Origin of the sequence: Aliiroseovarius sp. Z3 (assembly GCF_029105185.1) — a bacterium.
Taxonomy (GTDB): domain Bacteria; phylum Pseudomonadota; class Alphaproteobacteria; order Rhodobacterales; family Rhodobacteraceae; genus Aliiroseovarius.
On record NZ_JAFMZK010000004.1, the window covers coordinates 337,807 to 395,477 of the forward strand.

Here is a 57,671-nt window from a genome sequence, read left to right on the forward strand (position 1 = left end):
GCTAAACTGGAAAAGCCTGTAGTCCTGTTACCCCTAGAATCGTTACAAAATCGCAAACATCAGAACACCCGCAAAGCGAGCTGTTTTTTAATCCACTAAAATTGCGACAAGATGAAGGCATTTCCTCACAAAAACGGTGTTGTATGGGTGCTTAGGGGTAAACGAAATCAATTAGTTGCTATGATTGTATATCAATAGTGGAATATATTTTTCGACACTCCCGATTATGGAGAGTGCAGCGCGGGCATTCCAATCGATTCCCGGCTTAGATCTCGCTTTTGCGCGCGCTCATGTATGATGTGAGTCGCTTTAGTCCGTCGCGGATTTCACCGATCGACCGCGCATAAGAAAACCGCAATGTCTGATGCCCGCGAACCGGGTCGAAATCCAGTCCGGGGGTCACGGCCACACCGGCCTTGTCCAGAATATCCTTGGCAAGAACCCGGCTGTCATTGGTCAGGTCGCTGACATCGGCATAGATATAGAACGCACCGTCGGGCGGGGCGATCTTGTCGAAGCCGATCTTGGGCAGCTCTTCGATCATCAACTGGCGATTGGCGGCATAGGTGGCGAGGTTCGCGTCCAACTCGTCACGCGCATCAAGCGCGGCCAGAGCCGCGATTTGACTCGCGTGCGAGGGGCAGATGAACATGTTCTGGGCCAGCCTCTCGATCAGGCGCACGTGATCTTCTGGCACGATCATCCAGCCCACACGCCATCCGGTCATCGAGAAATACTTCGAGAAGCTGTTGATCACATAGATGTCGTCTGACACCTCCAGCGCCGACACGGCGCGCCCTTCATATTGCAGACCGTGATAGATTTCGTCGGCGATGAAGCTGGTGCCTTGCGCGTGACAGGTGCCGATCAGCCCTTCCAGGGCGGCATGGTCCAGCATTGTGCCTGACGGGTTGGCGGGCGAGGCGGTGATCAGACCGGCCAGATCGCCGGGAATTTCGGAAGGGACGGGTTGCAGGCGATTTTCCGCTTTGGTCGGAATACCCACAGGGATCAGGTTCAGCGCCTTCAGGATTTGCCGATAGGACGGGTATCCCGGCTCGCCCAGCCCAACCTTGCCGCCCGCATCAAACAGCGCAGTGAAGGCCAGAATGAACGCGCCCGAACTGCCCGGTGTGATCACGACGCGGGCCGGGTTGATATCCAGATTATACCAGTCTTTATAAAGCCTTGCGATGCCTTCCCGAAGTGCTGGAAGACCAAGCGACACGGTATATCCCAGCGCATCTTTTTCCATGGCGTCGACAAGGGCCGCACGTGCCCCGGTGGGGGCCGGTGTCGATGGCTGACCCACCTCCATATGAATGATGTCCCGACCCGCGACCTCGGCGGCGCGGGCGGCTTCCATCACATCCATGACGATAAACGGATCGACAATCCCGCGGTTGGAGTTTTTCATTATGTCCTCACTAAGCTGCGCGCCCGTGTGGGTGCCCTTGGCGTGCTGTAAAGTCAATGGCGCGCGGGCGCGGGTTTTGTCGCAGGCCCGTGTGCCGGTCGCCGGTTGGCAGCGCCGCGCCAATGGCATAAACGCTTGGGTGATCGCGGGATTGTGCAGTTACACGGCGCACCCGGTTGCTAGAGTATGCGCGCGCCCATCTGGCGCGACCAAACAAGAACGGACGAACGACATGACATTCACACGGACTTTGGCGCTGACAACGGCCCTGACCGCCGGGCTGACACTGGCTTCGGCGCTGCCGGGCACTGCGCTTGATCTGAGCGCAATGACGGATGACGAACGCAACGCCTTTCGCGACGAAGTCCGCGCCTATCTTCTGGACAATCCCGAAGTGCTGATGGAAGCCATCGGCGTGCTGGAACAGCGTCAGGCCGACGCACAGGACGCGATGGATGTGGATCTTGTCAAAGTCAATGCCGACGCGCTGTTCAACGATGGCTATTCCCACATCTCGGGCAACCCCGACGGCGACATTACGATTGTCGAGTTCGTGGACTATCAATGCGGATATTGCCGCAAATCCTATGACGTCCTGCAGGAACTGGTGGAGAAGGACAAAGGGGTGCGCCTGATCCTGAAGGAATTCCCGATCCTCAGCGAAGCCAGCATGTTGTCGGCCCGCTATGCGATTTCGGCCCAGACCCAGTTCGGCGAAGACGCTTATGCAGCATTGCATGACGCCCTGATCACCCTGCGCGGCAATGTGACAACTGAAAGCCTGATCAAGCTGGGCAACGATCTGGGACTGGACGGGCAAGCGATCGCCGACGGGATGGACGCCCCGGAAGTGGACAAGATTCTGGCCGAGAACCGGGCGCTGGGACAACGGTTGCAGATCACCGGCACGCCTGCCTTCGTGATGCATGACACGATGGCGCGCGGCTACATGCCGCTTGAGCAGATGGAACAGATCATCGCGGCCAAACGCGAAGAAAGCTGATCCCGCGTCCATTAGCGGCTGACCTTCTGGGCAGGGCTTGATAAGCTCTGGCCAGAACACAAGTCGGGCAAGGTCAAATCACGATGTCAATACGGATGAAACGCGGGGCAGGGGCGATCCTGCTGGCGGCGGGCTTGTCTGCCCTCGTTGCAGGATCGGGGATCGCGCAGGAGACCGCAGCCCCGCTTACATCTGTGTTGCCGGCACCGCGACCTGCGCAGAGTGTTGTCAACTCGCCCGATGTGGCCGCCGCAAAGACAGCTTTGTCTTCGTCACCCAAGCCAGATCCCGCCGCACGAACGCTGACCGGGTTGGCACGGTTGACCGGCACCGGCGTCACCATCACCGATCGCTGGCGCAGTGCGACGCTTGAGATCGCGATGACCCGTGCCGTTCCTTGGCGGGTCTTCACGCTCGACGATCCGCAGCGTGTGGTTGTGGACTTCTCGGAACTGGACTGGACCGGTCTGGACCTGGAGGCGCTTCAGGCGTCCTCGGACCGTGTGGTCGATGTCCGGGCGGGGTTGTTCCGCCCCGGCTGGACCCGTCTTGTCCTGACACTTTCTGCCCCGATGGTGGTCGAAAACGCCTGGATGGCAACGCCGGACTCTGACAACGCCACCGCCGTGATGCGGTTGGATCTTGCACAATCCACGCCCGAAGCGTTCTCGGCCATCACCGGCGCGCCCGACAGCGCCGTGTTCGCCCCTGCCGCACAACAACGCCCCATGCCGTCCCCCAAAACCCGCCAGACCGGGTTTGGCGATCTGGTGGTGGTGCTTGATCCCGGCCATGGCGGAATTGATCCCGGAGCAGAGCGCGAAGGCGTCGTGGAAGCCGACTTGATGCTGACGTTTGCGCGGCAGTTGAAGGAAACGCTGTTGCGCGCAGGCGGATTCAAGGTCGTGATGACCCGGGACAGTGATGTGTTCGTCCCGCTCGAGGAACGTGTCACCATCGCACGCCGGGCGGGCGCGGATGTGTTCCTGTCGCTGCACGCGGACGCGCTGGCGCAGGGCAGGGCGACGGGGGCAACGGTTTATACCCTGTCCGAAGACGCGACGGATGCTGCCTCTCGATCGCTGGCCGAACGGCACGACCGTGAAGACATCCTCGCAGGGGTTGACCTGACCCGGCAATCCGACGAGGTGGCGTTGGTCCTGATGGATCTGGCGCGCACCGATACCACGCCGCGTGCCGAAGCTCTGGCCGATGCGCTGGTCGAAGGGATCTATTCTGCCACCGGTTCGACTTACAAAACCCCGCGTATGAAGGCCGGGTTTTCGGTGCTGAAAGCACCGGATATTCCATCGGCCCTGATTGAATTGGGTTTCCTGTCCTCACCCCGCGACCGCAAACTCCTGCAGGATGAAAACTGGCGCAATCGGGCGGCAGAGGGCATACGGGATGCGCTGCAGTACTGGTCACTGCAAGACGCCACTAAAGCCGACCGTCTACGGCAGTAACGCTTTTATTTCAAATGGATGCGCCGCCTTCTTCAAGTGGGCCGAGAAGGCGACGCTGGATTACAGCCCCTTGGCGCGGTAGCTGGCCGCCACGCGCTTGATCGCCACGATATAGGCCGCCATACGCAAATCATCGACGTCGTCGCGGGAATGCCAAACCTCGCGCATGTCCTGATAGGCGGTGCGCATCGTGTCATCCAGACCCGAGCGGACCAGCTCCAACTCATCCGCGCCGCGCAGGTATTTTTCCTTGAACTGCGGCGTCATCGACCATGCATCACCAAGATAGCGGTCCAGACGCTCCAATTCGTCCACCACCAGTTGGTGGCGGGCTTCTTCCTGGCGACGTTGCATCCGGCCAAAGCGGATATGGCTCAGGTTCTTGACCCATTCGAAGTAACTGACGGTCACACCGCCCGCGTTGGCGTAAAGGTCAGGGATGATCACCGTGCCCTTTTTGCGCAGGATTTCATCCGCGCCCGAGGTCAGAGGCCCGTTGGCGGCCTCGATGATCAAAGGTGCCTGAATGCGGTCCGCGTTGGACAGATTGATAACGCCTTCAAGGGCGGCAGGGATCAGGATATCGCATTCGGATTCAAGGACTTTGGCACCATCTTCAAGATACTTGGCGTCGCCAAATCCTTTGGTGCCGCCATGTTGAACGATCCATTGATGAACCGCTTCGACATCCAGACCATCGTCATTGATCAACGCACCATCGCGTTCGATGATTCCGACGATTTTTGCCCCATCCTCTTCCGACAGGAACTTGGCGGCGTGATATCCCACATTCCCAAGCCCTTGCACGACGATACGTTTGCCCTCCAGCTTGCCGGACAGGCCAGCGATCTTGACGTCTTCGGGATGGCGGAAGAATTCGCGCAGGGCATATTGCACACCGCGCCCGGTGGCTTCGACCCGGCCTGCAATGCCGCCCGCGTGGGTGGGTTTGCCGGTGACACAGGCCCGCGCGTTGATATCGGTTGTGTTCATGCGCGCGTATTGGTCGGCAATCCACGCCATTTCGCGCTCGCCAGTGCCCATATCGGGGGCAGGGACGTTTTGCGAGGGGTTGATCAGGTCGCGTTTCGCCAGTTCATAGGCGAAACGGCGGGTGATCAGCTCCAGCTCGTGCTCTTCATAATCGCGGGGTTCGATGCACAGACCACCCTTCGAGCCTCCAAATGGGGTTTCCACCAGCGCGCATTTGAACGTCATCAGTGCGGCCAGCGCCTCGACCTCGTCCTGGTTCACCGCCGAAGCATAGCGGATGCCGCCCTTGACCGGCTCCATGTGCTCGGAATGAACGGATCTGTACCCGGTGAAGGTGCGGATTTCACCCCTGAGCCGCACACCAAACCTTACCGTGTAGGTCGAGTTGCAGACGCGGATTTTCTCTTTCAAACCTGTGGGAATATCCATCAGCGCTACCGCGCGGTCGAACATCAGGTTCACGGAATCGCGGAAACTCGGCTCTTTGATATTAGCCATATCAGCCATTTTTTTACACCTCTGCGGACTTTTCTGCGCTGCCGCAGAATCAACCCTCTGCGACGTTTCTCTGAACAGGTTAGGCTTAATTGGAGGCAAAGCCACCCCCGCATTCCAATAGTTATTGGTGCGCAAGCCGGGTCAGAGAACGCTCATCGCCGCTTCTGTCGCGCCAATGCGAACAATTTCGTGTCTTTCCACGGACAAATTAACATTTGCTAAAAAAATGCCTTAGTTTCGCCACAGCCATTGATAAGCTACCAAAAAGGTTAAACCGTGTTCAGGTTTACGAGTTGTACCGTGCGGGGGCATGGGAAGGGAGTTCAAAATGGCGCGTCGTAGTGACCGTTTGAGGATTTTGAGATCAAAGCTGACCGCACAGATGCGCCGGGGGCGTGTCGGCAAGTTTGCGGATGACGAGGATGGCGCGATGTTCATCCTGGCGATGTTTTTGTTCGTCACACTGCTGATCGTCTCAGGCCTGTCCGTCGACCTGATGCGGTACGAACTTCAGCGCACCCGCTTGCAGGCGACAATGGACCGCGCGCTTCTGGCTGCGGCGCATCCTGATCAGGAAAACGACCGGAAAGAGGTCGTGCTTGATTACTTCGCGCGCTCCGGGCTGGGTAACTACATTAAGAAAGAAGACGTGAAAGTCACAGTTGCGTCCGATGGCACGATGGTGACAGCCACTGCGAACATGCGGGTCGGCATGCCGTTTCTGGGTGCGGTGGGTGTTGACTTCATGAACGCCCCTGCCAGTGGCGGGGCGGCCAAGATCAACCAGCTGACCGAGATTTCGCTTGTGGTGGACGTCTCGGGGTCGATGGATGATCCGGCCACGACGGGCAACACGAAGATCTATGAGCTGCGCAAGGCTGCGACCGAGTTTTCCAACCTTCTGCTGTGCAATCCAAACGACGGCAGCACGTCGACCAATTGCACGATTGACAACTTCAAGACGTCAATCTCTCTCGTACCATACTCGACGCAGGTGAATGTGGGGCAGACGCTGTTGACCAAGTTCAACCGTTTGGATGCGCAGACGGATGCCTATTGCGCAACCTTTCTGGATGCACAGTTCAATCAGGCGGGGGTCAAATCGGATGCCGATGCAGTTTTCGATCCGACCAGGATCATTCGGCAGGCAGCGAAATTCTATCGCTATGGTGGAAGTTACAAGAACACCAACTCTGATGCTTACCTATCCTGCCATACAGATAGTTGGCGCGAGATCGTGACGTTTGAGCATTCGCCCACGGTCATGAAAACCAAAATCCAGGCCCTGCAAGCCGAAGGTGACACGGCCATCGACATTGGGGTGAAATGGGGCGCGGCCCTTCTGCATCACGAAGCAGAGCCAGCCATCACCAGCCTGATTGGGGATGGCGTTGTGAACAGAAATTTCGCAGGGCGTCCATACAATCCTGCGACGACTTCATCTTCGAAATTCCTTGTGTTGATGACAGATGGCCAGAATACCAATCACCACCATCTTTATGACGGGTATCGCACGGGACCGTCGCCGTTCTGGCTGACCATGGCGCCATATAAGGACAGCCGGGGCCGGGATAGAGCGCGCGAGATTATGTCGGTCTACAAGTCCAGTACGGACCAGTACCAATGGTTCTACTACCGTGGATCAAGCTATACACCACGGACTGAGTGGCACGACCATGCTTTCGGAGATGATCCCAATGATTGTTTCGGGTACCCTTACGATGATGTCTGCGCAACCGAAACGGGAACCAGCTGGTGGGAAGAGCCACGTGTCGCTGAACCAACAAATCTGTCTTGGCAGAACTTCTGGAAGAGGGAGTATGTCTGGGGCTATGTCAACCGGTTTAGCTGGCTTGGTACACCCGGGCGAAAGCTTTCGAACAGCGACAACTCTGACGGTGACGTGGCCAATATTGGCGATATTGATGAACGTCTGCGCGATCAATGTACTGCCGCTAAGAATGCCGGCATGACAATCTATACGATCGAGATGGAGACAAGCACCTCGACGGACACGAGCTCGCTGGAATCCTGTGCCTCTGTGAAGGGTGGAAAACGCCTGCACTACAAGGTGACCAAGGGTGACAGCAGCGTGAACCTGTCACAGGTGTTCTCAAAGATTGCCGCCGACATCAACAAATTGCGGTTGATCAACTGACAACACTGGGCCGCACGCATGCTGTTGGCCCAGTGTAATCGCGTGATTTCTTTTGTGCCCGTATCGAGGCAAAACGTAGAACGGAATGTAACGAATGAAACAGGTATTGCAGGCATATTGGCAGCGGTTGCGCGCGTCCGATGGCAGCTCGACCGTCGAATTCGTAATCTGGTTCCCATTGTTCATGACGCTCTTCCTGACATCGTTCGAGCTGAGCTTTTACGGGATGCGTTCGATGATGCTGGAACGCGCGTTGGATTTGAACGTGCGCGAGTTGCGGCTTGGCGTCAGCCGTCCTGCCAATCTGGCGGATTTCAAGAAAGCGATTTGCGAAGACACGATTCTGTTCCGAAATTGCGAAGATGAAATCTCGGTTGATCTGCGACTGGTCGATCAAGGCAGTTGGAACCTGCCCACCGGGGCGATCCCCTGTGTGGACCGCGCCCAGAACATCAAACCCCTGACATCCTATGCGCCGGGTGGTGGTGGCGATCTTATGTTGGTGCGTGCCTGTCTTGTGCGCGATCCGTTTTTTGGAACGACCCCGTATGTAATGGGCTTGCCACGCGACCCGTCCGGCGGCGTGTCGATTGTCGCGGTGTCAACCTTTGTGAACGAGCCATAGGGGTGAGCATGATGAACGCGATCCTAAGCCAGATAAGCTCAGCCTTGAAAAGGCGCCTCGGTCAATTCGCCCGGACCGAGCGGGGAACCGTGACTGTCGAAAGTGTCATCATTCTTCCGCTTCTTCTGTTTGGTCTTCAGGCAGTGCATACCTATTTCGACGCCTACCGTCACCAAAGCCTGGCCTTGAAAGCGAACTATGCCGTCTCGGACTACCTGTCGCGGATCGACAAATACGATCGCACCACACTGGAAGGGCTGGACGAGCTTTTTGAGTATATGTCGCGCACTGGGGAAGAAAGCTGGGTACGTGTCACCGTTGTGAAATGCAAACTCACTGCTGCGGAATGCAACGATGCGATCCCGCGTAAGCTGACTTTGGAACCGGGCGATTCACAGGTCAGCAATGGCAGCGGTATCAATCCCCATACCCAACCGACCATGCGGCAGTTTCTGGGACCGCATATTCCGAAGATGTATACTGGCGAAGACCTGATCGTGGTGGAAACCGTCGCGAAATATGAACCGCCATTTGCTGGTTTCTGGACCGGAATTTATCCGCGCAACACCGAGCATGTCGTCGTCACCAGCCCGCGCGAGTATCAGACATTGTGTTTCGACACCCAAGCAGACCCATGCCCGGTGCCCGTCACACCGTAAACCTATGCTGCCCAGCATTTGGTCGGGGCAATCTGATCCATATCGGCATGTGATCTGACAGATCGTGGGCAAAGCGGTCGTAATCGGGTGTGCCGTCGGGCAACAGGCCGGGGCCTGCGTCCATGAACAGTTGCGTGAAATCAAACATGCCGTATTCAAACTGGTTTGGGCCAAGCGTTCCCGCCAGATCGTTGTGCCGCCCGCGGGGCAGGCGCGTGTCGTCGGCCAGCCAGGCGATATGGTCATAGGTCTGGGTGCGGCGCGCGTTGGTGTTGAAGTTGCCGTCGAGAAACGGAAAGTTCACCTTGGCATCAAGCCGTCGTTTCGCATTGATACCAGTGACATAGTTTTCGATCCCGATCCTTCGGTTTTCATTGGAACTGTCGAAGTCCAGATTGAGGTCTCCCATAATCAGGATGATCTTCCCGCGTTCGCTGACCGTCTTGCGGCTGTCATGTAGCAACCACTCCAACAAGGCGAAAAACTCCTGCTCGCGCTCGTTCTTCTTGCCGGACACGAGGTGGGCGTTGACGGCATACACCTCGTATCGACCATCTGGCCCGTCGATCAGGAACTCGACCAGATAGGGGCTGCGGATGAACTGCACGAATTTCGAGAACTGCGATCCCATGAGCCGCGTCGTGTTTTGCACCCATGTCATCAACTGCTCAAGATAGCCGGGATCATCCTGCCCCGGCACGCTTGTGTCGAAGGATTCTTTCAGCGCTTCGTTCATGTTTGCTGCGATTGCCGTGCGGTCATAGGACAGATCCGATGCCAGATGCCCTAGCCGCACGCGGTCAGGGCGATACAGAAACGCAAACCGTTCGGACATGCCTTTGTATCCGGGGCTACGGCCTGTTACGTCGCTGTAAATAACGTTGTGAGAGCCACCTAAAGCAGCGACCAATGCCTCGAGTGCGCCGGTCTTTTCCTGCTGTTCCTGTATCGACAACAGATCGGCCTGCGCGGCGATCCGTTCAATCATCCGTGTTGCACCCGGGCTTTTCTTCGGACCATCCCGATCCGCCACGGCACCGAACTTGCGAATGTTCCATGACATCAGGATCACTGACCCGTCGCGCCGTTCGGGCAGGCCATAGGCTTGTGGGTCTTGCGCAAGCGCCGCGGCCAGATGGGTTTCGATCTGGTGCCATTCGGCGTCGGTGAAATGCTGGGCCATAGGTGCCTCAATCCATAAAAGAATGCTGCAAGTATAACAGGAATCTGCTGCGCGCGCTTGCCCCTATGCGAATTGTGCGAATTTGCCGAATTGCTGTTAAGTTGTGCACAATTGTAGAGTGCGCAGCCCGCGCCTAGGTTGAGGTCAGCATCACAAGACCTTCTGAAAGGGGGATCACATGTCTATTCGTCCCGTTTTGTCGGCCACGCAGTCGAAACCCACGCTGGAAGGCGCAGGGGTTCATCTGCATCGCGCGTTTGGCTTTCACGAGCCGGAAGCCTATGACCCGTTCCTTCTGTTCGACGATTTTCGCAACGATGATCCGCGCCTGTCCGAAAAGGGCTTTCCGTGGCATCCGCACCGGGGGATCGAGACGATCACCTATGTGCTGGCGGGCGAGGTCGAGCATGAAGACAGTCTTGGCAACGCCGGTCGTCTTGGCGCGGGGGACATCCAATGGATGACCGCCGGGTCGGGGATCATGCATCAGGAAATGCCACACGCGAACACCAAGGGGCAGATGCACGGATTCCAGCTTTGGGCCAACTTGCCGCGTGATCTGAAAATGACCGCGCCGAACTATCAGGATGTGCCATCGGTCGAAATCCCGGTGATTGAAGAAGACGACGGCACCAAGGTCCGTGTTGTTGTCGGTGATTTCTGGGGCAAGTCCGGTCCGGTCGACGGGATCGCAGCAGATCCGCTGTATCTGGATATCAGCGTTCCGGCGGGTGTGACCAAGACCTTCCCTGTGGACACACGCCGCCAGGCATTTGCCTATGTGTTCGAAGGCGCAGGCGCGTTCACCGATGCCGCTGCACCCCAAGGTGTGCTGTTGGAAAAAGAGGTGATGGGGCAGGAGGTGAACATTCGCGACCTGTCCGGCAACCGCACCGTTGTGCGCTTTGGCGCGGGCGATGATGTGCGTGTGCAGGCCGGGCCCGAGGGCGTGCGCTTTTTGCTGGTCGCAGGCGCGCCGATCCGCGAGCCGGTGGCGTGGCACGGTCCGATCGTGATGAACACCAAGGACGAACTGCGTCAGGCGATGGCCGATCTGCGCAACGGGACGTTTATCCGCCCCGCGCATTGAAGTCAGGTCACGGCGGACCGGGTGTGGTATTCAGGTCGATCCCACAGCCGGTTCGCCATGATGTCGGTCAGGGTCTCGACGGCCCTGTCGACATCACCTTCGTCAATGTAAAGCGGTGTGAAGCCGAAACGCATGATGTCTGGCGCGCGGAAGTCGCCGATCACACCGCGCGCGATCAAGGCTTGCATGGCGGCATATCCGTGTTCGAAGCGAAAGCTGACCTGAGAACCGCGCATCGCCGCGTCGCGGGGGCTGGCAAGGGTCAGGTCTGGGGCCAGATGTGAACAGGTGGCCTCGACCCCCATGATAAACTGCTCGCACAGTTTTACAGATTGGGCGCGCAGGGCGTCCATGTCCACCTGATCCCAGATGTCCAGCGCGGCCTCCAGCGCGGCCATTTGCAGAACCGGGGGCGTGCCGACACGCATCCGGTCGATGCCGGTGCCGGGGCGATAGTCCGGGTCGAAGGCAAAGGGGGCGTCGTGTCCCAGCCACCCAGACAGCGCAGGCTGGACCTGATCGGCCAGACGTGGTGCGACATAGATAAAGGCGGGTGCGCCGGGGCCGCCATTCAGGTATTTATAGGTGCATCCGACCGCGAGATCCGCATTTGTGCCGGTGACATCCACGGCAAAAGCCCCCGCTGAATGGGCCAGATCCCAGATCACCAGCGCGCCCACATCATGCGCCGCCCGGATCAGCGCGGCCATGTCGTGACGGCGCCCGGTACGGTAATCAACTTCGGTCAGCATCAGGACGGCAAGGTCATCTCCGATGGATGTGATGCTTGCGGCAACATCTTCGGGGGCAGGGGTCTCGATCCGGTGGCCTTGGCCCAGCGAGCGCACCAACCCCTCGGCCATGTAAAGGTCCGTGGGAAAATTGCCGTTGTCCGACAGGATCACCCGGCGGTCAGGCCGCATCTCCAGTGCCGAGGCCAACGCTTGATAGACCTTGATCGACAGGGTGTCGCCGACGACGGTGGAACCGGTGGCTGCGCCGATCAACTTCCCGATCCGATCCCCCAGGATGCGCGGCTGGTCCATCCAACCCGCCTTGTTCCATCCCGTGATCAGCATGTCGCCCCACTCATCCCGCAGGCAGGACGCCATCCGGTCCTGCGCCGCAATGGGCAGGGGACCAAGCGAATTACCGTCCAGATACGTCACGCCCTCTGGAAGAGCAAAAAGCTGTTTTGTGGCGCTGAAATCTGTCATGTGGTCCCCGGACTTTGGTTTAGCGGCAGAGTATGGATTTCGCCGCTGACGACAAGGGCGATATCTGCGCAATCGGCGTTGCACATCGCCCCTGATCCATTAAAAACGGTCGCAACGTAAAGCGATCTGAAAGCGGCACCCCGATGAAGCACCTGACCCGCTGGCTCGATATGCCGCCCGTCTGGCTGGTGGCCATGATCGCCTTGGCTTACGGGTTGGACCGCGTCGCGCCGGATCTTGGTGCTGGGCTGATTGCCACACGCTGGCTGGGCAATCTGCTGGTTGTGCTTGGATTTGGGCTGCTGGGGGTTGCGATGTGGGAATTCATGCGCGCCCGCACGACAGTGATCCCCGGAGAGCAGCCGACAGTTCTGTTGAAGCGCGGCATATACCGCTGGACCCGCAATCCTATCTATCTGGGCGATGCAATGATCCTGACCGGTCTTATACTTAGGTGGGATGTATTGCCGGCGCTGCTGCTGGTGCCGGTGTTCATCACCATCATCACCAAGCGGTTCATTTTGTGGGAAGAAGCGGCGCTGTCCGCCAAGTTCGGACCCGCATTCGACGACTGGGCAGGGCAGGTGCGTCGCTGGTTATAACGGCCCTGCTGCAAAGCAGCATTGCTCTGCGATGTGGAAGCGCGTATTGAAACAATATTGTCGCAATACGCTCCGTAACGATAGCATCTTGCGCCTGAGCCGCGTATAGGATGCGCAGGAAACCGCCGGGGCCGAGGGAACCCCCCTCGTTCGGCACACGACGGGAGAAGGAAGAGACTGTGAAGATCGGTGTACCCAAGGAAGTTTTTGAGGGCGAGAACCGGGTCGCAATGACCCCGGAAAGCGCCAAGATGCTGCAAAAGCTGGGCTATGACTGCGTGATCGAGACCAAGGCAGGTAATGCCGCGGGCTTCTCGGATGCGGTTTACAAAGAGGCAGGCGTCGAGGTCGTCAAGACCGCCGCGGCCCTTTGGAAAGCGGCAGACATCATCGCGAAAGTGCGCCCGCCCAATGATGCGGAACTGAAACGGTTGTCATCTGACAAAACGCTGATCAGCTTCTTCAACCCGGGCGGCAATGAAGCCGGGATGGAAAAGGCCAAGGCGTCCGGCGCGAATGTCATCGCCATGGAAATGGTGCCGCGTATTTCACGGGCACAGAAGATGGATGCGCTGTCTTCGATGGCCAATATCGCGGGCTACCGCGCGGTGATCGAAGCGGGGAACAACTTTGGCCGGTTCTTCACGGGTCAGGTGACGGCGGCTGGTAAAGTGCCGCCTGCCAAGGTTCTGGTTGTGGGGGCCGGTGTTGCCGGTCTGGCCGCGATCGGCACCTCGACGTCGTTGGGTGCGATCACCTATGCGTTCGACGTGCGCCCGGAAGTGGCCGAGCAGGTTGAATCCATGGGGGCCGAATTCGTCTATCTGGATTTCGAGGAAGACCAGCAGGATGGCGCGGCCACTGGCGGCTATGCTTCGGTCTCCAGCCCCGAGTTCCGCGAGGCACAACTGGCGAAGTTCCGCGAGCTTGCACCGGAAATGGACATCGTGATCACCACCGCGCTGATCCCCAACCGCGAAGCGCCCGAGCTGTGGACCGAGGACATGGTGAAAGCCATGAAACCCGGATCGGTGATCGTGGACCTTGCGGCGGAAAAGGGCGGAAACTGCAAGCTGACTGTGCCGGATGAGAAGATCGTGACCGACAATGGCGTGACCATCATCGGCTATACCGATTTCCCGTCGCGCATGGCCGCGCAGGCGTCCAGCCTTTATGCCAACAACATCCGTCACATGATGTCGGATCTGACGCCCGAAAAGGACGGCAAGATCAATCACGACATGGAAGACGACGTGATCCGTGGCGCGACTGTGACTCATCAGGGCGAAATCACCTTCCCACCCCCACCGCCCAAGGTGCAGGCCATCGCCGCCAAGCCAAAGGCTGCAGTGAAGGAACTGACGCCCGAAGAGAAGAAGGCGCAGGAGCTTGCCGCCTTCAAGGCGCAGACCAAGCAGCAGTTCACCCTGTTGGGTGTGGGCGGCGCGCTGATGCTTCTGGCAGGGCTCTATGCACCGGCCAGCTTCATGCAGCACTTCATCGTGTTCGTGCTGGCGGTGTTCGTGGGCTTCCAAGTGATCTGGAATGTCTCGCATTCGCTACACACGCCGCTGATGGCTGTGACCAACGCCATTTCGTCGATCATTATTCTGGGCGCGTTGATGCAGATCGGGTCAGGCTCGTTCCTGGTCATTCTGCTGGCGGCCTTATCGATCTTCATGGCCGGGATCAACATCTTCGGCGGCTTCCTCGTGACACGGCGCATGCTCGCCATGTTCCAGAAATCTTAAGGGGGTAGGGATCATGGAATTTGGTTTCACCACGGCCGCTTATGTTGTTGCGGCAGTTCTTTTCATCCTCTCCCTTGGCGGTCTGTCGGGACAGGAAAGCGCGAAACGTGCCGTGTGGTACGGCATTGTCGGCATGGCGCTGGCCGTCGCCGCCACGCTGGTCGGCCCCGGTTCGGGCTTGTGGCTTCTGTCGATCCTTCTGATCGCAGGTGGCGGGATCATCGGCACTTATGTGGCGCAGAAGGTCCAGATGACCGAAATGCCGCAGCTTGTCGCTGCCATGCACTCGCTGGTTGGTCTGGCTGCGGTGTTCGTCGGCTACAACGCCCATATCGAGCTGGGCAACGTGCTGGCAATGAGTGAAGAGGCCCGCCACGGGCTTGAGGGCTTCGCCGCCCTTCTGGCGCATAAAACCCCGGTCGAACAGAACATCCTGCGGGTCGAGCTGTTTTTGGGCGTCTTCATCGGTGCCGTGACCTTCACCGGCTCGGTCATTGCCTATGGCAAGCTGGCGGGCAAGGTGACATCGGCGGCGGAAAAGCTGCCCGGTGGGCATATGCTCAATGCCAGTGCTGCGATCCTGTCGCTGATCTGCCTGATCTGGTACTTCAACACCGGTGGCTTCCTGCCGCTGTTCATCATGACGCTGGCCGCCTTCTTCATCGGCTACCACCTGATCATGGGCATTGGCGGCGCGGATATGCCCGTCGTTGTATCGATGCTGAACAGCTACTCGGGCTGGGCGGCTGCTGCCATCGGCTTCTCGCTGGGCAACGATCTTCTGATCGTGGTCGGCGCGCTCGTGGGTTCGTCGGGTGCGATCCTGTCCTATATCATGTGCAAGGCGATGAACCGGTCGTTCATCAGCGTGATCCTGGGCGGCTTCGGCGGCTCGGCTGGTCCCGCGATGGAGATCGAGGGCGAACAGATCGCCATTGATGCCGATGGTGTGGCGGCGGCGCTTGAAGACGCCGACAGCGTGGTCATCATCCCCGGTTACGGTATGGCTGTGGCACAGGCCCAGCAAAACGTGGCCGAGCTGACCCGCCGTCTGCGCGCCAAGGGCAAGAACGTGCGTTTCGCGATCCACCCGGTTGCTGGCCGTCTGCCCGGTCACATGAACGTGCTGCTGGCCGAGGCCAAAGTGCCCTATGACATCGTGCTGGAAATGGACGAGATCAATGACGATTTCCCCGATACGGATGTCGCCATCGTCATCGGCTCGAACGACATCGTGAACCCGGCCGCTCAGGAAGACCCCAACAGCCCCATCGCCGGTATGCCGGTGCTGGAATGCTGGAAGGCCAAACAGGTCTTCGTGTCGAAACGGGGTCAGGGCACCGGCTATTCCGGCATCGAAAACCCGCTGTTCTTCAAGGAAAACACGCGGATGTTCTATGGCGACGCGAAACAGTCGTTGGATACATTGCTGACGATGATCAATTAAGCGACGTCTCAAATCAACGTGAAACGCCCCCGTTTTGGGGGCGTTTTGCTTTTGAAGCGAGCCTGTCTCTGTCATGCTGGTCATAGCGAACAGGGATTGGCATGAACACACCCGCGCATCTGATGTTCGGCGCAGCGGCCTTTGGCCGTGATCGTCCGACGACTTTGGCCGCCCTGTTCGGTGCGCTTCTGCCTGACCTGTCGCTTTATCTGATGGCATCATGGGCGTTGTTCGTGAAGCACATCCCCGAAAGGGTGGTTTTTGGCGAGCTATATTTCTCGGACAATTGGCAACGCGTATTCGCGATCGACAATTCCGTGATCCTGTGGGGCACGGCGCTGGGGTTGGGCGTCGCTGTAAAGGCGCGGGTGTTGATCGCGTTCGCCGGTGCCGGATTGCTTCATATTTTCGCTGACTTCCTGCTGCACCATGATGATGGGCGCCAGCATTTCTGGCCCGTCAGCACATGGGTCTTTGAAAGCCCCGTCAGCTATTGGGACAGTCGCCACCACGCGGGCTGGATTGGTCCTGTCATCTCGATCCTGTCTTTGCTGTTCACGTTGGTGCTGTGGCGTCGCTTGCCACATTGGGGGTGGCGCCTGACCTTCGGCCTGCTTCTGGCGGCAGAACTTTACACGCTGCGCGGATGGTTTTTGCACTTCTGAGCTTTCACTTTTCACCTTCAGTCGATAGCACGGAGACATGAACCCTTCACGCGGTATTGCCCTCAAGCTCGGCTCGGTGGCGTTCTTCATCTCGCTTCAGACGATGGTGAAGGCGGTGTCAGGCCATATCCCGGCGGGCGAGGCGGTGTTTTTTCGATCCCTTTTCGCGCTGCCCGTGATCCTTGCCTGGCTGGCCTATGAAGGTCGGCTGCATTCGGCCCTGCGCACCAAGAATCCATGGGGGCATATCAGCCGGGGAACGGTCGGGGTGCTGGCCATGGGGCTGAGCTTCACCGCACTTGGTTATCTGCCACAAACCGAGGTCACGGCGATCTTCTATGCCGCGCCCATTATCACCGTGGTGCTTGCTGCGATTGTTCTGGGCGAACAGGTGCGCATGGTTCGGATCGGTGCCGTTCTGGCCGGGTTGGTCGGTGTCATGGTGATCCTGTGGCCGCGGTTGGAAGGGTTTGGCAGCAGCGGCGAAGATGAGGCGCTAAGGGCGTTCGGTGCGGTTCTGGCGCTGGTGGCGGCGTGCTGCGTGGCGGTGGCGAAGATCCTCGTGCGCAAGCTGGTGGGGATCGACCCACCATCAACCGTGGTGATCTATGCCTCGCTCACAGCGGTGTTTCTGTCCCTGCTGACCGTGCCCTTCGGCTGGGTCTGGCCGACAGGGTGGGAGTTCGCCTTGCTTCTGGGTGCAGGGTTGGCCGGGGGTGTGGGTCAATTGATGCTGACCACGGCCTATACCCATGCCGATGCCTCGACCATTGCGCCGTTTGACTATTCGTCGATGATCTTCGCCTTGGCCTTCGGATACATTTTCTTCGGAGAGCTGCCGACCTTGCAGATGCTGGCGGGGGCGGGGATCGTGGTCTGCGCCGGGTTGGTGATCATTTGGCGTGAAGGGCGGTTGGGCAAGGACCGGTCGAAGTCGCGTGCTGTCAGCCCGTCGGGCGGGTGATGGCCCATCGGGGTCGCCCTCGGTGCAATTTCTCTGGAAAACCAATGAAAACCTAGCTATCCTGTGCGCAATGACCCGCATCAGACGGGCGAATGAGGATCGGCGGCGGATATAACCCGAAAACGGGGCCTGCTGTCGGTGAAAACGAGCGGTACAGACAAGTGGCAGGCATTTTCTCATGACAGAGATGGTATATGGCGCGGTTCCCGCGCGTGATGGCGACCCCATTCTTCCCCGGTGGTGGCGGACGATCGACAAGTGGTCGGTGTCCTGCATCCTGATCCTGTTCGGCATCGGTATTTTGTTGGGGCTGGCCGCGTCGCCGCCTTTGGCGGAACGCAACGGGCTGTCCCAGTTCCACTATGTCGAACGTCAGTTGGTGTTCGGTCTGGTGGCGCTGGTCACCCTGTTTGCCACAACGATGATGAGCCCGCAGATGGTGCGCCGCCTTGGGGTGCTGGGGTTTCTGGTTGCCTTGGTGGCCGTCATGTTGCTGCCGGTGCTGGGCACTGATTTCGGCAAAGGGGCGGTGCGCTGGTATTCACTGGGCTTTGCCTCGATCCAGCCGTCAGAGTTTCTGAAGCCCGGTTTCGTCGTGGTCGCCGCGTGGCTGATGGCCGCAAGTCAAGAGATCAACGGCCCGCCGGGACGCTCGATGTCGCTGGGCCTGGTCCTGGTGATCGTGGGCTTTCTGGCGTTGCAACCCGATTTCGGACAGGCCGCGCTTGTGCTGTTTGGCTGGGGCGTGATGTATTTTCTGGCCGGGGCGCCGATCATCCTTCTGGCCGCCGCTGCTGGCGTGGTCGTTTTGGGCGGCATGTTTGCCTATAACAATTCCGAACACTTTGCCCGCCGTATTGACGGGTTCCTGAACCCCGACGTCGATCCAACCACCCAGCTTGGCTATGCCACCAATGCCATCCGCGAGGGTGGGTTCTTCGGCGTCGGCGTCGGAGAAGGTCAGGTGAAGTGGTCGCTTCCCGACGCGCATACCGATTTCATCATTGCTGTCGCCGCCGAAGAATACGGCCTGATACTGGTTCTGGTCATCATCGCGCTTTACGCCACCATCGTGGTGCGCAGTTTCCTGCGCCTGATCCGCGAACGGGACACGTTTACGCGACTGGCGGGCTCTGGTCTGGCCGCGATATTCGGCATTCAGGCGCTGATCAACATGGGTGTGGCGGTGCGCCTTCTGCCCGCCAAGGGCATGACATTGCCATTCGTAAGCTATGGCGGATCGTCCCTGATCGCAGGGGGGATTGCACTTGGCATGCTTTTGGCCTTTACCCGCACCCGCCCGCAGGGTCGCATGCAGGACGTATTCGCAAACAGGCAAGGACGATGACCCAGAAACAGCCCCTTCTTGTCATCGCCGCCGGAGGCACCGGCGGGCATATGTTCCCCGCACAAGCCCTGGCGGAAGCAATGTTGCGCAAAGGGTGGCGGGTGAAACTGTCAACCGATGCGCGCGGTGCGCGATACACCGGTGGTTTTCCCCATGTGGTCGAGATCGAAGAGGTGTCATCGGCCACCTTCGCGCGGGGTGGGATCTTTGCCAAGGCCATGGTGCCGCTGCGTATCGGTGCGGGCATCATCGGCGCGATCCTGAAGATGCGTCGCGACAAGCCCAAAGCCGTTGTCGGGTTCGGAGGCTATCCGACCATTCCCGCGCTTGCGGCGGCCAGGGTGTTGAACGTGCCGCGCATGATCCACGAACAGAACGGTGTTCTTGGGCGGGTCAACAAGATTTTCGCCACCCGTGTGAATGCGGTCGCTTGCGGCACATGGCCGACCGCGCTGCCTGACGGGGCAAATCCGGTTTACACAGGCAACCCAGTGCGGGCCGAGGTGCTGGCCCGAGATACGTCGGGCTATATCGCGCCCGGCGATTACCCGATGTCCATCCTTGTGATCGGCGGCTCACAAGGCGCGCGCGCGTTGTCGGACACAGTGCCGCCCGCGATCGCAGCGTTGCCGACAGAACTGTTGCAACATATCTCGGTCAGCCATCAGGCGCGCGACGAGGATATGGAGCGGGTCAGTGCGTTTTATGCTGAGCACGGCATCCGTGCCGATGTGCAGCCGTTCTTCAACGACATCCCGCGCCGCATGTCCGAAGCCCAACTGGTGATCAGCCGGGCCGGGGCATCATCTGTGGCGGATATCTCGGTCATCGGTCGCCCGTCGATCCTTGTGCCCTATCCATATGCGACGGATGATCATCAGACCGCAAATGCGCGTGGGTTGGTCGAAGCGGGCGCGGCGATCCTGATACCTGAAAGCCGTCTGGATGTGGACACGCTGTCTGAACAGATCAGAACGGTTCTGGACAATCCCGAAGGGGCGATGCAAATGTCGCGCGCCGCACAGGGCCACGCCCGGCCAGACGCCACGGATGCCTTGGTGGAGTTGGTCGAGCATTTGTCCAGCGTGGCCCCGAACATCTGATCCAATGGTGAATTGGGCCAAGGCATATCGCATGAGTGAAAGGTAACCAGATGAACGCAGCAGCGACCAAACTTCCCACCGAAATGGGGATGATCCATTTTGTGGGAATTGGCGGGATTGGGATGTCCGGGATCGCCGAGGTTCTGCTGAACCATGGCTATCGTGTGCAGGGGTCGGACCTGAAGGCCTCGAAAATCACGGATCGTCTGGCTGATCTGGGCGCTGAAATATTCGTCGGGCAACGCGCCGAGAACCTTGAAAACGCTGAGGTCGTGGTGATTTCGTCCGCGATCAAGCCGGGCAACCCGGAACTGGACGTCGCACGTGCACGGGGTCTTCCCGTGGTGCGTCGGGCCGAGATGTTGGCCGAACTCATGCGCCTGAAATCCAACATCGCGGTGGCGGGCACTCATGGCAAGACGACGACCACGACGATGGTGGCCGAGCTTCTGGTCAAGGGCGGCATCGACCCGACCGTGATCAATGGCGGGATCATCCACGCCTATGGATCGAACGCGCGGATGGGGCAGGGTGAATGGATGGTGGTCGAGGCCGATGAAAGCGACGGCACCTTCAACCGCTTGCCCGCGACCATCGCCATCGTGACCAATATCGACCCCGAGCATATGGAGCATTGGGGCGACTTCGACACGTTGCGTCAGGGCTTCCTTGATTTCGTGTCCAACATTCCCTTCTACGGGCTGGCGGTCTGTTGCACCGACCACCCGGAAGTGCAGGCGTTGGTCGGCAAGATCACCGACCGCCGTGTCGTGACCTATGGGTTCAACGCGCAAGCAGATGTGCGGGCGGTCAATCTGACCTATAAGGGTGGGGTCGCGCATTTCGACATTGCCCTGAACAACGAAGGCACGCGGATCGACGGTTGCACCCTGCCGATGCCGGGGGATCACAATGTCTCGAACGCGTTGTCGGCGGTGGCCGTGGCGCGTCATCTGGGGATGAAGCGCGATGAAATCCGGGCGGCCCTTGAGAGTTTCGGTGGGGTGAACCGGCGCTTCACCCGCGTGGGCGAGGTGAACGGCGTCACCATCATCGACGATTACGGCCACCACCCGGTCGAGATTGCAGCCGTTCTGAAAGCCGCCCGCCAAGCGACCGAGGGCCGCGTTATCGCTGTGCACCAACCGCACCGTTACTCGCGCCTTCACGATCTGTTCGAGGATTTTTGCGCTTGTTTCAACGAAGCTGACGTGGTCGGTATTGCCGATGTCTATGCTGCGGGCGAAGATCCGATCGAAGGTGCCAGCCGCGACGATCTGGTGGCGGGGCTTGTGCGGCACGGCCACCGGCACGCGGTCGCGATCCCCGATGAAGATGCGCTGACCGCCTTGGTTCGGGACCACACCGAGCCCGGCGACATGGTGGTCTGCCTTGGCGCGGGCACCATCAGCACATGGGCGAACAACCTGCCGAACCGGTTGGGCTAGGGGCGATGCGTCCGGTCCTTCATGACATTCTGTTTTGGGGACTGACGGCCGCGCCCTGGCTGAACATTGTTCTGGTCGGACGATTGGCGTGGGGCGGACGTCGTGCTCTGGCGACCGCATTGGCTGTGTTGGTCGGGGCAGGTTGCTGGGTGCTCTATGCGCTTCTTGCCCCGCTGCTTGTCGATATGTGGGCCGGAGATGGTGTGGCGGCTGAGGCACGGCGCGATCTGACCCTTTGGGCCATTGGCGTTGCCCTGTTCGTGGTTTTTTGTGCTTCGGTGCCGATATGGAAGGGAAAGCCTGATGGCTGACCAGTTGAAACGAAACCTCGGTCTTGGCCTTCTGACCATGTATGGCGTCGGCGTTATGGTCGGCGCGGGCATTTATGTGCTGGTGGGCGCCGTCGCCGCCGAGGCGGGCATCTGGGCATCGTTGGCTTTCGTGTTGGCCGGGGTGATCGCAGCCCCGTCCGCCTTGTCATACGCAGAACTCAGCTCGCGGATCCCCGAAGCCTCGGGCGAGGCGGCATATGTCGAGAAGGGATTGAACAGCCACCTGTTGGCGGTGCTGATCGGTCTGGCGATTGTGCTGGCTGGCACCGTGTCCGCCGCGGCGGTTTTGCGGGGCGGGGTCGGATACCTGCTGTCGCTGATCGACATTCCCGCGACCTGGGCGATCATCGGGATTGGGGTGGCCCTGACCCTTGTCGCGGTGGCGGGTGTTTTGGAAAGCCTTGCCCTTGTCGCCGTCTTCACCATCATCGAGGTGGCGGGGCTGGCCACTGTGATCTGGGCCGGGTTCACCGCCCCACCGGTGGCCGAGTTCACCGACCTGCCACCGGTTTACTGGCCCGGTGTGGCGGGTGCGGCGGCGCTGGCCTTCTTCGCCTTCATCGGGTTCGAAGACATGGTAAACATGGCGGAAGAAGCGCGCGACCCGACCCGCACCGTGCCACGCGCCATCCTGATCGCGCTGGTCGTCACCACGGCCCTTTATGCCTTGGTTTCACTGGCGGCGATCCGGGCGGTGCCTGTGGACGAACTGGCCGAGTCAGACCGCCCCCTTGTGCTGGTCTGGGAGGCCGCGTTCCTGATGTCCCCGGCCATGCTGGGTGCCATTGCGGTAATTGCCGCGCTAAACGGCGTATTGGCGCAAATCATCATGGCCGCACGGGTTCTGTTTGGCTTGGGGCGGCGTGAAAAGCTGCTGTCGATCTTCTGTCATGCCCACCCGCGGTTCGGAACGCCCGTTCTGGCAACGGTGCTTCTTGGCCTGGGTGTGGTCGCCGCGGCCCTGGCGCTGCCCGTGTCTGATCTGGCCGAGGTTACATCGACCGTCCTTCTGGTCGTCTTTGCAGTCGTGAATATTGCCCTGATTTCCCTGAAACGCAAAGATCCCGAGGCGCCGTTTCGCACGGGAAACTGGGTGCCATGGATAGGCTTGATCGCGGCGCTGGTGGCGCTTGCGGCGTCATTTCTGACGGGCGCAATGCGATGAGCGCGCCCCTGATCGCCGCAGCCCTTTGGGTGATTGCCGCCAGCGTCGTGGCGTCTCTGCCAATGAGGTTGCAGTTTGTGCCGGGTCTGGTGCTTCTGGTGGCCGCGCCGCTGCTGATCGTCTGGATCGGGGCGGTGCATGGCTGGCTGTGGGCCGTGCTTGGGGTGGGGGCGTTCATCTCGATGTTTCGTCGTCCGCTGTGGTATCTGGCCCGCAAGGCGATGGGGCGGGTATGACGCTGTCGCTGACCCTTGCCTGTTTGTGGGCCGTCATCGCGCAAGTGATCGCGCTTTTCCCGTCGCGTCACCACCATTGGCCCGCCGCTTACGTCTTGATTGCCGTGGGCATTCCGCTATTGGGGTATGTGGTTTACCAGAACGGGCCGCTGGTGGCCGGGCTGGTTCTGATCGCGGCGATGTCCATTCTGCGTTGGCCGGTGATCTATCTGGTCCGCTGGCTGCGCAAGACACGAGGTTGATGTGACCCATCCTGACAAGATCGAAATCCGCGGCACGCTGGTGTCGGACAAGGACCTGTCCGCGCTGACATGGATGCGTGTCGGTGGCCCGGCGGACTGGTTCTTCATGCCCGCCGACGAAGACGATTTGGCCCAGTTTCTGACCGCACTTGATCCCGACATTCCGGTTTTCCCGATGGGGGTCGGGTCGAACCTGATCGTGCGCGACGGTGGCATTCGTGGCGTGGTGATCCGACTGGGGCGCGGCTTCAACGGGATTGAAATCGACGGCAACCGCGTGACGGCGGGCGTGGCCGCATTGGATGCCCATGTCGCGCGTAAAGCGGCCGAGGCAGGTGTTGATCTGACCTTCCTGCGCACCATTCCCGGTGCCATCGGCGGCGCGGTGCGGATGAATGCGGGTTGCTATGGATCATACGTGGCGGACGTGTTTGTCGAGGCGCAGGCGATCTCGCGGTCGGGTGAGCGGGTGACACTGACGGCCGATGAGCTGAAGTTTCAATACCGCCAGACCGATCTGCCTGAAGGCTGGGTGATCACCAGCGCGACGTTTGAAGGCCCAACAGGCGACCCAGCCGAGCTTGTCACCCGGATGGACGCGCAACTGGCCAAACGGGATCAGACCCAACCCACCAAGGACCGCACCGCCGGATCAACCTTCCGAAATCCGGCAGGCTATAGCTCGACCGGTCGCGCCGATGACAGTCACGAGCTGAAAGCGTGGAAGGTGATCGAGGATGCCGGGATGCGCGGTGCCACGCTGGGCGGGGCGCAAATGAACCCGATGCACGCGAATTTTCTGACCAACACAGGCGATGCCAGTGCCGCCGACCTTGAAGGATTGGGCGAAGAGGTCAGAAAAAAGGTTTACGAACACAGTGGCATAGAGCTAGTATGGGAAATCATGCGTGTGGGTGAATTGGCAGATAAATAAGCCAACGGACGCACGCAGATACCGGGGTCGGGCAGGCCCTTCAGATCCGGTCGAAAAGAACCGGTGATAAGGGGCAAACGCCCTTGCAAACAAGGGGCATCAAGCCCTGAGCAAAGGGGCGGTACAGCCTCCGATAAGATAAGCACCGCGCGCAAAGTGCGGATCGGCGCCGGAAACGGCTGGGCAGTTGGTCGCGGTTTCGCGATCAGGGACAAGGCAAAAGCAGGCATGTCGGGCAAGACAGTCTCGAAAGTTGTGGTTCTTCTGGGCGGTCCTTCGGCCGAGCGGGAGGTTTCGCTGAGCTCCGGGCGCGAATGCGTCGCGGCGCTGAAAGGCGAGGGCTATGACGTGGTCGCAATTGATGCCGGCCCGGACCTGTCCGAACGGTTGCGCGCCGAGGCCCCCGACGTTGTGTTCAACGCGCTGCATGGCCGCTGGGGCGAAGACGGCTGTGTGCAGGGTCTGCTCGAGTGGCTGCAAATCCCCTATACGCATTCCGGTGTGCTCGCCTCGTCTCTGGCAATGGACAAAGAGCGCACGAAGGATGTCTTCCGTGCGGCCGGGTTGCCGGTGGTCGATAGCGTGCTGGCACCTGCTGATGAGGTGCGCGCACGTCACGTGATGGACCCGCCCTATGTGGTGAAACCGTATAACGAGGGCAGCTCGGTCGGGATTTACATCGTGCAGGACGGCGCGAACACGCCGCCGCAACTGGCCCCGACCATGCCCAAGACGGTGATGGTGGAAACCTATGCACCGGGCCGTGAGATGACCACCACGGTCATGGGGGATCGGGCGCTTGGCGTGACCGATATCCTGACCGATGGCTGGTATGATTACGACGCGAAATACGCCGAGGGCGGATCGCGCCACGTCCTTCCCGCCGACATCCCCGCCGAGATCGAAGCGGCCTGTCTGGACTATGCCCTGCGCGCCCACGAAGTGCTGGGATGTCGCGGCGTCAGCCGCACCGATTTCCGTTGGGACGAAGCGCGGGGGCTGGACGGTCTGATCCTTCTGGAAACCAACACGCAGCCGGGCATGACGCCGACATCTTTGGCACCGGAACAGGCAGCGCATCACGGGATCACGTTTGGGCAGTTCTGCGCATGGATGGTGGAGGACGCCTCATGCGATCGTTGATGCGAAAATCCCGCCCGTCGCGACAATACCATTCTGTCGCCGCCCCACGCGCAACCCGCACCATGGGTGGTGGGCAAGCGCGCACGTCTGCCAATCGTGATCCGGCCCCATCGCGTCTGGCTTATAAAGTCCATCGCTTGTGGCTGACCCCGACCTTCCGGGCGTTGCTGCGTGTCGGGCTTCCGATCGGGGCCGTTCTTCTGACGGTCGGCTGGTATTTCTCGATCCCCGAAAACCGGGCGGCGATCGCTGAAAAATTCACCCAGATACAACGGTCGGTGCAGGAACGTCCCGAATTCATGGTCAAGCTGATGGCGGTTGAAGGCGCGACACCTGTTGTCAGCGACGCCGTGCGGCAAATGCTGCCGGTCGACTTCCCGATTTCCAGCTTTGATCTGGATCTGGAGGCCATGCGCCAGGAAATCACCACGCTGGACGTGGTTGAAAAGGCCGACCTGCGGGTGCGGCCGGGCGGGGTGCTTGAGGTTGCCATCACCGAACGCCAACCGGTGATCATCTGGCGCCATGAAGGTATTCTGGACTTGCTGGATCGCACCGGTCACCGGGTGGCAAGCCTGATGGCGCGCAATGGCCGGTCAGACCTGCCGCTGATTGCCGGGGCCGGGGCGGATGATGCCGTGAAAGAGGCGCTGGACCTGATCGAAACCGCACGCCCCTTTGGCCCCAAAATGCGTGGCCTCGTGCGTGTGGGTGAGCGTCGCTGGGATGTGGTGCTGGCCACCAAGCAGCGCATCCTTTTGCCCGAAACTGATCCCGTGGCGGCGCTGGAGCAGGTGATCGCGTTGGATCAGGCGCAAGAGGTGATGGCGCGCGATCTGACCGTAGTTGACATGAGAAACCCCCTGAGACCGACGCTTCGACTGGGTGAACCCGCCGTCGAAGAGTTGCGTCGCATTCGTGCGATAGAGTTTGGAGTAGACGACCAATGACCGATATTTACAGCCAGCAACGCGCCATGCGTTCCATGCGCGAAGCCGCCATGCAGCGGGGCGTGATTGCCATTCTGGATATCGGCAGCTCGAAAATTGCCTGCCTGATCCTGCGCTTTGACGGGCCGGATCAGTTTCGCGAAAGCGATGGGGTGGGCAGTCTGGCCGGGCAAAGCGCGTTTCGCGTGATCGGTGCGGCGACCACGCGGTCGCGGGGCGTGCGCTTCGGCGAGATCGACGCGATGCAGGAAACTGAACGCGCCATTCGCACCGCCATTCAAGCGGCGCAGAAAATGGCGAATATCCGTGTCGACCACGTGATCGCCTGTTTCTCGGGCGCCAATCCGCGCAGCTATGGTCTGGATGGGGTGGTCGAACTGAACAACGCGGCCGTGACGGAAGATGACGTGGCACGGGTGCTGGCCGCTTGTGATATGCCCGACATCGGGGAAGGGCGCGAGGTGTTGCATGCCCAGCCGGTCAATTTCGCGCTCGACCACCGGTCGGGTCTGAACGACCCGCGCGGGCAGATCGGCAATCGGCTGGCCGTGGATATGCATGTTCTGACCGTTGACAGCGCGGTCATTCAGAACCTGCTTTACTGCATCAAGCGCTGCGATCTTGAGCTGGCCGGGCTTGCCAGTTCGGCCTACGTGTCCGGTATTTCGGCTTTGGTGGAGGATGAACAAGAGCTGGGCGCGGCCTGTATTGATTTAGGTGGTGGATCAACTGGCCTGTCCATCTTCATGAAAAAGCACATGATTTATTCCGACAGCGTGCGGCTGGGCGGGGATCATGTGACCTCGGACATCTCGAAGGGGTTGCAGGTGCCGCTGTCCACAGCCGAGCGGATCAAGACCTTCTATGGAGGTGTCGTGGCCACGGGCATGGATGATCGCGAGATGATCGAGATCGGCGGCGACACCGGCGATTGGGAACATGACCGGCGCACGGTCAGCCGTGCCGAACTGATCGGCATCATGCGCCCGCGGGTCGAGGAAATTCTTGAAGAAGTCCGGGCCTGTCTGGACGCCTCGGGATTTGAGCATCTGCGCAGCCAGCAAATCGTGCTGACGGGGGGCGGCAGCCAGATCCCCGGGCTGGACGGGCTTGCCCCGAAAATTCTGGGCCAACAGGTGCGGATTGGCCGGCCTTTGCGGGTGCAAGGTTTGCCGCAAGCCGCGACGGGGGCGGGGTTCGCCTCGGCCGTCGGTCTGTGCCTGTTCGCCGCGCATCCGCAGGATGAATGGTGGGATTTCGACATTCCGGCCGAAAGCTATCCCGCCCGCAGCCTTCGGCGCGCGTTCAGATGGTTCAAAGACAATTGGTGAATCGGCCCACCGGACACCAACATGCGGTGTCCTCGGCGAAATCCTGCTGAAAACCTTCAGAATCCCTCAATATTTTGCGGCTTTCCGCGCCTTTAGGGCGTGACGGAAGGCTGTATTTTGGGGTAAGATGGTTGAAACGAGGCAGTAACCGGCGATTCAGTCGGAGTTAATGAGACAGTATTTGCCGCCATCGGGGGACATCGATGCGGCGCGGACATAGACAGGCGGACATATCATGACTTTGAACCTTACCATGCCCGGTCAGGAAGAGTTGAAACCTCGTATCACGGTATTTGGCGTGGGCGGTGCCGGTGGCAACGCGGTCAACAACATGATCGAGAAGGAACTCGAGGGCGTAGAATTCGTTGTGGCCAACACCGACGCGCAGGCATTGCAGCAATCGCGATCGAAAGACCGCATCCAGATGGGTGTGAAAGTGACCGAAGGGCTGGGCGCAGGCGCCCGTGCATCGGTTGGCGCAGCCGCAGCAGAAGAGTCGATCGAACAGATCGTCGATCACCTGGCCGGCGCGCATATGTGCTTCATCACCGCTGGTATGGGGGGCGGCACCGGAACGGGGGCGGCCCCGATCATCGCACAAGCCGCGCGCGAGCTGGGTGTGTTGACCGTTGGTGTTGTGACCAAGCCTTTCCAGTTCGAAGGCGCAAAACGCATGCGTCAGGCGGAAGATGGTGTTGAAGCTCTGCAAAAGATGGTCGACACGCTGATCATCATTCCGAACCAGAACCTGTTCCGTCTGGCCAATGAAAAAACGACCTTCACCGAAGCCTTCTCGATGGCCGATGACGTGCTTTATCAAGGTGTTAAGGGCGTCACCGACCTGATGGTCCGCCCCGGCCTCATCAACCTCGACTTCGCAGATGTCCGCGCCGTGATGGACGAGATGGGCAAAGCCATGATGGGCACCGGCGAATCCGATGGCGAAGATCGCGCCGTTCAGGCCGCCGAGAAGGCCATCGCCAACCCGCTTCTGGATGAAATCAGCCTGCGGGGCGCGAAGGGCGTGTTGATCAACATCACCGGCGGCTATGATCTGACCCTGTTCGAACTGGACGAAGCGGCCAACCGCATTCGCGAAGAGGTCGATCAGGATGCCAACATCATTGTTGGGTCGACACTGGACACCGACATGGAAGGTGCGATGCGCGTTTCGGTCGTTGCCACCGGCATCGACGCGATGGATGTAAACACCGAAGTGCCGGTGCCGCGTCGCAGCTTGGCAACCCCGTTGCAGGCACCGCTTGATGTCGAGCAGAAAATGGAAGCCGAGGCGCCCGATGCGGTTGCTGCGGCGGCTGCGATTGAAAACGCGCCTGCACCGGCGGCCGAAGCCCCTGCCGCCGAGGCAGCCAGCAGCGAGCCGACTTTGTTTGGTGATCTGGAGCGCGAAGAAGAAGCGCCCAGGGCGCCGACCGAAAACGTGTTCCATGCCGAACAGGCCGGTGGCGATATCCCACCGCCAGCGTATCAGCCGCGCCAACCCGAAGCGGCATCGACCGAGTTCGACTCGCAGCCTGATGTGGCGACATTCGTGGCTCCGCGGGCACCCGCACCGGGCACCCCGTCGCCCGAGGCTCTGGCCCGTTTGCAAGCCGCTGTCCACAATCAGCCCCGTGCGCAACAGCCTGCGCCGCATCGCGATGAACCAATGCGTTCGGATGCCTCGGAGCATGATAAACCGCGCTTTGGAATCAATTCGCTGATCAACCGGATGACAGGATCGGGTGCGGCTGGTGCAGAAGAGCAAGCGCGCAACCAACCGCCGGTGCAATCCGAACGGCCAGCCCAACCGCAGGCCCCGGCCGCCGATCCCGAACAGGACAAGGTTGAAATTCCGGCCTTCCTGCGGCGTCAGGCGAACTAGGTTTGTGGCAATCAGGATCGCGCGGTGGCAACCCCGCAGGATCCTGATGTTCCGCTTCGGCCACAGCGCAGCTGTTTCCGAAATGACATGCTGTCGCATTGTTCACTAAACATTCGTAGAGGACCCGCCGAAAGGCGGGTCTTTTGCATTATAAAACAATGGCTTGAGGGGAGGCGGAATGGGTTTCGGCAACCTCTTGCCGGGGCGAGTCGCCATGTTACAGACCGTTACAGAGGTTTGAATTGTTATTGCGCAGGACAGGATTTACCTCTGTGTCACCAAGCCCTACATGCTTGGAGCGCGTCGGACCTGCCGCTGCTTGAAACGGTTTCAAACGCCTTTTGTGCACGGAGACTGGCAGTGGTGATCGGAATCCATCCGATCACGACACAGACCTAAGACGTTCAGGACCTGTGACACTCCACACAGCGCCCTATCGTCTGCGGCTTCTGACGCGGCGAAGAATGCGGTTCCATCCGGGCCTTGAGGATCAAGGACAGTGCGAACCATGCTGAGGCAAATAAAGAGGCAACACGTGCAAACCACAGTTGCAAGCAGTGTGACATTTACCGGCACCGGGCTTCATTCCGGGCGTCCTGCGCGTATGTGCGTCCGTCCTGCTTCGGCAGAACACGGCATCTGGTTCAAACGTGTGGACGTTCTGGACCGTGATAATCTTGTTCCCGCCCATTGGGCTTCGGGGGTTCCCACACCTTTGTGCACCCTGATCCGCAATGACGCGGGGGTCGAGGTCAAGACCATCGAACATATCATGGCGGCACTGGCAGGCTGTGGCGTTCATAACGCCTTGGTTGAATTGGACGGTCCGGAAGTGCCGATCATGGACGGCAGTGCCGCCCGGTTCGTCGATGGTTTGGTGAAAACCGGGGTGCGCGAATTGTCCGCCCCCGTGCGGGTGATCGAGGTTCTGAAACCTGTCGAATATCGCGATGATGATGGTGGACACGCCGTCTGGGCGCGTTTGGAGCCGTCGGACGGGTTCGAGATTGATTTCCATATCTCGTTCCCCGACCGTGTGATTGGGACGCAAAACAAACGTCTGGATCTGTCAAACGGCAATTTCGTGCGTGAACTCAGCGATTGCCGCACCTTCTGCCGTCGCGCCGATGTGGAGGCGATGCACGAGGCCGGGCTTGCGCTGGGGGGCACCTATGACAACGCAGTGGTTGTTGACGGTGACGAGGTACTTTCGCCCGGTGGATTGCGCCGTTTTGACGAAGCCGTGCGCCACAAGATGCTGGATGCGGTTGGCGACCTTGCGCTGGCCGGAGCGCCGCTGAAAGCGCGCTATGTCGGGCACCGGGCGGGTCATGCGATGACCAACAAACTTCTGCGCACGCTGTTTGATACGCCCGATGCGTGGCGCATGGTCGAATGTGACACCGCAACCGCCCGCCGTTTGCCGGGGGTGGGGGTGCGCCGCTCTGATCTTCCGATGACGGCATGATCGCAACCGGAACCTATTGATTCCAATACGGAAGCCACGCTTGCTTGGCGTGGTTTCTTCCTTTTCCGGCATGTGTGGGTGGAATGTGCCTGCACCAAGTGTCTTTGAGGTGCGAAAATTGCGGCGCAAACCATTTTGCCTTGAAAATTTCTGTGCTAGGACAGGCGAGAGCAATTCGGACCTTTCGGTTGGATAACAATTTTTTGGGGTGGCACCGGTCATGATCCGCGTGAAATTTGGCAAAGCTATCAGCGTCGCGCTGGTGTCGGGAATTGTTCTGTCCTCGTGCGGTGGTGGCTCTGGCAGTTTGGGGTTTGGCAGTCTGGGCGGCAGCTCGGGCAGCGGTGGCGGTGGGCTGTTTGGCGCCTTTTCCAAACCTGTTGAGAAAAAGCCGATCGACCAGTGGACGGCGGAAGAGATCTATAAGCGTGGTGAATACGATCTTGACCGCGGTGACCCGTCGGAAGCTGCAAAATGGTTTGGCGAAGTAGAGCGTCTGTATCCGTATTCGGAATGGGCCAAGCGTGCCTTGATCATGCAGGCCTTCGCGCATCACAAAGATCGCGACTATGAACAGGCGCGGGCCAGCGCCCAGCGTTACATCGACTTCTACCCGGCCTCGGAAGATGCCGCTTACGCGCAATATCTTCTGGCGCTCAGCTATTATGACCAGATTGACGAAATTGGGCGCGACCAAGGCCTGACCTATCAGGCGTTGCAAGCCTTGCGGACGGTGATCGAACGCTATCCCGACACCGAATATGCGAAATCGGCGATCTTGAAGTTTGACCTGGCGTTTGACCATCTTGCCGCGAAAGAGATGGAGATCGGGCGGTATTACCTGAAGCGCAAGCATTACTCTGCGGCGATCAACCGGTTCCGCGTCGTGGTCGAGCAGTTCCAGACAACGACCCATGTGGCGGAAGCTCTGCACCGGCTTGTGGAAAGCTACCTGTCGCTGGGATTGGCGGACGAGGCGCAGACCGCCGGGGCCATTCTGGGACATAACTTCCAATCGACCGAGTGGTATCAGAGCAGTTATCGTTTGCTGACCAAGTCCGGGCTGAAGCCCGAGGCGAAGGGCAACAATTGGCTCAGCGCGGTCTATCGCCAGTTGGTCAAGGGCGAATGGCTCTGACCTTTGGCCGGGGCAGGGCAGTGAGCGACCGAGGGCATCATGCTGCGTGGTCTTGATATCCGCGACCTTCTGATCATTGACCGGCTGGAGCTTGAGTTTCAGCCGGGCCTTAATGTGCTCACCGGGGAAACTGGAGCAGGCAAATCCATATTGCTGGACAGTCTTGGTTTCGTGCTGGGGTGGCGCGGGCGCGCGGATCTGGTGCGCGCCGGGGCCGAACAGGGCGAGGTGACGGCGGTATTCGATTTATCCGCTGGGCATCCAGCCCGCGCAGTGTTGGACGAGGCTGGCATCCCTGCCGAAGACGAACTGGTGTTGCGGCGTGTGAACCGCGCCGACGGGCGCAAAACGGCGTGGGTGAATGATCGCCGCGCATCCGGCGAGGTGTTGCGCGCGCTGTCTGACACGCTGGTCGAACTGCACGGGCAGCAGGATGATCGTGGTCTTCTGAACCCGCGTGTCCACCGGCAATTGCTGGATGAATTTGGTGGCTTAGGCCCACAGCTCGACGCCACCCGCTCGGCTTGGCGCGACCTGTCGGGTGCCGCAAAGGCACTGGATCAGGCGCGCAGCGATCTGGCAGCCGCACAGGCCGAGGAAGAGTTCTTGCGCCACGCGGTCGCCGAACTGGATGCGCTGGCCCCGGAGCCGGGTGAAGACGCTGAACTGGACAGCCGTCGCCGCCTGATGCAAGCCGCCGAACGCATTGGCGAGGACATCACCAAAGCGCATCAGGCTTTGACATCGGGCGAGGGGGCCGAGGCGCGGATGGGCGACGCGTTGCGCTGGCTGGAAGGCGTGGCCGATCAGGCGGGTGAGGCGCTGGACCCGCCGATTTCCGCCCTTGGGCGGGCATTGGCAGAACTAGGCGACGCGGTGCAAGGGGTCGAAGCCGCGCTGGACACCCTGACGTTTAACCCGCACGAATTGGAAACTGTCGAAGAGCGACTGTTCGCGATCCGGGCGATGGCCCGCAAGCATCAGGTGTCGCCGGATGATCTGGGCGCATTTGCCGTGGATCTGCGTGCGCGGCTTGACGCGTTGGATGCGGGCGCCGATGCGATTGCCGGTCTGGAGCAGGACTTGGCCACAGCGCAGACACGTTACGACAGCGCCGCGGCGTCGCTAACGCAGGCGCGGGTCAAGGGCGCCAAGGCGCTGGATAGGGCGATGTCCGGCGAACTGGCCCCGTTGAAAATGGAACGTGCGGTGTTCACCACGCAAGTCACCTTGATGGATGCCGGGCCAGAGGGACGCGATCAGGTGACATTCACCGTCGCGACCAACCCCGGCGCACCATCCGGGCCACTGAACAAGATCGCCTCGGGTGGCGAACTCAGCCGGTTTTTGTTGGCGTTGAAAGTGTGCCTGACACGTGAAGCTGACGGGCTGACCATGATCTTTGATGAGATTGACCGTGGCGTGGGCGGGGCAACCGCCGACGCTGTCGGACGTCGTTTGGCGTCTCTGTCACAGGGTGGGCAGGTTCTGGTCGTCACGCACAGCCCACAGGTGGCGGCGCTTGGCGATCATCACTGGCAGGTGCGGAAATCCGTGTCACAGGGCATGACGTTAACCACGGTTAACCCGCTGGACGATCTTGCCCGTGTTGACGAAGTGGCGCGTATGATCTCGGGCGATACGATCACCGATGCCGGGCGGGCTGCGGCGCGCGAGCTTCTGGGCGGTTAAGTCGCCCTATCCCTGCGGCACCAACTTGCCGGGGTTCAGAATGCCTTTGGGGTCCAGCGCTTTCTTAAGATCGCCCATCACGTGCCAGGCCAGACCGTGTTCGGCGTCCATCAGCCCCAGCTTACCCATACCGACACCATGCTCACCCGTGATCGTGCCCCCCATCGCAAGGGCGCGGGTGCTCATCCGCGCGGCCAGGTCTTTGGCGATGGCTTTCTCGGCCTCGTTGCCATCTTCGATCAACAGGGCGGCGTGAAAATTCCCGTCTCCCACGTGACCCAGGATCGGTCCCATCAGGCCGGACGCGGCGATATCGGCCTGTGTTTCGGTGATGGCTTCGGCCAGTTTTGAAATGGGCACACAGATATCCGTGACCACAGCCCGCGCGCCGGGGCGCAGCGCCAGAACCGCATAGAACGCATGGTGACGGATCTTCCACAGCGCATTTCGGTCTTCGGTTCGGGTGGCATGTTCATATCCCTTGGCACCGAAATCCGCGGCAATCTCGCCAAAAGATTCACTGGCTTCCATAACGACGGTGGGGCTTCCATGAAATTCGACCAGCAGATGCGGGCATTCCGGCATATCTGTCCCGGCATAACCATTGAAGGCACGCGCGGTGTCGGCATCCACGAACTCGATCCGCGCCATGGGAATACCCATCTGGATCACCTGCTGCACCGCGCCAACAGCGGAGGCCATGTCGGGAAAGGCGCAGATGCCCGCACTGATCTGTTCGGGCGTTCCGTGCAGGCGTAGGGTCAGTTCCGTGATAATGCCCAACGTCCCTTCGGACCCCAGAAACAGCGCGGTCAGGTCATAGCCCGATGCGGATTTTGCGGCGCGCGACCCGGTCTTGATGACGCGTCCATCCGCAAGCACCACACTCAGACCCAGAACATTGTCGCGCATCGAGCCATAACGCACGGTGGTTGTCCCCGACGCCCGCGTTGCTGCCATCCCGCCGATCGAGGCATTGGCGCCGGGATCGACCGGAAAGAACACGCCCAGGGTCCGCAGCTCGTGGTTCAACTCTTCTCGGGTTACGCCGGGCTGCACCACCGCGATCATGTCGCCGGGATCAGCCGAGAGCACGCGGTTCATCCGCGACATGTCGATACACAGCCCCCCCATCGGTGCGCTGGTATGACCTTCCAGCGACGTGCCCGCGCCATAGGGAATCACCGGCACATCCGCCGCATGGCACAGGCGCAGGATGGAGCTGACTTCTTGCGTTGTCTCGGGCCATGCCACCGCTTCTGGCGGCGCCGGGGCGAAATGGCTTTCGGAACCGCCATGATGCGACAGATCGGACTTGGAGCGGCTGAGCCGATCGCCTAGCATGGACGAAAGCTCGGTAAACACGGTGTCGATGGTCATCCCATCCTCCCCAGCTAAGCCGGAACAACTTATGGTAAATGCGTGATCTTGGGAAGGGCCGCGCGGGCGGGTGACGATGCCTAGACGGCTAAAATTGTTTCTATATCGCGCTTGGCGGGATTTGCGAAAGCGGGCCTCTACCACGTGGCATATTCTGCTCGAGAAAGGCCCCAGCCAGGTGCAATTCTGGCTGATTGCCCTGGTGATCGGGGTCGCGTCTGGCTTCGCGGCACTGGGATTCCGAAAGGGAATCGAAACGCTTCAGGCGACATTGTATGGCACCGACGATCTGGCGCATTTACACAGCTTCGCCGGTACTTTGCCGTGGTATTGGGTGCTGTTGCTGCCGGCTTTCGGCGGATTGATCGTCGGGATCATTCTGAACTGGTTCACCCATGACGGACGCGTCCGCGCTGTCGCCGATGTGATCGAAGGGGCTGCCCTGTGGGACGGCCGCGTCGAGAAACGCGCGGGGCTGGGGTCGGCGCTGGCTTCACTGATCACGCTGTCAACCGGTGGTTCGTCTGGACGAGAGGGGCCTGTGGTTCACCTTGCGGCGGTCATTTCAAGTTGGGTGTCCGCCCGGATCAAGGCAGACGGGATCACCGGGCGGGATCTGTTGGGGTGTGCGGTCGCTGCTGCGGTATCGGCGAGTTTCAACGCCCCAATCGCGGGTGCGCTGTTCGCGCTTGAGGTCGTGCTGCGTCACTTCGCGGTGCACGCGTTCGCGCCGATTGCGATTGCATCGGTTGCGGGCACGGTGATCAACCGGATCGAATATGGCGATGTCACTGAATTTATCCTGCCCGCCGAAGGATCGCTTGCCTTCTATGTCGAACTGCCCGCCTTTCTGCTGTTGGGGCTGGTCTGCGGGGTGGTCGCCGTCATCTTGATGCGGTCCATATTCTGGGCCGATGATGTGGGCGATTCCCTTCAAAAAACCTTGCGACTGCCAAAGGTGTTGCGTCCGGCCTGCGCTGGACTGATCCTTGGCGCCATCGCCATCTGGTATCCGCATATCATCGGGGTCGGCTATGAAACCACTTCGGTCGCGCTGACCGGAGATCTGGGGCTGCAACTGGCGATCACATTTGTCGTGGTCAAGGTTGCTGCGGTGGCCATCACCATGGCCGGACGCATGGGCGGCGGTGTATTCTCGCCTGCCTTGATGGTCGGCGCATTGACCGGGTTGGCGTTTGGGATCATGGCGACCGCGGTATTTCCCGACGTGTCAGGGTCCGAGACGCTTTATGCGCTTGCAGGCATGGGCGCGGTTGCTGCAGCGGTTCTGGGCGCGCCGATTTCCACCACGTTGATCGTGTTCGAACTGACCGGCGACTGGCAAACCGGGATCGCGGTGATGGCGGCGGTATCCCTGTCCACCGCGCTGGCCAGCCGTTGGGTGGACCGGTCCTTCTTCCTGACCCAGCTTGAGCGGCGGGGCGTTCATCTGGCCGCAGGGCCGCAGGCGTATTTGCTGTCCACAGTGCGCGTCGCATCGATCATGCGGGGGCAAAACCACGACAGGGCCGCAAATGAAGAACAGTGCTGGGAGCTGATCGAGCAGGGCGTCTACATCGATGGAAACGCCACGCTGGAGGCCGTGATGCCCATGTTCGAAACCTCGGGCGCGCGGTTCATTCCGGTGGTCACGTTGGGCGGCGAGGGTGATCCGCCTGAACTGTGGGGGGCTGTGTTCCAGATGGATGCGCTGAAGGCTTTCAATCGGGCGCTGGCCGAAACGGCCGCCGAGGAACACAGCTAGGGCTGATCCGGGTCAACCTGCCAATGCACGGCTGAGCGCGCAGAATTCCTCGATACCAATTTCTTCGGCCCGCGATGTGGGTTTGATCCCGACAGATGTCAGAATGCCCTCGATATCCGGATGCAGCCCTTTCAAGGATGCGCGCAGCATTTTGCGACGTTGGCCAAAGGCTTTTGCCACAAGGGCTTGCAGCTTGTCGGGATCTGCCGGGAAACGCGGTTCAGGCAGGGCGTCGAAATGCACCACGGCAGAATGGATTTTGGGCGGCGGGGTGAACGCCTCGGGCGGCAATTCCATCACCACGCGCGGGGTGGTGCGCCATTGTGATAATACCGCCAGACGGCCATATTTCTTTGATCCCGGCTGGGCGACGATCCGTTCGGCGACTTCCTTCTGGAACATCAGGGTCAGGCTGTCCCAGATCGGCGGCCAGCTGGGCGGGGTCAGCCAGCGCACAAGCAGCTCCGTGCCCACGTTGTAGGGCAGGTTGGCCACGATGCGGATGGGTGGTGTCAGATGTTCCAGCGGATCAAGCTCCAGCGCGTCGGCGTTGATCACCTGAAGCCGGTCGGGATAGACCGCCTGTATCTCGGCCAGTGGCGCCATGGCACGGCTGTCTTTTTCGACCGCCAGTACCTTGCGCGCGCCTTCGACCAACAATCCGCGCGTCAATCCGCCGGGACCGGGGCCGATTTCCAACACGTCCGAGTTGCTCAGGTCACCGGCCTGCCGGGCGATCTTGGCGGTCAGGTTCAGATCGAGCAAAAAATTCTGCCCCAGCGATTTCTTGGCGATCAAACCATGTGTCGCGATCACCTCGCGCAGGGGGGGCAGTCCGTCGATCTGGCTCATGTGGTGCGTCCTTGCCGGGCGCGGCCCATTTGATGCGCCATACGCAGCGCGGCGATCAACGAGCTTGGATCCGCCTTTCCCGTGCCTGCAATGTCAAATGCGGTGCCATGGTCAGGTGACGTGCGCACGAAGGGCAGACCAAGTGTGACATTGACCCCGCCGGCGAAGTCGATGGTCTTGATCGGGATCAGGGCCTGGTCGTGATACATGCAGACCGCGGCGTCATACCCTGACCGCGCGGCGGCGTGGAACATCGTGTCGGCTGATTGTGGCCCGATCAGATCCAGCCCCTCGGCCCGCAGGTCGTTCAGAAGCGGGGTGATCATGTCGATCTCTTCCATGCCCATCGCACCGCCTTCGCCCGCATGGGGGTTCAGCCCGGCCACCGAGATGCGTGGCGTGGCAATGCCAAAATCCTGAATAAGAGCCGAATGGGTTGTCCGAATGACCTGCGCCAGCAGGGCACGGGTCAGGGCCTTCGGCACCTCGGACACGGCGATGTGGATGGTGGCAGGCACGACGCGCAAACCTTCGCAGGCCAGCATCATCACAACATCCGCTCCGCCCGCTAGATGGGCCAGAAACTCCGTGTGGCCGGGGAAGGCGAAATCGGCGCCATCCTTCAGGGCTTTTTTATGGATCGGGTTTGTGCAGACCGCCGACGCGTCGCCCGCACGGGTCAGCTCTACCGCGCGTTCGATCACAGCGATCACATTATGTGCATGGTCAGATTGGGGGGTGCCGGGGCAGCGGGGGCTGTCAAAATCATGGCGCAGCACTGGCAAACTGGGTGCCGTAAATACGTCGTCGGGGGCAGAGATTTCAGTGAAATCTGTATCCGGTGGCAAGTGCGACGGATCACCGATCAGGAAGAATGGCACCTCATCCTTCAACGCATTGAAGGCGGGACCGGTTATATCAGGGCCGATTCCTGCCGGTTCACCAATGGTCAATGCCACGGGGGGAAATCTGTCCACGGACGGCACGCGTGCGATCATTGATCGCTGTAATCCTCGATATAGGCAGCGGCCTTCAGCTCATCCAGATAGGCGTTGGCGAAGCTTTGCAGACGCTGGTTTTGCAAACGCAGCTTGATGTCTTCGCGGCTGATCTCTTCCGGCAGGTCGCGGGTGCGCGAACACAGCATCAGGAACACAAGGTTCTGGCCCGATGCCGATGTCAGGTTGGTTGATACCTCGCCTTCGTCCAGCTTGGCCAGCTCCAGCGCGTAGCCGGTGGGAACCTGACCGATGGGAAGTGTCTCGCGCTGCAATTGCTCGGGCGTCGCGTCCTTGACGATGCCATAAAGATCGTCGCACGTATCCGCCTTCGCGCGGATTTTCGCAGCTTCGCCAAGCGCGGACTCGCTTCGCCCACCGGGCAAAAACAGGGTGGCGTAGTCCACCGTCACGTCTTTCGGCTGCGGGGCGTCGATTTCTTCGATTGCACGCATCTGAAAGACCGCAACGCCGTTTTTAACCGGGATCGGGTCACTGACATGTCCCGGTGCCAGCGGCAAAATCTGCGCGGCGACGGCGGGCGGTAGGTTGGACAGGTCCATCCATTGCAACCGGCCCGACCGCCCGCGTGAGGGCGCAACGGAATACTGTCGCGCGGCCGAGGCAAAAGCGGGCAGGGTGGTGATTTCGCTGAGTTCCGAGGCACGTGCATTCGACACCTGCAACTGCGCGGGGGTCTGGGCGGGCAGGATGATCTCGGACAACAGCACACGCACACCTTGGCCCGGACGGGTCAGGGCAAGCTGGCGATCCACCTCATCGTCTGAGACCTGAACGCGTCCGGCCCAACGGGCGCGCACAACACCGCGCCACGCAATCCCGCCAGATACGAAATCGCGGAAGGTTTCGGGGGCAATACCGGCCTGCGAAATGATCTTGTTGAAGGTTTCGACATCCAGATTGAACCGGCCCGTGAATTCCTCCATCCCGGCAAGGATTTCCTCGGCTGTGGGGTTCACATCCGCATTCTCGGCAGCCTGCCGTTGCAGGGCCTCGTTGGTCAACTGCTCCATCGCCAGTTCGCGAAGGTTGCCGGGGGCTTTCAGGATGGTCAGAAACGCCATGCGCTGCGACAGTTCATAGGCGGTGATCACCCGGTCGTTGATCTTCTTGACCGGGGCAAACAAATTCTGGGCGATGGCCTGCGTCGCACCGAGCGGGGTCACGACAAGTAGCCCGGCCACCAAGGTCGCAGCAAGGCGCTGTGTCCATCGGGATTTCGGCAATGTGTTGGCGCAGCTGTTGGTCATGCGTTTCACCCTGGTCCTGTCCGATCTGCTCATCGTCATCTCAATCTGTCATCTCGATCATCGGCTTCAATCAGCTGCTGCATTTGTGGACTGTTCTGCCCCGCGCACCGCCGAAACCTGTCAGTTCGACCTTGAAGCCGAAATCCGTTGTTGGCGTCACATTAATAGAGGATGTGAAACGACGCGAGAGGGAAAGGTCCACAAAAAGGCATTCATTTTGATAGCGTAACCCCAATCCGGCCCTTGTCGCCTGCCGGGCCTCAAGATCGAAGCTGCCATCTGCCGATACTCGCCAGAAGTCGCTGATCTGATAGGCCCCGTCCAGCCTTAGTTCATGGGTGGGGTCGGGGCGGTTCTCGGCGGTGTCTTCGATCACCCAGATATGGGCGGCGCTGATCTCGAAATCTTCGGCAAGATAGGCGGCGCGGGTTTCCGATTTGGTCACGCCGAAATCGTCGTCCAGAAGCGCGCGACCCTGAAGCGCAAACCGACCACCGAGGTTCACATGCGCCCCCAACAGCCAATCCGAACTGCTTCCGGCCAACCCTGACGCGTCGGTGAACTGGTCAAACCCGCCTTCCCGGAACACCCGACCCGCAGCCAGCGTGAAAGCCCAGCCGGACGGTGAATGGCGTGTCCAGCTTACCCCGACCGCTGCCCGTGCACCATCTTCGCGCTGGTCATAGCCGGGAAAGCGGTTCAGGTCGAACAAGTTGGCCTCGTCAAACTCGACGAACACGCTGTCCTCGTTGGGAATGTCGGCCCCAACTTGCCTGGACCATGCGATATGGGCGACCGGTTCCAGGATATCGACCGCCCCGGACGCAGCCACGCGCGACATCGGCCATCGAAGCGTCACCCCAGCAGAGGGGGCGGCGAAGCTCTGTTCGGATTCAAATCGGCTGTCTTGTTCGATCCAGTAAACGCTGGCGTCCACACCAGCCTCGGCCTCGATCACCAGACCGGCGGGGCCGATCCAGCTTCGGGTCCAGCCGATCCCGGCCCCCAACCGCGCCATGTCGCGGCCAAGGATATCCTCGGTGCTTTCGCGGAAATGTGCCTGCCAGGACAGGTTGCCCCGCAGCTCGCCGCCCAGCCATTTCGGAAAGAAACGGCGTTCATAGAAGGTGTCGATCTGTGCAAAGGGCAGTTGGTCCGATATCGGCAATTCAGATTCTCGCAACGTGTCGTAGCGGGTGATGCCACCGAACACGAATTCGTCCCGACGTGCCCGCATCACGTTGATCGCGTTGCGCAACCGGTCCTGATCGGAATAGCCGTAATCCAGCAGGTAGGCGGGGTCCGAGACCTCTTGCAGTTCGAAAGAAAGCGTGTAGTCGCGGGGCAACGCAAACTCGCCTTCGCCAAAGACATAGTAACGCGTCTGGTCGGGCAGAACGCTGTCACGGCTGATGGCCCCGGCGAAGGCGATATCGCCCGCCCGAAATGCCTGTCGATAGCGCAGCTCTAGCGTGGTTGTCTTGGCGGCCAGAAAGGGGGACAGGGTCAGGTCCGCGTGATCCCCCAGTCGCAAAAAGAACGGGGTGACAACGCCCACGCCCAGCGTCGATGTGGTGCGAATGCGGGGCGGCAGGAACCCGGTGGCGCGCTTCAGTGTGGGGTCAGGCAGGCGCAGACGTGGCAGATAGAAAACCGGCACATCCGCAACCCGAAGCTGTGCACCGTGGAAATACAACTGCCGGGCCTTTTCGTCATGCACAACGCGGTCTGCCCGGATCTGCCAAAGGGGCACTGGGTTCGTTTTGCACACGTGACAAGACGACGCCGCAACGCGGGTCATCTGGGTATACCGGTCATTCACGCGATTGATCTGGGCGGCGGCAATCTGCAGCTGTTCATTCAGCACCAGACGCGCACTTTTCAGGATGCCATTGCGCAGATCCGACGACAATTCGGCCGCTTGTGCAATCAGCACGGTGCCGTCGGGGCGGCTGATGGTGATCGGCCCTTCGATGCTGAGTTTATCCGTAGACTTGTCATAGACCACGCGGGATGCGGTCAGCCGTATGCCTTCGTACAGGACCACTACATTGCCCTGTGCGATCAACGCGCTGTTGCCTTCGACGCGCACATGGTCGGCGATCAGGCTGGCCTGACCCGCCATCGCCGGGCGCGCCGGTGCTATGATCGCAGCGGTTGTGACCGCCAGCCCCAACACGGCCGCGCATAGGCCCCTGCGCAATCCTGACCCAAGGCCCATCATCCATCCTCCAGATGCAAAAGAAGCCCCATGGGCATCATAATTGCGGCGATGGGCGGCACCCACGCGGCCAAAAGCACGGGGATTTGGCCGTTTTCACCCAGAATCTGCGCGAAATTACGAATGAAATAGGCCCCGAACCCCATCATCAGCGCCATCAAGACCATGATGCCGGTGCGGCCAAACCGGGTGTGGCGCATCGTGAAACCGGCACCGATCAGCACCATCGCGACCAGAAAGAACGGTGTCGCAAGCTCCATGTGAAACCACACCTGATGGGCGCGGGCGGAAAAGCCGGCAGCTTCCAATTGGCGAATGAAGCGCGGCATGTCCCAGATCGAGATCGAGCTTGGCTTGCCGAAACTGTCTCTGATCTGTTCCTGCGTCAGGTTCGAATCCACCAGGTATTCGTCGTAGGATACGGCGTCCATCTCGGGGTTGTCCGCGTTTTCCAGATCCCAGACCTTGGCATTGGTCAAAGACCATTGACCGGGTTCAAGACTGGCCGTCTTGGCCTCGATCCGAAGGGTGGGAAGGCCGTCTGGTGCGAACGAAAAGAAGGTGACGCCCGACAGGCTGGTCCCCTCCAGATCCGAGCGGGCGGCGCGGATCACGGTTTGGCCGTCCTCGTTGCCCTGTCTGAGCCACACGCCTTCGGTGGAAATCGACAGGACCGAGCCGCCCGTGCCTTTGTATTGTGCCGCGATACGTTCGTATTTCTTGGACGTTGCGGCCGCAATCGGGTTGCCCACGGCCACGGCCAGCAGACCGAACAAAAAGACCGTCAGCGCGGGCGAAACCAGCGTGTTCAATGCCGACCTTCCGGCGGCGCGGGTCACCACCATCTCGGAGCTGCGCGCAAGGCTGAGGAACATCCAAAGCGTCGCCAAAATGACGATCAGCGGCAGAATTCGGTACATCCAGACCGGTGCGTTCAACAGCGTCAGCCCCAGCACATTTCCAAAGCCAACAGCGGCGCTGTCAAACCGGCGCATGCTTTCCACCATGTCCAAAAGAACGAAGATCATCGCCAACACGACAAGCATGGTCAGAAAAGCAAACAGGAACCGGCGCGCGATATAGAGGTGAAGTTTCATGCAACCCCTCCTGCCGGTGTCCGGGACATCTCGCGCAAGGTGCGCCGCCGTCTCCGTATGTCGCGAGGCGAGGGGCGGCTGGCCATGATCAGGATCACGATGTTCAGGACGACCCCGACCCCGGTTGCAACATAGACCAGCCACAATCGGCTCGCCTCCCGGCGCGCCATATCCAGCATCGTGTTGTCCAGCGTCTGTAAAAGCGCAACCGCACCAAGCGCCAGAACGACTCGTCGCCACAGCCCGAACCGGCTGAACCCCGCGACGATCAGCATGGAAAACCCGGTCATCGCCGTCACGATCGAATAAAGCGCCTGTGCGTTGCGGAAATGCGCTTCGGCGCGCAAGGCGGCGCGTGTTTCGCCGGTCTCGGTCAGGGTGGCGGCAGGCGGGTTCATGAGCTCGGGCGTATAAATCTGGGTGACGGTGCGGTTGCCGCCAATCGGTCCGGTCAAAAGCGCCGAGATGTCATAGGTGAAGTTCTTGAACCCCGTGGTCGACAACCTTTGCGATGATGCGTTCAGAAACTGCGCCAGTCCGTCAAACATGATCAGGCGCGGTCCGGCATCCGTGCGCAGGATCAGCGCCTTTTTGGCGGTATAGGTGTATTTCTGCGCGGCGTCGCGTTCATCGGACAGAAAGATATCCAGAAGCTCGCCCGATGGGCTGATTTCGCGAATGTAAAGGGTGACGCCATCCACCGGGTGCACGAAGCTGCCTTCGGTCAGGAACCGGGCGGTGATGTTTTCGGCGATCTCGGCCTGCCGCTCGGCAAAGCGCAACTGGCTCATCGGCACCAGCACATGGGTCAGCACCAACATGAACAAGGCGGTGAAAATCCCAAAGACCAGAACCGGGCGGGCCAGTCGAAACGGGCCAAACCCCGCGGCCTGCGCCACCACCAGCTCGCTTTCCGAATTCAGACGGTTCGTCACCGACACGGCCGCCGCGAACGAGGCGATCGGAATGATGAACACGATCACACCGGGTATGATCATCGCGGAAAACTCTAGAAAAACCATGGCGGTCTGCCCGTTGGCGATCAACTGATCAAACAGCCTGACCGCCCTGTTCACCCAGAAGAGTAAAACAAGCACCAGCCCGTAAAAGCCAAACAGCAAAATCAACTGCGACAGCATATAGCGGTCGAATCTGGCCACGTTACCCCCGAGAACCCCAACATGTTGTGGGTCATTTTCTAGCCGATCCCACCGCCGGGGAAAACTGCTATCTGGCCTTTCGCTTTACCTCTGGCTAGGAATGGCAAAAGATTGCCTGAAAGGAATGTCCCATGACGACCCCGATCCAGCCCGTTTTCAGCGAAGTGAACCTTGATGCCATTGGCGACCACGAAGGGCGCGTGGTCGTCGTTTTGTCCGAGCCGGGCAAGCTGCACCCGGCAGCGCGTCGGGTCAACAAGCTGACCCGTGGTGCGCTTCTGCGCTTCGCGGAAAGTGACGCGTTTGAGAAGATGAAAGATGGCGACAGCCATGAATTGGCCTTTCCCACAGGTATGAAGGCCGACGCCGTGCAGGTCATTCGCCTGGCCCCGCGCGCCGATATGAACATCGCCCGCAAAGCGGGTGGCGCGATTGGCAAGTCCATGGCAGGAAAGGATATTCTGGTTCTGGCCGGCCCGGTTAAACATGCCGATGACCTTGCCCTTGGGGCTGTGTTGCGCGCTTATGCGTTTACCGATCACAAGACGGGTAAAGAGGCGGATACCAAACCGGGCAGCCTGACCGTGATGGTGTCACGGGTCGATCAGTTCGACGGAGCCGCAGATCGGATCAATGCGCAAAGCGACGGGGTCTTTTTTACCCGCGATCTGGTGAACGAACCCGCCAACGTGCTGACCACGACCGAGTTTGCCGACCGCCTTGTGGCGCTGAAAAAACTTGGCGTGAAAGTCAAAGTGCTGGAAGAGGACGCGCTTGAGAAACTTGGCATGCGCGCGCTTCTGGCCGTGGGGCAGGGGTCGGAATCCCCGTCGAAGGTGGTTGTCATGGAATGGATGGGTGGCGAAAAGGACGTCGCCCCCCTGGCACTGGTCGGCAAGGGCGTGGTGTTTGACACTGGCGGCATCAGCCTGAAACCCGGCGCAGGCATGGAAGACATGACGATGGATATGGGTGGTGCCGGCACCGTTGCGGGCGTTATGAAAACACTCGCCACCCGCAAGGCCAAATCCAATGTGGTGGGTCTGGTCGGTCTGGTCGAAAACATGCCCGACGGCCGCGCGCAGCGCCCCGGTGACATCGTGACCTCGATGAAGGGCGACACGATCGAGGTGATCAATACCGATGCCGAGGGTCGGCTCGTCCTGTGTGATGTCATGTGGTATGCGCAGGAAGAATACAAACCTGCCGGGATGATTGACCTTGCCACCCTGACCGGTGCGATCATCATCGGGCTGGGGCATGAGAACACCGGCGTCTTTTCGAACGATGACACCTTGTGCAACGGCCTGCTGGATGCCGCGAAAGCCGAAGGCGAAGGCGCGTGGCGCATGCCGATGGGGCCGGGTTATGATCAACTGATCAAGTCCAACAAGGCGGACATCAAGAACGTTGGCGGACGCGCCGCAGGGTCGATCACCGCCGCCCAGTTCCTTGGCCGTTTCGTCAAGGAAGGTCAGCCCTGGATCCATCTTGATATTGCAGGCACCGCGCAAGTGGCACAGGATGGCCCGCTTTGGCCCAAAGGTGCGACCGGTTGGGGTGTTCTGGCCCTGAACCGTCTTGTGCAGGACATGTTCGAGGCTGAATAATGTCGGACCCGGCAGCCAACACTCAGGACGAGCAGAACGTGTCAGGGAAGAAGACCGGCGAGGTCTTTTTCTATCACATGACGCGCAGCCCGCTTGAGGCGACGTTGCCGGTTCTTTTGCAAAGATCGCTGGAGGCAGGTTGGAAAATCTGCCTTCGCGGCACGGACCCCAAGCGGATGGACTGGCTGGATGAACGCCTCTGGACTGCCTCTGACGATGGGTTTCTGCCACATGGTCAATCGGGTGGCCCACATGATGCAAATCAGCCTGTCTTGCTGACCACGCAAACGGAAATACCCAATCAGGCAGAGGCGTTGATTTCAGTCGACGGGGCGGCGGTGAGCGCCGATGAAATGGAACGTATGACGCGGGTCAGCATCCTGTTCGATGGCAACGACCCCGATGCAGTGGCCCATGCACGCAGCCAGTGGAAAGAGGTGGTCGCCGCAGGATGCACCGCGAAATACTGGAGCCAGGAAAGCGGGCGGTGGGAAATGAAGGTAAGCTCGTAAGTATTTGAGGAAATTACGTTATCTGCCTGTCAGTCGCCGCGCGTCAGGACAAGCCTATCCCGTTCGATTTCGATCTTTTCAAACCGTTGCAGATAGTCATTGCCCAGCAGCGAGCCCGGCATCTCTCCGTCATTGACCCAGACTTCGACGCCGAAATCCTCGATCCCCAGAAGCTCGACCCGTGCGATGCGTGCGGGGGCGGTGCGAACGGGGCCATTCGCGCTCATCGCGCGCCCGAAAAAGCGCAGGGCGTCCATCTGAACACCGACCCGCTTGGCGTCTTCCTTGGTCAGAACGATCTGGCTGGCCCCGGTATCAACGACGAATTCGACCGGCTGACCGTTCATCAGAAGCGTGGCATAGAAATGACCGTCGCGCGCACGTGGCAATTCGATCTGGCCCGTATCCTGCACAATGCTTTGCCGGGGGGTGATGTCGTTTCGGATATCCTGCCACAGCCCGACACCGGCCATCGCGCCGATGAAGATCAAGCCCCAAATCAGGGCATGGCGGAAGGTCTGCCCGATGTTTTTCCGGTTCTCGGCGACGAAGTACCCGCCCACTGCCACAAGCAGCAAGGTCAAGTAAATCGCGCGTGCATAATCGTCGCCAGTCATCTCTGTCTCCGAAACCCGTTACCCAAAAGATATAGGAACGGCGGGCACGATTGTCACCGGGGGGCGGTCGGTCATCCCATCAGGCCGAAATCCCGCAGCCCTTCCAAGATGAACTGAACCGCCAGAGCAGACAAAAGCATACCAAGAAGCCGGGTCACAACCTTGATGCCCGTCTCGCGCAAGACCCGCTCCAGCAAGGATGCCGCGTTGAACAGGATGAACGCGATCAACAACACCACCGCCATCACGGCAATTGCCAGGGCGACGCCGGTAAACCCGTCACCCTGTCCCGACAACAGGATCACGGTCGCGATCGACCCCGGACCGGCCATGATGGGGATCGCCAATGGAAAGATCGACGGATCGTCGTGGCCGTCAGCCCCTTCTTCTGACTGATCCTTGCGGCGCGCCGTGCGCCGTTCGAACACCATATCCAGTGCTAACAGCAAAAGAAGAATACCGCCGGATATGCGGAACGCAGGCATCGAAATGCCAAGGAAGTTCAAAACGTTTTCTCCCAGAAAGGCGAACAGGATCAGCAAGACCCCGGCGGTTCCACAGGCCCGCAGGGCGATGCTCCGCCGTTCGCGCGTGGTTTTGCCTTGTGTCAACGCCATGAATAACGGCGAGATTCCAATCGGATCCATAACCACGAACAGCGTGACAAACGCGGGAATAAAAAGATCAAGATCCATTTCTAACCCTCGGCTTTTTCAAGTTTATCCTGCGCGCGCAGCCAAAGCTCTTCGGCGCGATCCAAGGCTTCATGCACCTCGGCATGTTTCTTTTGCCAAACCACGACCTCGTCCTTGCGTTCTGGCTCATAGATATCTGGATCCCCCAACTTGGCATCCAGCTTATCGCGCATCGCTTCCAATTTCTCGACCCGCGCCTCGGCCTTTCGCAATTCGGCGCGCAGGGTCAGGATCGTGTCCCGGTCGGCGCGTTTCGGTTTGGTGGGCGCAGGTTTGGCTTTGGCGGGCTTCTTGTCATCATCCGCCGTCAGCAGCATCTTGCGATAATCTTCCAGATCGCCCTCATACGGCGCGACGCCGCCATTGTTGACCAGCCAAAGCCGGTCCGCCACCAGCCCCAGCAGATGCATATCGTGGCTGACAAGGACGACTGCGCCGGAATAAGCGGTCAGCGCCTCGACCAGCGCTTCGCGGCTTTCGATGTCCAGATGGTTGGTCGGTTCGTCCAAGATCAACAGATGTGGTGCATCGAGTGTCGCCAAAAGCAGGGTCAACCGCGCCTTCTGCCCGCCCGACAGCCGGGCCACGACCGTTTCCGCCTGATCCGCGCCCAGACCAAACCCCGCCAGTCGCGCCCGATGGCGACCCGGCAGTTCGTTGGGCCGCAGGCGGCGCAGATGTTCGACCGGGGTTTCATCCTCGTAAAGCTCGTCCATCTGGTGCTGGGCGAAATAGCCGATGCGCAGCTTCGATGATTTGGTCATCCGCCCCGTCATCAAGGGTAAACGGTCCGACAGCAGTTTCGACAGGGTGGATTTCCCCTGACCGTTCTTGCCCAGAAGGGCGATCCGGTCGTCCTGATCAATCCGCAGATCCATCCGCGACAGGACCGTGGTGTCGCCATAGCCGCAGGATGCGCCCTCCATGTTGATGATGGGTGGCGACAGTTCCTCCGGCTCGGGGAAGCTGAACGCTTTCAGCGCGGCCTCTTGCGGGGTGGTGATGGTCTTCAGCTTCTCGATCATCTTCAGGCGCGACTGCGCCTGCACGGCTTTCGACGCCTTGGCGCGGAACCGATCCACGAAACTTTGCAGATGCGCGCGCCGTGCCTCGACCTTCTTGTTTTCACTCTCGGCGACGGCCAGACGCGCCGCGCGGGTTTCGGCAAACCGGTCATAGGGGCCTTGGTACAGCGTCAGCTTGCGGTCTTCCAAATGCAGGATCGCCCCGACCGAGCGGTTCAGAAGTCCGCGGTCGTGGCTGATGATGATCACCGTGTGCGGATAGCGCGTCAGGTACTGCTCCAACCACAGCGCGCCCTCAAGGTCCAGATAGTTGGTCGGTTCATCCAGCAACAGCAGGTCCGGCTGGGAAAACAACACCGCCGCCAGCGCGACCCGCATTCGCCAGCCGCCGGAAAAATCGGCACAGGGTAGGGCGTGTTGGTGGTCGTCAAATCCCAGCCCTTTCAGGATTGACGATGCGCGCGCCTCAGCGCTCCAGGCATCGATGTCGGCCAGCCGGGTCTGGATGTCCGCGATCCGGTGCGGATCGGTGGCGATTTCGGCCTCGGCCATCAGCGCGGCGCGTTCGGTATCCGCCGCCAGCACCGTATCCAGAAGCGAGGTTTGCGAGGCCGGCACCTCCTGCGCCACCCCGCCGATCCGCGCGCCCTTTGGCACCGAAATGTCACCCGATTCCAACGCCAGCTCACCCCGGATCAGGCGAAAAAGCGTCGTCTTGCCGGTGCCATTGCGCCCGACAAGGCCGACCTTGTGCCCATCGGGGATCGACGCACTTGCGCCTTCGAACAGCGGGCGGCCTTCTACGGCATAGGTGATGTCTGAAATCTTTAGCATAAAGTCTCATGTGCCTGAGCCACGCGCGGGCGTCAATCGCTGTCACACCATCCGCCCGCGTTGGCAATCACCGCTTTCCAAACCACCGAACCCATGCTACGGGACGCGCAAATCACACGCGCATCGGGGCAGGGGCCCTGCTGCCCAAACGCAAAAGGGACCGACATGGCCATTCAACGCACTTTCTCGATCATCAAACCCGATGCCACCAAACGCAACCTGACCGGCGCCATCAACGCCAAGATCGAAGCCGCAGGCCTGCGCATCATCGCGCAGAAACGCATCCAAATGACCCAGAAACAAGCCGAGACCTTCTATGGTGTGCACAAAGAGCGCCCCTTCTTCGGTGAACTGGTCGAGTTCATGATTTCCGAGCCGGTTGTCGTGCAGGTTCTGGAAGGCGAAGACGCCATCAAAGCCTACCGCACCGTGATGGGCGCCACCAACCCGGCTGACGCTGACGAAGGCACCATCCGCAAAGAGTTCGCCCAGTCGGTCGGCGAAAACTCGGTCCACGGCTCGGATGCCCCGGAAACCGCCGCAGAAGAAATCGCTTACTTCTTCTCCGGTCTGGAACTGGTTGGCTAAGCTACTTTTCTAGATGAACAAAAGGCCGCTCGGGGAAACTCGGGCGGCTTTTTCATATCCGTGGGTCCCGGTGTTTCTTCTGGCCAGAAATATCCCGGGGTGAGCGGCCCTGCCGCGAGGGGCGGCGCCCCTCAGGCTCACATCGTGAGCCACCCGATCAGATACCCGGCTGTTTCGGAATGCCAATCTCATCCAAAATTGCTTCTATCTTGTCCTCGGATGGCTTGCTCGCGCTGGCATCGGCCTTAATCGCATCAAACCGCGCGCGCAAATCAGCCTTCTCTTTGCCCTTGCAGTCGTTCCATGGCCGCCCCTGCAGCCCCATGACCATGGCATAATATCCGATGAAATGGGGACGAGAGCCCGCGGCCAGCAGGCGGCGATAGGCCTCATCCGCGCCCAACTCCCGCAACTCCTCGGCGGAATGAATTCCCGCACGCGCAAAGGACGCATCCGACGCGGGCCCAAGATTGCGTATGGACGATACAGGATCAGTCATGATCCCAACTTAAACGTGCGCTCCGACCGTGAAAACCCGTCAGATACTCGCCCAGTCCGTGAACACCACGGCGGGTGTCTCCGGTTCCTCGGTCTTTGTTCTGTCAGTTTTCGGCGGTGTTTGTTGTCGAAGATAACGAACGACACGCTTCGGTGTTTTAATCTGTTTATTCTGTGACTTATATACCATTACCCCACTCCAGCTATCGTGGTTCGCGCCTGAATATGACGCACCATTTTCCCCACCAGAGACCTTTCGGTATTCACATGTTAACAGAATATGAACGGCGAGTGGCGAATAAATATTTCACAATTGTGTTGTCTGTTGAAACATTGTGGCGTCAGAGTCACAGCCGCGACCCGCAGGGCAGCGTCCCACCGCGCCGATGAGGCCTCGTTGGTGTCGGGCGCAGTCGCGGCAACAGACAGACATCGCCAGTGGAAATAGCTTCCTGTTGTCAGTATCTTGCGACGGGTTCACCATCTTTGCCGACGCCCCTGAGGTGTCTTGCCAAACCGACCTGCGAGGACGCCAGATCCTGTGCCGAACACCGCCCCAGGTACCCAATCGCACGAGCGGTGACCAATGCAGCCCGAAACCCTCGGTGATACGATAGCAGGGCTTGAGCGCACCCGTGACAGCGGTCGTATCGTCTTGCTCTTGTCGGTCTTGCGTGTCTAGCATCCGGTCGAGGACAGGTTCTCTGCTAGCGAAGGTATCCCTTGGTCACCAACTTTCCCCAGTCTCGGCGCCGTCGTGTGCCAGAAATTGATATTGCACGGACATTCGCCCTTGCTTCGATGATCGTCTTTCACTTTGCGTATGATCTGTCGATGTTCGGCTTCTTGCCGCCGGACGCGATGATTCAACCCGGCCCACGATTGGCCGCACAGCTCATTGCGGGAAGCTTCTTGTTTCTGTCCGGGGTCAGCCTTTGCCTGGCGCATTGTGACGGCATCAGGTGGCGGCCCTACTTGCGCCGGTTGGGCGTTCTGGTCCTGGCCGCCGCGGCCGTTTCACTGGTTACGCGATTGGCAATGCCCCACGAGTGGGTGCGCTTCGGAATTCTGCATTCTATCGCGGCCTCGACCGTCTTGGCACTGCCGTTTCTGAAGGCGCCTGTGCCCGTGATGGCGATTGTCGTGGTCGCGACGCTGGCGATGGGACAAGTCAGCTTTTCGGCCTTTGACGGTCCCTTGTGGCTTTGGTCTGGCTTGAGCGCCACATTGCCGTTCATGATGGATTACGAACCTGTCTTCCCCTGGTTCGGCATATGCCTGTCGGGTGTCCTTTTTACGCGGCTTTTCCGTGAAAAACTCACCTCGGTGCTCGATGAATCAGACAGATATGTCCGGATGCTCAGTTGGCCGGGCAAACACAGTCTGGCGATTTATCTTCTGCACCAACCCATCCTGTTTGGGTCGGTTTATCTCGCCAGCCGGATTTTCCAGAGCTAGCGCCCAACAGGCCGCCAACGGCAAACCAACCCGTGAGAGGGGCCGCTTAAGCGCTCGCTGTAGCAGGGATTTTTGGCTCCGGCGGTAGGGATCGAACCTACGACCAATTGATTAACAGTATCGGGCAGGCGAACTATACGCAGCCCTATGTTCCCATATTTAGCTATATTTACTAACGATTTCAGTTGCTTGGATCGAACGATAAGCCCTAAGCAAATAGCTCGTAGCTATACCGCTACTGCTTATGACTTGCTTATGAGGAGCCAAGACCATGCCCAAGCCGACCCCGAAGCATCCGCCTGTGAAGCTCACCAAGGGCTACATCGACCGCATCAAGCCCGGTCCCAAGGACGAGTTCCATTGGGACACCGACACCAAGGGGTTCGGCGTTCGCTGCACCCCCACACGCAAGCTCACCTTCGTCGTCCAGGGGCGCCCGAACCCCGATAAGCCCGCTGCCCGCATCACCATCGGTCCCTATGGCGTGTTCACCGTGGACAATGCGCGCGTTACCGCCCGTGAATACCTGCTCGACATGGCCAAGGGTATCGACCCGCGCGCTGTGAAGAAGCAGGAGCAAGCCGAGGGGGTGACGTTGAAGGAGGTCTATGACAGCTACGTCAGCCGCCCCGGTAAGCTTAAGGCGAGCACTCGCCAGTGGTATGAGTTCTACGTCACCAAGGTGTTCGCCGACTGGCAGCACCGCCCTGTGGTGGAGATCACCCGCGACATGGTGCGGGAGCGGCACGCCAAGATCATGGCCGAGGGACTGCCGGGGAAGAAGCGTAAGGGCGGGGCACCGGCCAGCGCCAACAGCGCCATGACCGTGCTGCGCATCCTTCTCAACTATGCCGCCGACGAGCACGAGCTTGCCGATGGCACGCCGTTGATCCCGGTCAACCCTGTGCGCGCGATGAAGCGCCACTGGGCACCGGCAGGGGACCGGAGCGAGTGGTATATCCCCTTCGACCGGGTCGGATCGGTCTGGAACATGCTGCATGAGGCGCGCGCCACGGCACGCAACCGGGATGCACGCGCCGGGGTCAACTACGTCATGTTCCTGACGCTGGTTGGCCGACGCCGTGGGGAAGCGCAGAGTCTCCGTTGGGACGAGGTTCACATAGACCGCGAAAATCCGTCTGCGTCATACTGGTTCCTCCGCGACCAAAAAGTCGGCAAGCCCGTGCGGTTGCCGCTGTCGTCTGCCGCGATTGCAGTGCTCGACGCTTGCGAGCGGGTCGAGGGGAACGACCATGTGTTCCCGAGCAGGGGCAAGACGGGCCACATCCGCGATCCTCGCGCGACGTTCGACAGGGTGGACGAGGTGGCCGGGCGAAAGGTCGGGGCACACGGGCTGCGGCGCACGCTGGTCAATGTCGCGCAGAGGGAGTTCGATATTGAGCGGTTCCGCATCAAGATGCTGGTCGGCCACCAGCCCGACGCCAGCGACGTGACCGCGCGCTACTACACCGACTTGTCCGACCTGACGTTCCTCCACCCGGTCATTGAGACTTTGGGGGAATGGGTCGTGCAGAAAGGTCGGGTTGCTGCGGGCGAGAACGTGGTGTCGCTGAGGGCCTAGGTTTGACCCTCGTTCTGCACCTTCACCGCGCGCTCGCCTTCGAGCCATTCCTGTAGCAGCTTTTGTAGGGCCGCTTGGTTCAGCAAGACCTGCTCGTCGGCGGGGAACTCCTTCACCGCCATCGGCAAGGTGGTCTCACCAGCAAACAGCCTGACGAGACCCCGGCGGATGATGGTCTGCTCGGTCTCGAGGTCGCCGTGGGCACGCGGTCCATAGAAGTCACGCTGAAGCTGCTCGCGGGTGAAGTTGAACCCGAGGAACTGAGAGATGAGAAACAGCAAGTCGTAGAACAGGTTGAGCCGCTTCTTGACCCATTCGTCGTCCGGCGGATTGTCCTCGGCGTGATGGTCAAGGTAGGTCTTCCATGCAGTGTTGATCTCCTTGAGCTTCCCCTTCGACCCGTAAAATTCGACCGGCACTGCGTTGAATGCCTGCACGTGCTCGCCAGACAGCATCGCCGCGCGTGTCGCCATCAATGTTCTGAAAATGGCATGTCGCCGCTCATCCACCGACCGCCTGCGCTCAAGCCACTTCTGCGCCTGCACCGCAAGCACGGGGCCGCCGAGCGTTGCAAAGACGATGGACGCATTCGCCCAGTTGACGGTTCCTAGCCAGCCCCAGACCTGTGCTGCAAAGTGAGTGATCCAATCCATATATGCCCTCGTTCTTGTTGTGTTCTTCGAGATATGGGGTCGCGGGAAGCCCGCTGCAAGAGCGCACAGTCACCGAAACCCGGCGCCGCCGGGTAGGTGGCGGCCTCGCCCCTAAAGCGGCTGTAGCCGGCGCTGCGCCGCGCTGTGTGCGGGCAGGGTGCTGGCCTCAGGGCGGTGCGCCGCATTTAATCCATGTTTAGAAAGAGCTTGCTCGACCTATTCGCGGCAACGTATAGCTACCTATGTCCTCAGCTAAATGAGGAACGTGCCGGAGACGGGGCACACGAAGAATACTGTCTCCGAGATCCGGTGAAGCAAGGGTAGCCAGTCCCCTAGGGCATCGGACACTGCCAGATCGGCATTCGGCCTGATCTGGTGCTGGTGACCACAGCGCAAGCCAACACTTGTCGCCGGAGTCACCTGTATGACCCACACGATTGATCTGAACGATCTGCTGACCAATGAGGACGCGGCGCGCCTCCTTGGCATCAAACCCACCACCCTCGAAATGTGGCGCTACCTCGGGAAAGGACCGCCCTTCCTGAAACTCGGTGACGTGCCACAGTCGCCCGTCCGCTACCTGCGTTCGGCGGTCATGGCATGGCTGGCTGAACGCTCCTACCGCAACACCAGCGAGGCGACCGCCGCGATGCGTGCTGCCCCGGTGAAGGTCGCGCCTGGCGCAATCCCCGGTCCTTGGACGAACGGGAAACGCAACGTCAACCAGTCGGGCGGTGCATCGGAATGAAATTGCTGTCGAACTTTGAAGTGACTGTTCGTCGGCAAGCCTGCCGTAAGCCCACGTCACGAAAACAGCCGGGCGCTGAGCACACCCGGCTGTCGATCGTCTACCCCTGCCAACAGCCTGATACGAGGAAGGACTGGTCGGCATGGACAAGGTAACAGAACAGGCGATCGGTCCGCAAACGAACCCTTACGAGCGACTGCCCGCAGAGCTTCGCGCTCTGCCGCAATGGTGCGTCACTCCGGGGACGGCCACCGACAAAGCGCCCCGCCGACTGGATGGGCAGAACGCGAGCGTCACCGACCCTACCACATGGGCAGACTTTGACACCGCCTGCCGGGTGGCGTCGGAGAGGGGCTGGCGTGTCGGCTTCGTCTTCACCGCCAACGACCCATTCGCCTGCATCGACCTCGATGTTGTCAACGAGGAGACGCAGCGGGCGAAGGGCGAACCCATCGACGCGAGCAAGTGGACCACGCCCGAGGTGCTTCAGCGCTACGCGACGGGCATCACCAACATGAACTGCTACACCGAGCGGTCTCGTTCTGGTCACGGGTTCCATGTGATTGCGCGGGGCAACATCGGGAAGGGTCGTCGGCGCGATGGCGTCGAGGTGTATTCGCAGGAACGGTTCCTGATCTGCACGGGCGACGTTCACTTGGACCAGCCGGTTGGCGACCGTCAGTCGGAGCTGGATTCGATGGTGGCTGCGATGGCACCTCCTGCTCCCGAGGTGGAGCTGTGGGGCGACCCTGACCCGGACTATGCCGTTGCTGACCGCGCGGCGGTGGATGGGGGCGAGCTGGGCAAGCTGTTCCGCGGGGAATGGGCAGGCCGGTATCCTTCGCAGTCTGAGGCCGACCTTGCTTTGGTGAAGCTGCTCGCGCCGCTGACGGATACCCCGCGTGAGTGCTGGGCCACCTTCCGTCTCTCGAAGCTGGGCGAGCGCGACAAGGCGGGCAGGGCTGACTACGCCAAGCGCACCATGTCCCTCGCCCTTCAACACGCTGCGAACGACGCCGCGCAGGTGGAGCACGGCAAGGTGCTGTCGGACGGGATGTTCCTTCAAGCGGCGCAGAACCCGCGCCACTTCCGCCTGCTGATGGACGGCGACCTTGACCGCCTGCCGCGCCTCCGGTGGCTGGTGAAGTGGATCATCCCTGACGCTGGTGTCGGGGCGATCTACGGCGATTCCGGCACCTTCAAGTCGTTCCTGACACTCGACCTGCTTGCGCACATCGCGAACGGCAGGGAGTGGTTCGAGCAGAGGGTGCGACAAGCGCCCGCTGTCTACGTCCCTTTCGAGGGGCAGGGAGGCATCCCGAACCGGGTGAGGGCATGGCGGCTGGCGCAGACACAAGCCCGTCTCCCCGAAGGGCAGTTCGCTTTCGCCCCGGCGGCTGATGTGGTGTCGAACATCGCGGTCATCATGGACCCTCTCAACCTGAGGGAGCAGGCAGACCGGGACAAGCTGGTGGCGACCCTGACGGAGAGCGGTTGGGCAGGCGGGGTGCTCTGCATCGACACACTGGCGCACGCTTCTGCCGGGATCGACGAGAACAGTAGCGAGATGGGTGAGATGATCGCCGTGTTCCGCGACCTTCAGCAGCGCCTCGGAGGGGTCATCCTGCTCATCCACCACAGCGGCAAGGACCAAGCGCGCGGGATGCGCGGCTGGTCGGGTCTCCATGCGGCGATGGACTTTGTCATCGAGTGCCAGCGCGACAAGAGCACGGGCACCCGCGAGGCGCAGTTCGTCCTCACGAAGGTGAAGGATGGCAGCGACGGGCGGGCGTTCGAGTTTGAAGCGGTGCCTGTCCAGCTCGGTCAGGACGAGGACGGGGACTTTGAGTCCTCCCTGACCATCGTTCCCACAGGTGGCGAGGTTGACCGTTCCCGTGACAAGTCGAAACCCGACGCCGAGCAGGACCGCGACGACGATAATTTCGTCTGGGAG

Annotated in this window: 50 protein-coding genes (1 of these 50 running past the window's edge); 34 read left to right on the forward strand and 16 right to left on the reverse strand. The window is 60.4% G+C overall.

Annotation, left to right across the window (positions count from 1 at the left end; all coding sequences use genetic code 11):
- Nucleotides 1–265 precede the first annotated feature (265 nt).
- Nucleotides 266–1,417: an aminotransferase class I/II-fold pyridoxal phosphate-dependent enzyme gene (locus J3R80_RS09810; RefSeq protein ID WP_275393589.1), complete on the reverse strand. Its 1,152-nt coding sequence runs from the start codon at nt 1,415–1,417 to the stop codon at nt 266–268.
- A gap of 232 nt (nt 1,418–1,649) precedes the next feature.
- On the opposite strand from J3R80_RS09810, the gene J3R80_RS09815 reads away from it, so the two are divergent.
- Nucleotides 1,650–2,420: a DsbA family protein gene (locus J3R80_RS09815; protein ID WP_275393590.1), complete on the forward strand. Its 771-nt coding sequence runs from the start codon at nt 1,650–1,652 to the stop codon at nt 2,418–2,420.
- 83 nt (nt 2,421–2,503) lie between these two features.
- Entirely contained in the window at nt 2,504–3,886 is a 1,383-nt protein-coding gene (locus J3R80_RS09820) for an N-acetylmuramoyl-L-alanine amidase (RefSeq protein WP_275393591.1), read from the forward strand.
- Nucleotides 3,887–3,946: 60 nt separating this feature from the next.
- Here the strand turns inward: J3R80_RS09820 and J3R80_RS09825 are convergent, their stop codons facing one another.
- Entirely contained in the window at nt 3,947–5,377 is a 1,431-nt protein-coding gene (locus J3R80_RS09825; RefSeq protein ID WP_275393652.1) for a Glu/Leu/Phe/Val dehydrogenase, read from the reverse strand.
- A 328-nt stretch (nt 5,378–5,705) separates the two neighbouring features.
- Between J3R80_RS09825 and J3R80_RS09830 the strand changes: the two genes are divergently transcribed.
- From J3R80_RS09830 to J3R80_RS09840, 3 genes are all read left to right on the forward strand, one after another.
- Complete coding sequence (locus J3R80_RS09830) at nt 5,706–7,535, forward strand: TadE/TadG family type IV pilus assembly protein (RefSeq protein WP_275393592.1); 1,830 nt, start codon at nt 5,706–5,708, stop codon at nt 7,533–7,535.
- 94 nt (nt 7,536–7,629) lie between these two features.
- Nucleotides 7,630–8,160 (forward strand): TadE family protein, encoded by a 531-nt coding sequence (locus J3R80_RS09835; protein ID WP_275393593.1) that lies wholly within the window; start codon nt 7,630–7,632, stop codon nt 8,158–8,160.
- Nucleotides 8,161–8,168: 8 nt separating this feature from the next.
- Nucleotides 8,169–8,819: a hypothetical protein gene (locus tag J3R80_RS09840; protein ID WP_275393594.1), complete on the forward strand. Its 651-nt coding sequence runs from the start codon at nt 8,169–8,171 to the stop codon at nt 8,817–8,819.
- Here J3R80_RS09840 and J3R80_RS09845 read toward each other — a convergent pair.
- Nucleotides 8,809–10,002: a hypothetical protein gene (locus tag J3R80_RS09845; protein WP_275393595.1), complete on the reverse strand. Its 1,194-nt coding sequence runs from the start codon at nt 10,000–10,002 to the stop codon at nt 8,809–8,811. The two genes, J3R80_RS09840 and J3R80_RS09845, sit on opposite strands and share 11 nt — an antisense overlap.
- A 178-nt stretch (nt 10,003–10,180) precedes the next feature.
- Between J3R80_RS09845 and J3R80_RS09850 the strand changes: the two genes are divergently transcribed.
- Entirely contained in the window at nt 10,181–11,092 is a 912-nt protein-coding gene (locus J3R80_RS09850) for a pirin family protein (RefSeq protein WP_275393596.1), read from the forward strand.
- A 2-nt stretch (nt 11,093–11,094) separates the two neighbouring features.
- Here the strand turns inward: J3R80_RS09850 and kynU are convergent, their stop codons facing one another.
- Entirely contained in the window at nt 11,095–12,309 is a 1,215-nt protein-coding gene (gene kynU, locus J3R80_RS09855) for a kynureninase (RefSeq protein ID WP_275393597.1), read from the reverse strand.
- Between the two features lie 143 nt (nt 12,310–12,452).
- On the opposite strand from kynU, the gene J3R80_RS09860 reads away from it, so the two are divergent.
- The 20 genes from J3R80_RS09860 to recN all read left to right on the forward strand — a co-directional run bounded on the left by J3R80_RS09860 (nt 12,453) and on the right by recN (nt 34,153).
- A complete protein-coding gene (locus J3R80_RS09860) occupies nt 12,453–12,911 on the forward strand; it encodes a methyltransferase (RefSeq protein ID WP_275393598.1) in 459 nt (152 codons plus the stop codon).
- Between the two features lie 179 nt (nt 12,912–13,090).
- Nucleotides 13,091–14,662, forward strand: a complete 1,572-nt coding sequence (locus J3R80_RS09865) for a Re/Si-specific NAD(P)(+) transhydrogenase subunit alpha (protein ID WP_275393599.1) — start codon at nt 13,091–13,093, stop codon at nt 14,660–14,662.
- A 13-nt stretch (nt 14,663–14,675) separates the two neighbouring features.
- On the forward strand, nt 14,676–16,109 hold the full coding sequence (locus J3R80_RS09870) for an NAD(P)(+) transhydrogenase (Re/Si-specific) subunit beta (RefSeq protein WP_275393600.1): 1,434 nt from the start codon (nt 14,676–14,678) through the stop codon (nt 16,107–16,109).
- Between the two features lie 101 nt (nt 16,110–16,210).
- On the forward strand, nt 16,211–16,774 hold the full coding sequence (locus tag J3R80_RS09875) for a cobalamin biosynthesis protein CobQ (RefSeq protein WP_275393601.1): 564 nt from the start codon (nt 16,211–16,213) through the stop codon (nt 16,772–16,774).
- 37 nt (nt 16,775–16,811) lie between these two features.
- Nucleotides 16,812–17,738, forward strand: coding sequence for a DMT family transporter (locus J3R80_RS09880; protein ID WP_275393602.1), 927 nt, complete (start codon nt 16,812–16,814; stop codon nt 17,736–17,738).
- A gap of 178 nt (nt 17,739–17,916) precedes the next feature.
- Nucleotides 17,917–19,086 (forward strand): putative lipid II flippase FtsW, encoded by a 1,170-nt coding sequence (gene ftsW, locus J3R80_RS09885; protein WP_275393604.1) that lies wholly within the window; start codon nt 17,917–17,919, stop codon nt 19,084–19,086.
- Nucleotides 19,083–20,189, forward strand: a complete 1,107-nt coding sequence (gene murG, locus J3R80_RS09890) for an undecaprenyldiphospho-muramoylpentapeptide beta-N-acetylglucosaminyltransferase (protein ID WP_275393605.1) — start codon at nt 19,083–19,085, stop codon at nt 20,187–20,189. Before ftsW ends, murG begins: the two co-directional genes overlap by 4 nt.
- Before the next feature lie 50 nt (nt 20,190–20,239).
- Nucleotides 20,240–21,637, forward strand: coding sequence for a UDP-N-acetylmuramate--L-alanine ligase (murC, locus tag J3R80_RS09895; protein WP_275393606.1), 1,398 nt, complete (start codon nt 20,240–20,242; stop codon nt 21,635–21,637).
- A complete protein-coding gene (locus J3R80_RS09900; RefSeq protein ID WP_275393607.1) occupies nt 21,604–21,948 on the forward strand; it encodes a hypothetical protein in 345 nt (114 codons plus the stop codon). Before murC ends, J3R80_RS09900 begins: the two co-directional genes overlap by 34 nt.
- Nucleotides 21,941–23,134 (forward strand): APC family permease, encoded by a 1,194-nt coding sequence (locus tag J3R80_RS09905; protein ID WP_275393608.1) that lies wholly within the window; start codon nt 21,941–21,943, stop codon nt 23,132–23,134. The genes J3R80_RS09900 and J3R80_RS09905 overlap by 8 nt, the downstream gene beginning before the upstream one ends.
- Nucleotides 23,131–23,370: a DUF2484 family protein gene (locus J3R80_RS09910; RefSeq protein WP_275393609.1), complete on the forward strand. Its 240-nt coding sequence runs from the start codon at nt 23,131–23,133 to the stop codon at nt 23,368–23,370. Before J3R80_RS09905 ends, J3R80_RS09910 begins: the two co-directional genes overlap by 4 nt.
- Nucleotides 23,367–23,612, forward strand: coding sequence for a DUF2484 family protein (locus tag J3R80_RS09915; RefSeq protein WP_275393610.1), 246 nt, complete (start codon nt 23,367–23,369; stop codon nt 23,610–23,612). Before J3R80_RS09910 ends, J3R80_RS09915 begins: the two co-directional genes overlap by 4 nt.
- A 1-nt stretch (nt 23,613) precedes the next feature.
- On the forward strand, nt 23,614–24,546 hold the full coding sequence (gene murB, locus J3R80_RS09920; RefSeq protein WP_275393611.1) for a UDP-N-acetylmuramate dehydrogenase: 933 nt from the start codon (nt 23,614–23,616) through the stop codon (nt 24,544–24,546).
- 228 nt (nt 24,547–24,774) lie between these two features.
- On the forward strand, nt 24,775–25,689 hold the full coding sequence (locus J3R80_RS09925; protein ID WP_275393612.1) for a D-alanine--D-alanine ligase: 915 nt from the start codon (nt 24,775–24,777) through the stop codon (nt 25,687–25,689).
- Complete coding sequence (locus tag J3R80_RS09930) at nt 25,677–26,639, forward strand: cell division protein FtsQ/DivIB (RefSeq protein WP_275393613.1); 963 nt, start codon at nt 25,677–25,679, stop codon at nt 26,637–26,639. The genes J3R80_RS09925 and J3R80_RS09930 overlap by 13 nt, the downstream gene beginning before the upstream one ends.
- Nucleotides 26,636–27,970 (forward strand): cell division protein FtsA, encoded by a 1,335-nt coding sequence (gene ftsA, locus J3R80_RS09935; protein ID WP_275393614.1) that lies wholly within the window; start codon nt 26,636–26,638, stop codon nt 27,968–27,970. The genes J3R80_RS09930 and ftsA overlap by 4 nt, the downstream gene beginning before the upstream one ends.
- Nucleotides 27,971–28,205: 235 nt before the next feature.
- The gene (gene ftsZ / locus J3R80_RS09940; RefSeq protein WP_275393615.1) at nt 28,206–29,855 is read left to right on the forward strand and encodes a cell division protein FtsZ; all 1,650 of its coding nucleotides are present in this window, start codon (nt 28,206–28,208) and stop codon (nt 29,853–29,855) included.
- 535 nt (nt 29,856–30,390) lie between these two features.
- Complete coding sequence (lpxC, locus tag J3R80_RS09945; RefSeq protein ID WP_275393616.1) at nt 30,391–31,323, forward strand: UDP-3-O-acyl-N-acetylglucosamine deacetylase; 933 nt, start codon at nt 30,391–30,393, stop codon at nt 31,321–31,323.
- Nucleotides 31,324–31,543: 220 nt separating this feature from the next.
- Nucleotides 31,544–32,461: an outer membrane protein assembly factor BamD gene (locus J3R80_RS09950; RefSeq protein ID WP_275393617.1), complete on the forward strand. Its 918-nt coding sequence runs from the start codon at nt 31,544–31,546 to the stop codon at nt 32,459–32,461.
- A 39-nt stretch (nt 32,462–32,500) separates the two neighbouring features.
- A complete protein-coding gene (recN, locus tag J3R80_RS09955; RefSeq protein ID WP_275393618.1) occupies nt 32,501–34,153 on the forward strand; it encodes a DNA repair protein RecN in 1,653 nt (550 codons plus the stop codon).
- 6 nt (nt 34,154–34,159) lie between these two features.
- On the opposite strand, the gene J3R80_RS09960 is transcribed toward recN, so the two are convergent.
- Complete coding sequence (locus J3R80_RS09960; protein WP_275393619.1) at nt 34,160–35,533, reverse strand: FAD-linked oxidase C-terminal domain-containing protein; 1,374 nt, start codon at nt 35,531–35,533, stop codon at nt 34,160–34,162.
- A 76-nt stretch (nt 35,534–35,609) separates the two neighbouring features.
- Here J3R80_RS09960 and J3R80_RS09965 point away from each other — a divergent pair, with 76 nt between their 5' ends.
- Nucleotides 35,610–37,298 carry a chloride channel protein gene (locus tag J3R80_RS09965; RefSeq protein WP_275393620.1) on the forward strand — a complete coding sequence of 563 codons (1,689 nt, stop codon included), beginning with the start codon at nt 35,610–35,612 and terminating at the stop codon, nt 37,296–37,298.
- Nucleotides 37,299–37,310: 12 nt separating this feature from the next.
- On the opposite strand, the gene rsmA is transcribed toward J3R80_RS09965, so the two are convergent.
- The 6 genes from rsmA to J3R80_RS09995 form a co-directional block, all read right to left on the reverse strand.
- Entirely contained in the window at nt 37,311–38,150 is an 840-nt protein-coding gene (gene rsmA, locus J3R80_RS09970) for a 16S rRNA (adenine(1518)-N(6)/adenine(1519)-N(6))-dimethyltransferase RsmA (RefSeq protein ID WP_275393621.1), read from the reverse strand.
- Nucleotides 38,147–39,127 (reverse strand): 4-hydroxythreonine-4-phosphate dehydrogenase PdxA, encoded by a 981-nt coding sequence (gene pdxA / locus J3R80_RS09975; RefSeq protein ID WP_275393622.1) that lies wholly within the window; start codon nt 39,125–39,127, stop codon nt 38,147–38,149. The genes rsmA and pdxA overlap by 4 nt, the downstream gene beginning before the upstream one ends.
- 17 nt (nt 39,128–39,144) lie before the next feature.
- Nucleotides 39,145–40,419, reverse strand: coding sequence for a peptidylprolyl isomerase (locus tag J3R80_RS09980; RefSeq protein WP_275393623.1), 1,275 nt, complete (start codon nt 40,417–40,419; stop codon nt 39,145–39,147).
- A gap of 70 nt (nt 40,420–40,489) precedes the next feature.
- Complete coding sequence (gene lptD / locus J3R80_RS09985) at nt 40,490–42,640, reverse strand: LPS assembly protein LptD (RefSeq protein WP_275393624.1); 2,151 nt, start codon at nt 42,638–42,640, stop codon at nt 40,490–40,492.
- The gene (lptG, locus tag J3R80_RS09990; protein WP_275393625.1) at nt 42,640–43,737 is read right to left on the reverse strand and encodes an LPS export ABC transporter permease LptG; all 1,098 of its coding nucleotides are present in this window, start codon (nt 43,735–43,737) and stop codon (nt 42,640–42,642) included. Before lptG ends, lptD begins: the two co-directional genes overlap by 1 nt.
- On the reverse strand, nt 43,734–44,897 hold the full coding sequence (locus J3R80_RS09995) for an LptF/LptG family permease (RefSeq protein ID WP_275393626.1): 1,164 nt from the start codon (nt 44,895–44,897) through the stop codon (nt 43,734–43,736). The genes lptG and J3R80_RS09995 overlap by 4 nt, the downstream gene beginning before the upstream one ends.
- 131 nt (nt 44,898–45,028) lie before the next feature.
- On the opposite strand from J3R80_RS09995, the gene J3R80_RS10000 reads away from it, so the two are divergent.
- Both J3R80_RS10000 and J3R80_RS10005 read left to right on the forward strand, forming a co-directional pair.
- Nucleotides 45,029–46,507 (forward strand): leucyl aminopeptidase, encoded by a 1,479-nt coding sequence (locus J3R80_RS10000; protein ID WP_275393627.1) that lies wholly within the window; start codon nt 45,029–45,031, stop codon nt 46,505–46,507.
- The gene (locus tag J3R80_RS10005; RefSeq protein WP_275393628.1) at nt 46,507–47,019 is read left to right on the forward strand and encodes a DNA polymerase III subunit chi; all 513 of its coding nucleotides are present in this window, start codon (nt 46,507–46,509) and stop codon (nt 47,017–47,019) included. Before J3R80_RS10000 ends, J3R80_RS10005 begins: the two co-directional genes overlap by 1 nt.
- 29 nt (nt 47,020–47,048) lie before the next feature.
- On the opposite strand, the gene J3R80_RS10010 is transcribed toward J3R80_RS10005, so the two are convergent.
- The 3 genes from J3R80_RS10010 to J3R80_RS10020 form a co-directional block, all read right to left on the reverse strand.
- Nucleotides 47,049–47,636 (reverse strand): TIGR02281 family clan AA aspartic protease, encoded by a 588-nt coding sequence (locus J3R80_RS10010; protein WP_275393629.1) that lies wholly within the window; start codon nt 47,634–47,636, stop codon nt 47,049–47,051.
- A 71-nt stretch (nt 47,637–47,707) separates the two neighbouring features.
- Nucleotides 47,708–48,331 carry a MarC family protein gene (locus J3R80_RS10015; protein ID WP_275393630.1) on the reverse strand — a complete coding sequence of 208 codons (624 nt, stop codon included), beginning with the start codon at nt 48,329–48,331 and terminating at the stop codon, nt 47,708–47,710.
- Nucleotides 48,332–48,333: 2 nt separating this feature from the next.
- Entirely contained in the window at nt 48,334–50,190 is a 1,857-nt protein-coding gene (locus J3R80_RS10020) for an ABC-F family ATP-binding cassette domain-containing protein (RefSeq protein ID WP_275393631.1), read from the reverse strand.
- Between the two features lie 165 nt (nt 50,191–50,355).
- Here J3R80_RS10020 and ndk point away from each other — a divergent pair, with 165 nt between their 5' ends.
- Entirely contained in the window at nt 50,356–50,778 is a 423-nt protein-coding gene (gene ndk / locus J3R80_RS10025) for a nucleoside-diphosphate kinase (protein WP_275393632.1), read from the forward strand.
- Between the two features lie 157 nt (nt 50,779–50,935).
- Here the strand turns inward: ndk and J3R80_RS10030 are convergent, their stop codons facing one another.
- Nucleotides 50,936–51,277, reverse strand: coding sequence for a TfoX/Sxy family protein (locus tag J3R80_RS10030; protein WP_275393633.1), 342 nt, complete (start codon nt 51,275–51,277; stop codon nt 50,936–50,938).
- A 758-nt stretch (nt 51,278–52,035) separates the two neighbouring features.
- Between J3R80_RS10030 and J3R80_RS10035 the strand changes: the two genes are divergently transcribed.
- Both J3R80_RS10035 and J3R80_RS10040 read left to right on the forward strand, forming a co-directional pair.
- Nucleotides 52,036–52,734 carry a heparan-alpha-glucosaminide N-acetyltransferase gene (locus J3R80_RS10035; protein ID WP_275393634.1) on the forward strand — a complete coding sequence of 233 codons (699 nt, stop codon included), beginning with the start codon at nt 52,036–52,038 and terminating at the stop codon, nt 52,732–52,734.
- A gap of 271 nt (nt 52,735–53,005) precedes the next feature.
- Complete coding sequence (locus J3R80_RS10040) at nt 53,006–54,316, forward strand: integrase family protein (protein ID WP_275393635.1); 1,311 nt, start codon at nt 53,006–53,008, stop codon at nt 54,314–54,316.
- Here J3R80_RS10040 and J3R80_RS10045 read toward each other — a convergent pair.
- Nucleotides 54,313–54,969: a DUF6680 family protein gene (locus J3R80_RS10045; protein ID WP_275393636.1), complete on the reverse strand. Its 657-nt coding sequence runs from the start codon at nt 54,967–54,969 to the stop codon at nt 54,313–54,315. The genes J3R80_RS10040 and J3R80_RS10045 overlap by 4 nt on opposite strands.
- A 424-nt stretch (nt 54,970–55,393) precedes the next feature.
- Here J3R80_RS10045 and J3R80_RS10050 point away from each other — a divergent pair, with 424 nt between their 5' ends.
- Nucleotides 55,394–55,717, forward strand: coding sequence for a helix-turn-helix domain-containing protein (locus J3R80_RS10050; protein ID WP_275393637.1), 324 nt, complete (start codon nt 55,394–55,396; stop codon nt 55,715–55,717).
- Nucleotides 55,718–55,859: 142 nt separating this feature from the next.
- Nucleotides 55,860–57,671, forward strand: the 5' portion of a protein-coding gene (locus tag J3R80_RS10055; RefSeq protein WP_275393638.1) for an AAA family ATPase. 201 nt of this gene lie beyond the right edge of the window; the window shows 1,812 of its 2,013 coding nt (coding positions 1–1,812); it begins with the start codon at nt 55,860–55,862; its stop codon lies off the right edge, out of view.

Bases quoted from the DNA above. Each gene is read 5' to 3' on its own strand.
- J3R80_RS09810 (WP_275393589.1), bottom strand. From the start codon at position 1,417: ATGAAAAACTCCAACCGCGGGATTGTCGATCCGTTTATCGTCATGGAT.
- J3R80_RS09815 (WP_275393590.1), top strand. From the start codon at position 1,650: ATGACATTCACACGGACTTTGGCGCTGACAACGGCCCTGACCGCCGGG.
- J3R80_RS09820 (WP_275393591.1), top strand. From the start codon at position 2,504: ATGTCAATACGGATGAAACGCGGGGCAGGGGCGATCCTGCTGGCGGCG.
- J3R80_RS09825 (WP_275393652.1), bottom strand. From the start codon at position 5,377: ATGGCTAATATCAAAGAGCCGAGTTTCCGCGATTCCGTGAACCTGATG.
- J3R80_RS09830 (WP_275393592.1), top strand. From the start codon at position 5,706: ATGGCGCGTCGTAGTGACCGTTTGAGGATTTTGAGATCAAAGCTGACC.
- J3R80_RS09835 (WP_275393593.1), top strand. From the start codon at position 7,630: ATGAAACAGGTATTGCAGGCATATTGGCAGCGGTTGCGCGCGTCCGAT.
- J3R80_RS09840 (WP_275393594.1), top strand. From the start codon at position 8,169: ATGATGAACGCGATCCTAAGCCAGATAAGCTCAGCCTTGAAAAGGCGC.
- J3R80_RS09845 (WP_275393595.1), bottom strand. From the start codon at position 10,002: ATGGCCCAGCATTTCACCGACGCCGAATGGCACCAGATCGAAACCCAT.
- J3R80_RS09850 (WP_275393596.1), top strand. From the start codon at position 10,181: ATGTCTATTCGTCCCGTTTTGTCGGCCACGCAGTCGAAACCCACGCTG.
- kynU (WP_275393597.1), bottom strand. From the start codon at position 12,309: ATGACAGATTTCAGCGCCACAAAACAGCTTTTTGCTCTTCCAGAGGGC.
- J3R80_RS09860 (WP_275393598.1), top strand. From the start codon at position 12,453: ATGAAGCACCTGACCCGCTGGCTCGATATGCCGCCCGTCTGGCTGGTG.
- J3R80_RS09870 (WP_275393600.1), top strand. From the start codon at position 14,676: ATGGAATTTGGTTTCACCACGGCCGCTTATGTTGTTGCGGCAGTTCTT.
- J3R80_RS09875 (WP_275393601.1), top strand. From the start codon at position 16,211: ATGAACACACCCGCGCATCTGATGTTCGGCGCAGCGGCCTTTGGCCGT.
- J3R80_RS09880 (WP_275393602.1), top strand. From the start codon at position 16,812: ATGAACCCTTCACGCGGTATTGCCCTCAAGCTCGGCTCGGTGGCGTTC.
- ftsW (WP_275393604.1), top strand. From the start codon at position 17,917: ATGACAGAGATGGTATATGGCGCGGTTCCCGCGCGTGATGGCGACCCC.
- murG (WP_275393605.1), top strand. From the start codon at position 19,083: ATGACCCAGAAACAGCCCCTTCTTGTCATCGCCGCCGGAGGCACCGGC.
- murC (WP_275393606.1), top strand. From the start codon at position 20,240: ATGAACGCAGCAGCGACCAAACTTCCCACCGAAATGGGGATGATCCAT.
- J3R80_RS09900 (WP_275393607.1), top strand. From the start codon at position 21,604: ATGGGCGAACAACCTGCCGAACCGGTTGGGCTAGGGGCGATGCGTCCG.
- J3R80_RS09905 (WP_275393608.1), top strand. From the start codon at position 21,941: ATGGCTGACCAGTTGAAACGAAACCTCGGTCTTGGCCTTCTGACCATG.
- J3R80_RS09910 (WP_275393609.1), top strand. From the start codon at position 23,131: ATGAGCGCGCCCCTGATCGCCGCAGCCCTTTGGGTGATTGCCGCCAGC.
- J3R80_RS09915 (WP_275393610.1), top strand. From the start codon at position 23,367: ATGACGCTGTCGCTGACCCTTGCCTGTTTGTGGGCCGTCATCGCGCAA.
- J3R80_RS09925 (WP_275393612.1), top strand. From the start codon at position 24,775: ATGTCGGGCAAGACAGTCTCGAAAGTTGTGGTTCTTCTGGGCGGTCCT.
- J3R80_RS09930 (WP_275393613.1), top strand. From the start codon at position 25,677: ATGCGATCGTTGATGCGAAAATCCCGCCCGTCGCGACAATACCATTCT.
- ftsA (WP_275393614.1), top strand. From the start codon at position 26,636: ATGACCGATATTTACAGCCAGCAACGCGCCATGCGTTCCATGCGCGAA.
- ftsZ (WP_275393615.1), top strand. From the start codon at position 28,206: ATGACTTTGAACCTTACCATGCCCGGTCAGGAAGAGTTGAAACCTCGT.
- J3R80_RS09950 (WP_275393617.1), top strand. From the start codon at position 31,544: ATGATCCGCGTGAAATTTGGCAAAGCTATCAGCGTCGCGCTGGTGTCG.
- recN (WP_275393618.1), top strand. From the start codon at position 32,501: ATGCTGCGTGGTCTTGATATCCGCGACCTTCTGATCATTGACCGGCTG.
- J3R80_RS09960 (WP_275393619.1), bottom strand. From the start codon at position 35,533: ATGACCATCGACACCGTGTTTACCGAGCTTTCGTCCATGCTAGGCGAT.
- J3R80_RS09965 (WP_275393620.1), top strand. From the start codon at position 35,610: ATGCCTAGACGGCTAAAATTGTTTCTATATCGCGCTTGGCGGGATTTG.
- rsmA (WP_275393621.1), bottom strand. From the start codon at position 38,150: ATGAGCCAGATCGACGGACTGCCCCCCCTGCGCGAGGTGATCGCGACA.
- J3R80_RS09980 (WP_275393623.1), bottom strand. From the start codon at position 40,419: ATGACCAACAGCTGCGCCAACACATTGCCGAAATCCCGATGGACACAG.
- lptD (WP_275393624.1), bottom strand. From the start codon at position 42,640: ATGGGCCTTGGGTCAGGATTGCGCAGGGGCCTATGCGCGGCCGTGTTG.
- lptG (WP_275393625.1), bottom strand. From the start codon at position 43,737: ATGAAACTTCACCTCTATATCGCGCGCCGGTTCCTGTTTGCTTTTCTG.
- J3R80_RS10000 (WP_275393627.1), top strand. From the start codon at position 45,029: ATGACGACCCCGATCCAGCCCGTTTTCAGCGAAGTGAACCTTGATGCC.
- J3R80_RS10005 (WP_275393628.1), top strand. From the start codon at position 46,507: ATGTCGGACCCGGCAGCCAACACTCAGGACGAGCAGAACGTGTCAGGG.
- J3R80_RS10010 (WP_275393629.1), bottom strand. From the start codon at position 47,636: ATGACTGGCGACGATTATGCACGCGCGATTTACTTGACCTTGCTGCTT.
- J3R80_RS10015 (WP_275393630.1), bottom strand. From the start codon at position 48,331: ATGGATCTTGATCTTTTTATTCCCGCGTTTGTCACGCTGTTCGTGGTT.
- J3R80_RS10020 (WP_275393631.1), bottom strand. From the start codon at position 50,190: ATGCTAAAGATTTCAGACATCACCTATGCCGTAGAAGGCCGCCCGCTG.
- ndk (WP_275393632.1), top strand. From the start codon at position 50,356: ATGGCCATTCAACGCACTTTCTCGATCATCAAACCCGATGCCACCAAA.
- J3R80_RS10030 (WP_275393633.1), bottom strand. From the start codon at position 51,277: ATGACTGATCCTGTATCGTCCATACGCAATCTTGGGCCCGCGTCGGAT.
- J3R80_RS10040 (WP_275393635.1), top strand. From the start codon at position 53,006: ATGCCCAAGCCGACCCCGAAGCATCCGCCTGTGAAGCTCACCAAGGGC.
- J3R80_RS10045 (WP_275393636.1), bottom strand. From the start codon at position 54,969: ATGGATTGGATCACTCACTTTGCAGCACAGGTCTGGGGCTGGCTAGGA.
- J3R80_RS10050 (WP_275393637.1), top strand. From the start codon at position 55,394: ATGACCCACACGATTGATCTGAACGATCTGCTGACCAATGAGGACGCG.